The sequence below is a fragment of the Motilimonas sp. 1_MG-2023 genome (genome assembly GCF_030547455.1).
In the GTDB taxonomy this organism is placed as follows: domain Bacteria; phylum Pseudomonadota; class Gammaproteobacteria; order Enterobacterales; family CBDFNC01; genus Motilimonas.
This window is the reverse complement of the sequence record NZ_JAUOPX010000021.1, coordinates 1-57,671: the sequence shown is the minus strand read 5'-3', so window position 1 is coordinate 57,671 and position 57,671 is coordinate 1. Positions and strand designations below refer to the sequence as shown.

General features: G+C 43.5%; 50 protein-coding genes (1 of these 50 running past the window's edge). 17 read left to right on the top strand and 33 right to left on the bottom strand.

Going from position 1 to position 57,671, the window contains the following annotated elements:
• Positions 1 to 881 carry the 3' portion of a lipoyl synthase gene (gene lipA / locus Q4519_RS12390; protein ID WP_232800175.1) on the top strand. Its footprint begins 85 nt before the window's first position, so the window shows 881 of its 966 coding nt (coding positions 86–966); the start codon falls outside the window, past its left edge; it ends in the stop codon at positions 879 to 881.
• Between the two features lie 83 nt (positions 882 to 964).
• On the opposite strand, the gene proB is transcribed toward lipA, so the two are convergent.
• The 5 genes from proB to Q4519_RS12365 form a co-directional block, all read right to left on the bottom strand.
• Positions 965 to 2,068 carry a glutamate 5-kinase gene (gene proB, locus Q4519_RS12385; protein ID WP_303512621.1) on the bottom strand — a complete coding sequence of 368 codons (1,104 nt, stop codon included), beginning with the start codon at positions 2,066 to 2,068 and terminating at the stop codon, positions 965 to 967.
• Between the two features lie 166 nt (positions 2,069 to 2,234).
• Positions 2,235 to 2,636: a sigma factor-binding protein Crl gene (gene crl, locus Q4519_RS12380; protein WP_232800173.1), complete on the bottom strand. Its 402-nt coding sequence runs from the start codon at positions 2,634 to 2,636 to the stop codon at positions 2,235 to 2,237.
• 366 nt (positions 2,637 to 3,002) lie between these two features.
• On the bottom strand, positions 3,003 to 4,265 hold the full coding sequence (gene frsA, locus Q4519_RS12375) for an esterase FrsA (RefSeq protein WP_232800172.1): 1,263 nt from the start codon (positions 4,263 to 4,265) through the stop codon (positions 3,003 to 3,005).
• Between the two features lie 166 nt (positions 4,266 to 4,431).
• Positions 4,432 to 4,905 (bottom strand): xanthine phosphoribosyltransferase, encoded by a 474-nt coding sequence (gene gpt, locus Q4519_RS12370; RefSeq protein WP_348983259.1) that lies wholly within the window; start codon positions 4,903 to 4,905, stop codon positions 4,432 to 4,434.
• Between the two features lie 33 nt (positions 4,906 to 4,938).
• Positions 4,939 to 6,231: an NCS2 family permease gene (locus Q4519_RS12365; RefSeq protein ID WP_232800170.1), complete on the bottom strand. Its 1,293-nt coding sequence runs from the start codon at positions 6,229 to 6,231 to the stop codon at positions 4,939 to 4,941.
• Positions 6,232 to 6,587: 356 nt separating this feature from the next.
• Between Q4519_RS12365 and Q4519_RS12360 the strand changes: the two genes are divergently transcribed.
• A complete protein-coding gene (locus Q4519_RS12360; RefSeq protein WP_303512617.1) occupies positions 6,588 to 8,225 on the top strand; it encodes a methyl-accepting chemotaxis protein in 1,638 nt (545 codons plus the stop codon).
• 41 nt (positions 8,226 to 8,266) lie between these two features.
• Here Q4519_RS12360 and Q4519_RS12355 read toward each other — a convergent pair whose 3' ends face one another.
• Entirely contained in the window at positions 8,267 to 8,776 is a 510-nt protein-coding gene (locus Q4519_RS12355; protein WP_303512615.1) for a hypothetical protein, read from the bottom strand.
• A gap of 191 nt (positions 8,777 to 8,967) precedes the next feature.
• Here Q4519_RS12355 and Q4519_RS12350 point away from each other — a divergent pair, with 191 nt between their 5' ends.
• Entirely contained in the window at positions 8,968 to 10,428 is a 1,461-nt protein-coding gene (locus Q4519_RS12350; protein WP_303512612.1) for an aminoacyl-histidine dipeptidase, read from the top strand.
• A gap of 191 nt (positions 10,429 to 10,619) precedes the next feature.
• Entirely contained in the window at positions 10,620 to 11,111 is a 492-nt protein-coding gene (locus tag Q4519_RS12345; RefSeq protein ID WP_232800166.1) for a hypothetical protein, read from the top strand.
• Between the two features lie 4 nt (positions 11,112 to 11,115).
• Here Q4519_RS12345 and dinB read toward each other — a convergent pair whose 3' ends face one another.
• The 13 genes from dinB to Q4519_RS12280 all read right to left on the bottom strand — a co-directional run bounded on the left by dinB (position 11,116) and on the right by Q4519_RS12280 (position 23,603).
• Positions 11,116 to 12,180, bottom strand: coding sequence for a DNA polymerase IV (dinB, locus tag Q4519_RS12340; protein WP_303512610.1), 1,065 nt, complete (start codon positions 12,178 to 12,180; stop codon positions 11,116 to 11,118).
• A 114-nt stretch (positions 12,181 to 12,294) separates the two neighbouring features.
• Entirely contained in the window at positions 12,295 to 12,519 is a 225-nt protein-coding gene (gene nqrM, locus Q4519_RS12335) for a (Na+)-NQR maturation NqrM (RefSeq protein WP_232800164.1), read from the bottom strand.
• Positions 12,516 to 13,544: an FAD:protein FMN transferase gene (locus tag Q4519_RS12330; protein WP_232800163.1), complete on the bottom strand. Its 1,029-nt coding sequence runs from the start codon at positions 13,542 to 13,544 to the stop codon at positions 12,516 to 12,518. Before Q4519_RS12330 ends, nqrM begins: the two co-directional genes overlap by 4 nt.
• Before the next feature lie 6 nt (positions 13,545 to 13,550).
• Positions 13,551 to 14,774, bottom strand: coding sequence for an NADH:ubiquinone reductase (Na(+)-transporting) subunit F (nqrF, locus tag Q4519_RS12325; protein WP_303512606.1), 1,224 nt, complete (start codon positions 14,772 to 14,774; stop codon positions 13,551 to 13,553).
• Positions 14,775 to 14,816: 42 nt separating this feature from the next.
• On the bottom strand, positions 14,817 to 15,425 hold the full coding sequence (gene nqrE / locus Q4519_RS12320) for an NADH:ubiquinone reductase (Na(+)-transporting) subunit E (protein WP_232800161.1): 609 nt from the start codon (positions 15,423 to 15,425) through the stop codon (positions 14,817 to 14,819).
• Complete coding sequence (locus Q4519_RS12315; protein ID WP_232800160.1) at positions 15,425 to 16,051, bottom strand: NADH:ubiquinone reductase (Na(+)-transporting) subunit D; 627 nt, start codon at positions 16,049 to 16,051, stop codon at positions 15,425 to 15,427. The genes nqrE and Q4519_RS12315 overlap by 1 nt, the downstream gene beginning before the upstream one ends.
• Complete coding sequence (locus Q4519_RS12310) at positions 16,044 to 16,841, bottom strand: Na(+)-translocating NADH-quinone reductase subunit C (RefSeq protein WP_232800159.1); 798 nt, start codon at positions 16,839 to 16,841, stop codon at positions 16,044 to 16,046. The genes Q4519_RS12315 and Q4519_RS12310 overlap by 8 nt, the downstream gene beginning before the upstream one ends.
• Positions 16,834 to 18,039, bottom strand: a complete 1,206-nt coding sequence (locus Q4519_RS12305) for an NADH:ubiquinone reductase (Na(+)-transporting) subunit B (protein WP_303512602.1) — start codon at positions 18,037 to 18,039, stop codon at positions 16,834 to 16,836. The genes Q4519_RS12310 and Q4519_RS12305 overlap by 8 nt, the downstream gene beginning before the upstream one ends.
• A 3-nt stretch (positions 18,040 to 18,042) precedes the next feature.
• Complete coding sequence (locus tag Q4519_RS12300; RefSeq protein ID WP_303512599.1) at positions 18,043 to 19,380, bottom strand: Na(+)-translocating NADH-quinone reductase subunit A; 1,338 nt, start codon at positions 19,378 to 19,380, stop codon at positions 18,043 to 18,045.
• 365 nt (positions 19,381 to 19,745) lie between these two features.
• Complete coding sequence (locus Q4519_RS12295) at positions 19,746 to 20,846, bottom strand: TRAP transporter substrate-binding protein (protein ID WP_303512597.1); 1,101 nt, start codon at positions 20,844 to 20,846, stop codon at positions 19,746 to 19,748.
• A 45-nt stretch (positions 20,847 to 20,891) separates the two neighbouring features.
• Complete coding sequence (locus Q4519_RS12290) at positions 20,892 to 22,274, bottom strand: TRAP transporter large permease subunit (protein ID WP_303512595.1); 1,383 nt, start codon at positions 22,272 to 22,274, stop codon at positions 20,892 to 20,894.
• Positions 22,274 to 22,816 (bottom strand): TRAP transporter small permease subunit, encoded by a 543-nt coding sequence (locus Q4519_RS12285; protein WP_303512593.1) that lies wholly within the window; start codon positions 22,814 to 22,816, stop codon positions 22,274 to 22,276. Before Q4519_RS12285 ends, Q4519_RS12290 begins: the two co-directional genes overlap by 1 nt.
• A gap of 187 nt (positions 22,817 to 23,003) precedes the next feature.
• Positions 23,004 to 23,603, bottom strand: coding sequence for an alpha-ketoglutarate-dependent dioxygenase AlkB (locus Q4519_RS12280; protein ID WP_303512591.1), 600 nt, complete (start codon positions 23,601 to 23,603; stop codon positions 23,004 to 23,006).
• A 112-nt stretch (positions 23,604 to 23,715) separates the two neighbouring features.
• Here Q4519_RS12280 and Q4519_RS12275 point away from each other — a divergent pair, with 112 nt between their 5' ends.
• The 5 genes from Q4519_RS12275 to pntB all read left to right on the top strand — a co-directional run bounded on the left by Q4519_RS12275 (position 23,716) and on the right by pntB (position 29,771).
• Complete coding sequence (locus Q4519_RS12275) at positions 23,716 to 24,288, top strand: YajG family lipoprotein (protein WP_303512588.1); 573 nt, start codon at positions 23,716 to 23,718, stop codon at positions 24,286 to 24,288.
• 3 nt (positions 24,289 to 24,291) lie between these two features.
• Entirely contained in the window at positions 24,292 to 24,873 is a 582-nt protein-coding gene (locus Q4519_RS12270) for a peptidylprolyl isomerase (RefSeq protein ID WP_303512585.1), read from the top strand.
• Between the two features lie 130 nt (positions 24,874 to 25,003).
• Complete coding sequence (locus Q4519_RS12265) at positions 25,004 to 26,527, top strand: MFS transporter (protein ID WP_303512582.1); 1,524 nt, start codon at positions 25,004 to 25,006, stop codon at positions 26,525 to 26,527.
• A 309-nt stretch (positions 26,528 to 26,836) separates the two neighbouring features.
• Positions 26,837 to 28,369, top strand: a complete 1,533-nt coding sequence (locus Q4519_RS12260) for a Re/Si-specific NAD(P)(+) transhydrogenase subunit alpha (RefSeq protein ID WP_232800149.1) — start codon at positions 26,837 to 26,839, stop codon at positions 28,367 to 28,369.
• A gap of 10 nt (positions 28,370 to 28,379) precedes the next feature.
• The gene (gene pntB, locus Q4519_RS12255; RefSeq protein WP_232800148.1) at positions 28,380 to 29,771 is read left to right on the top strand and encodes a Re/Si-specific NAD(P)(+) transhydrogenase subunit beta; all 1,392 of its coding nucleotides are present in this window, start codon (positions 28,380 to 28,382) and stop codon (positions 29,769 to 29,771) included.
• A 213-nt stretch (positions 29,772 to 29,984) separates the two neighbouring features.
• On the opposite strand, the gene Q4519_RS12250 is transcribed toward pntB, so the two are convergent.
• A complete protein-coding gene (locus Q4519_RS12250) occupies positions 29,985 to 30,821 on the bottom strand; it encodes an AraC family transcriptional regulator (protein ID WP_303512578.1) in 837 nt (278 codons plus the stop codon).
• Positions 30,822 to 30,966: 145 nt separating this feature from the next.
• Here Q4519_RS12250 and Q4519_RS12245 point away from each other — a divergent pair, with 145 nt between their 5' ends.
• Both Q4519_RS12245 and Q4519_RS12240 read left to right on the top strand, forming a co-directional pair.
• Positions 30,967 to 32,340, top strand: a complete 1,374-nt coding sequence (locus tag Q4519_RS12245; protein ID WP_232800146.1) for an MATE family efflux transporter — start codon at positions 30,967 to 30,969, stop codon at positions 32,338 to 32,340.
• Entirely contained in the window at positions 32,340 to 32,678 is a 339-nt protein-coding gene (locus Q4519_RS12240; RefSeq protein WP_303512575.1) for an MGMT family protein, read from the top strand. The genes Q4519_RS12245 and Q4519_RS12240 overlap by 1 nt, the downstream gene beginning before the upstream one ends.
• A gap of 3 nt (positions 32,679 to 32,681) precedes the next feature.
• On the opposite strand, the gene ltaE is transcribed toward Q4519_RS12240, so the two are convergent.
• The 5 genes from ltaE to Q4519_RS12215 all read right to left on the bottom strand — a co-directional run bounded on the left by ltaE (position 32,682) and on the right by Q4519_RS12215 (position 36,950).
• Positions 32,682 to 33,695 carry a low-specificity L-threonine aldolase gene (gene ltaE, locus Q4519_RS12235; RefSeq protein WP_303512573.1) on the bottom strand — a complete coding sequence of 338 codons (1,014 nt, stop codon included), beginning with the start codon at positions 33,693 to 33,695 and terminating at the stop codon, positions 32,682 to 32,684.
• 72 nt (positions 33,696 to 33,767) lie between these two features.
• Positions 33,768 to 34,208, bottom strand: a complete 441-nt coding sequence (locus tag Q4519_RS12230; protein WP_232800143.1) for a prepilin-type N-terminal cleavage/methylation domain-containing protein — start codon at positions 34,206 to 34,208, stop codon at positions 33,768 to 33,770.
• A 20-nt stretch (positions 34,209 to 34,228) separates the two neighbouring features.
• A complete protein-coding gene (locus Q4519_RS12225) occupies positions 34,229 to 35,614 on the bottom strand; it encodes a hypothetical protein (RefSeq protein ID WP_303512570.1) in 1,386 nt (461 codons plus the stop codon).
• Positions 35,615 to 35,700: 86 nt separating this feature from the next.
• Positions 35,701 to 36,369 (bottom strand): prepilin-type N-terminal cleavage/methylation domain-containing protein, encoded by a 669-nt coding sequence (locus Q4519_RS12220; protein WP_303512567.1) that lies wholly within the window; start codon positions 36,367 to 36,369, stop codon positions 35,701 to 35,703.
• A gap of 14 nt (positions 36,370 to 36,383) precedes the next feature.
• Complete coding sequence (locus tag Q4519_RS12215; RefSeq protein WP_303512565.1) at positions 36,384 to 36,950, bottom strand: GspH/FimT family pseudopilin; 567 nt, start codon at positions 36,948 to 36,950, stop codon at positions 36,384 to 36,386.
• Positions 36,951 to 37,173: 223 nt separating this feature from the next.
• Here Q4519_RS12215 and Q4519_RS12210 point away from each other — a divergent pair, with 223 nt between their 5' ends.
• Positions 37,174 to 37,587: a type IV pilin protein gene (locus tag Q4519_RS12210; protein WP_303512562.1), complete on the top strand. Its 414-nt coding sequence runs from the start codon at positions 37,174 to 37,176 to the stop codon at positions 37,585 to 37,587.
• An 87-nt stretch (positions 37,588 to 37,674) separates the two neighbouring features.
• On the opposite strand, the gene Q4519_RS12205 is transcribed toward Q4519_RS12210, so the two are convergent.
• The 6 genes from Q4519_RS12205 to Q4519_RS12180 all read right to left on the bottom strand — a co-directional run bounded on the left by Q4519_RS12205 (position 37,675) and on the right by Q4519_RS12180 (position 48,539).
• Positions 37,675 to 39,579, bottom strand: a complete 1,905-nt coding sequence (locus Q4519_RS12205) for a transglycosylase SLT domain-containing protein (RefSeq protein ID WP_303512559.1) — start codon at positions 39,577 to 39,579, stop codon at positions 37,675 to 37,677.
• Between the two features lie 26 nt (positions 39,580 to 39,605).
• A complete protein-coding gene (locus Q4519_RS12200; protein ID WP_303512556.1) occupies positions 39,606 to 41,222 on the bottom strand; it encodes an ABC transporter ATP-binding protein in 1,617 nt (538 codons plus the stop codon).
• Positions 41,219 to 42,259 carry an ABC transporter permease gene (locus Q4519_RS12195; protein ID WP_303512646.1) on the bottom strand — a complete coding sequence of 347 codons (1,041 nt, stop codon included), beginning with the start codon at positions 42,257 to 42,259 and terminating at the stop codon, positions 41,219 to 41,221. The genes Q4519_RS12200 and Q4519_RS12195 overlap by 4 nt, the downstream gene beginning before the upstream one ends.
• 2 nt (positions 42,260 to 42,261) lie before the next feature.
• A complete protein-coding gene (locus Q4519_RS12190) occupies positions 42,262 to 43,350 on the bottom strand; it encodes a microcin C ABC transporter permease YejB (RefSeq protein WP_232800137.1) in 1,089 nt (362 codons plus the stop codon).
• Positions 43,343 to 45,196, bottom strand: coding sequence for an extracellular solute-binding protein (locus Q4519_RS12185; RefSeq protein WP_303512644.1), 1,854 nt, complete (start codon positions 45,194 to 45,196; stop codon positions 43,343 to 43,345). Before Q4519_RS12185 ends, Q4519_RS12190 begins: the two co-directional genes overlap by 8 nt.
• A gap of 205 nt (positions 45,197 to 45,401) precedes the next feature.
• Complete coding sequence (locus tag Q4519_RS12180; RefSeq protein ID WP_303512554.1) at positions 45,402 to 48,539, bottom strand: EAL domain-containing protein; 3,138 nt, start codon at positions 48,537 to 48,539, stop codon at positions 45,402 to 45,404.
• Positions 48,540 to 48,956: 417 nt separating this feature from the next.
• Here Q4519_RS12180 and raiA point away from each other — a divergent pair, with 417 nt between their 5' ends.
• The 3 genes from raiA to Q4519_RS12165 all read left to right on the top strand — a co-directional run bounded on the left by raiA (position 48,957) and on the right by Q4519_RS12165 (position 52,144).
• A complete protein-coding gene (gene raiA, locus Q4519_RS12175; RefSeq protein WP_232800136.1) occupies positions 48,957 to 49,295 on the top strand; it encodes a ribosome-associated translation inhibitor RaiA in 339 nt (112 codons plus the stop codon).
• A gap of 78 nt (positions 49,296 to 49,373) precedes the next feature.
• Positions 49,374 to 51,284, top strand: a complete 1,911-nt coding sequence (locus tag Q4519_RS12170) for a chorismate mutase (RefSeq protein WP_303512550.1) — start codon at positions 49,374 to 49,376, stop codon at positions 51,282 to 51,284.
• A gap of 17 nt (positions 51,285 to 51,301) precedes the next feature.
• The gene (locus Q4519_RS12165) at positions 51,302 to 52,144 is read left to right on the top strand and encodes a DUF3108 domain-containing protein (protein WP_303512548.1); all 843 of its coding nucleotides are present in this window, start codon (positions 51,302 to 51,304) and stop codon (positions 52,142 to 52,144) included.
• A gap of 133 nt (positions 52,145 to 52,277) precedes the next feature.
• Here Q4519_RS12165 and tyrA read toward each other — a convergent pair whose 3' ends face one another.
• Together tyrA and Q4519_RS12155 are read right to left on the bottom strand one after the other, a co-directional pair.
• Positions 52,278 to 53,411: a bifunctional chorismate mutase/prephenate dehydrogenase gene (gene tyrA, locus Q4519_RS12160; RefSeq protein ID WP_232800133.1), complete on the bottom strand. Its 1,134-nt coding sequence runs from the start codon at positions 53,409 to 53,411 to the stop codon at positions 52,278 to 52,280.
• A gap of 11 nt (positions 53,412 to 53,422) precedes the next feature.
• On the bottom strand, positions 53,423 to 54,496 hold the full coding sequence (locus Q4519_RS12155) for a 3-deoxy-7-phosphoheptulonate synthase (RefSeq protein ID WP_232800132.1): 1,074 nt from the start codon (positions 54,494 to 54,496) through the stop codon (positions 53,423 to 53,425).
• 371 nt (positions 54,497 to 54,867) lie between these two features.
• Between Q4519_RS12155 and Q4519_RS12150 the strand changes: the two genes are divergently transcribed.
• Both Q4519_RS12150 and btsR read left to right on the top strand, forming a co-directional pair.
• Positions 54,868 to 56,562, top strand: coding sequence for a sensor histidine kinase (locus tag Q4519_RS12150; protein WP_303512540.1), 1,695 nt, complete (start codon positions 54,868 to 54,870; stop codon positions 56,560 to 56,562).
• Positions 56,559 to 57,278, top strand: a complete 720-nt coding sequence (gene btsR, locus Q4519_RS12145) for a two-component system response regulator BtsR (RefSeq protein WP_303512538.1) — start codon at positions 56,559 to 56,561, stop codon at positions 57,276 to 57,278. Before Q4519_RS12150 ends, btsR begins: the two co-directional genes overlap by 4 nt.
• The last annotated feature ends 393 nt before the right edge of the window (positions 57,279 to 57,671 follow it).

Genomic DNA, 57,671 nt, shown 5'->3' with positions numbered 1-57,671 from the left:
GTGAAAAAGCCACCATGCTGAAAAAGCCTGATTGGATGAAGATAAAACTTCCAAGTTCAAGCGCGCGCATTCAAGAAATTAAAGATGCAATGCGAAAAAACAACTTACACTCTGTTTGTGAAGAAGCTTCTTGTCCCAACCTTTCCGAATGTTTCAATCACGGCACCGCAACCTTTATGATCTTGGGTGCCATTTGTACTCGCCGTTGTCCATTTTGTGATGTTGCCCATGGCCGCCCATTGCCACCCGCAGCAGAAGAGCCGACAAAATTGGCACAAACCATCAAAGACATGAAGCTTAAATACGTAGTGATCACTTCGGTAGACAGAGATGACTTACGTGATGGCGGCGCACAGCACTTTGCTGACTGTATCAGAGAGATCCGCGCACTTAACCCTGAGATTAAAATTGAAATTTTAGTCCCGGACTTTAAAGGCAGAATGGATCGCGCCTTAGAAATACTGAAAGATACACCACCCGATGTATTTAATCATAACTTGGAAACGGCGCCGCGCTTGTACAAAAAAGTACGTCCTGGTGCCGATTACCAATGGTCACTCACTTTGCTGCAACGCTTTAAACAGCTTCACCCAAATATACCGACCAAGTCAGGCGTAATGATGGGCCTAGGTGAAACGAATGAAGAAATCGAGCAAGTTATTAAAGACTTAAGTGCACACGGCGTGACGATGCTGACACTGGGTCAATACCTACAGCCAAGTCGTAACCATCTTGCTGTAGAGCGTTATGTGCCCCCTGCCGAGTTTGATGAGCTGGGTGAAATCGCAAAACAAAATGGTTTTACTCATGCTGCATGTGGTCCTTTTGTTCGCTCCTCTTACCACGCCGACTTACAAGCAGCCGGTAAAGCCGTTAGCTAACGTTAGCCGCAGTAGGTAAGATCAAAAAAGCCAGTGCTGTTTAACACTGGCTTTTTTATTAGCATTCAAGCCCTACCCTATAGCTAGAGCACCACTAAATCATCGCGATGGATAGCTACCGAACCATAAACATAGCCTAAGGTTTTTTCGATATCTTCAGAATGTATGCCTTTAATCGCTTCTAGCTCGATACTAGAATAACGTGCAATACCACGAGCAATGACCTTACCCGTTTGACTCATCACTAAAATAACATCACCGCGGCCATAAGCACCCGCGACATGGGTGATTCCTTTAGGTAGTAAACTACTTCCCTTCGCAACGACAGCCGTCTCAGCCCCCGTGTCGATGGTAATTTGTCCAGCAGGTGGCGGCCCTGCTAAAATCCATTGTTTACGGTGCTCTAGAGGCGACTTCTTCGAAAGAAATAAGGTGCCCAAAGATTCGCCTTCAGCCACACGTTTTATTACTTGCTCTTCATTGCCAGCTGCAATGACCACATCAATACCTGCGCGCATTGCAACATCAGCCGCTTGCAATTTAGTCGCCATACCACCTGTGCCTAGCCCCGACACACTACCACCGGCAAGCTGGCGAATTTCGTCCGTGATCTCAGTTATTTGTGATATTAACTTGGCATCTTTATTGGTGCGCGGATCGGCGGTAAATAAACCCGATTGATCGGTTAACAAAACAAGTAAATCGGCATCCGCCAAAATGGCCGCGAGCGCTGATAAATTATCGTTATCACCCACTTTAATTTCAGACGTCGCAACGGCATCGTTTTCATTAACGATCGGAATAATACGATGTTTAAGTAAAGTGCGCATGGTATCGCGCGCATTTAAGAAACGCTCACGATCATCTAAATCGGCGCGAGTTAATAACATTTGCCCAACGTGCAAGCCATAGATATTAAATAGGTTTTCCCAAGTTAAGATCAATTGGCTTTGGCCTACTGCGGCTAACATTTGCTTGTTAGCCACAGTGGTGGGTAATTCATGCATGCCTAAATGCTCACGACCGGCGGCAACCGCACCTGAAGTCACGACAATCACCTGATGACCAGCATTGTGTAACTTAGCACATTGACGAACAAGCTCGACCATGTGGGCGCGATCTAATTTGGCACTACCACCAGTTAATACACTGGTGCCTAATTTGACTACTATGGTTTTTTTAAACATGAGGCTAGCTAATAATTATGTAAATAAAACGAATAAAATCGTACCGTTGTTCAATAATACCAAGTTTATTGGATGCTCACACCTGCTAAAAGACGACGAGATTAAATTCGGGTAGATAGGACTAAAAAAGAGCCAGCACAACCACTTAATGTGCTGGAAACCAAGGTTATGCCGCAGTTAATACGAGGTGGCTATCTAACGCTGAAGAGGGTTCTAAATCTAATTCAAACGTGTTTTCAACTAAATCCATCATTTTTTCATAGAACACTTGCAAAGAGCGGGTTACCTCAGCTTGATGCTTCTTTGGTATCGCTTTTTCTTGCCATTCACCAGTGACATCAAAAAAGCCATACTGGTAGTGATAGCTAAAACCCGTGTCGGTTTTTTTCAGCTCAAGCCACCAGCCATAAAACTCACGCTTATCTGGCTCAGCGTTGATTCCCACACACACAGCTAAGCAATCAAAAAAGAAATTTTCGTCATCACTTTTACCCACTCGGAAATATGGACCGATATCGGTAAATTTTTTCGTTATACGTCCCCGAGGCGGGAATTGCGTTTCAGACATACTTATTTGTCCCCATCACAGTAAGAGACTATACAAATATCGCATTATCTTGGTTGGTGCAACTTTAACCAGTCAGGAGCTAGATCTACCCCGCGTAAATTTATTAATAACTCAATAAGTCTGCTATTTAAACTAAAAATAGTAACCTAATAACCCCCAAGGCAAACACATAAATACTATTAAGCAATCAGTGATGTTTTCTGAGATGAAATCTGCCGCGAAGAAGCGGCAGTTAGGCCATCAACAGCTTCATAGGATGGTTTGACGGAGTTTGGTATGAGAGTATGTCACGCTATTCGCGATATATTCTTACACTCATGGGCGAGCACTGAATAAACACCGTTTCAGAAACATTTGGCTTAATACTTATCTGTCTAATAGGTATTGTTTAAGCCACTCTGCAGCTTGATCGAGTGCACGATAATAAGATTTAAAAATTGGCGGCTGATTAATAATAATAGACTCGCCAGCTAAGCTGCCACGAGCAATCATTTTTATGTCGACTTCAGGGCAAATAAGATCTTCGGCATGACCAATGCTCAACAGCGGTACTTTAGTGCGACTGCGGCCAAGTAAACCTTGCCGAGAAAGAGAGAACACCTTGCAACGCTGAAATAATAACTCATGGTCTTCACTGGTTAATCCCATACGGTTGGCAATGGTGTCTAACATCATTTGCGGCAATAACTTAAACCGTTCAGGTTCAATAAATAATTTATCCACCGCGCCACCGACACTCACTGCGGCTTTGATACTAAATGGCTCAATATACGCTAAGCGAGTGACCAGGTTGGCGCCCAAGCGTCCGCCTAATAAAGCAATATTGTCATAATCAACCCAAGGGACCTTTTTCAGGTGAGCGATAACCGCTTGTAAAACTTGAGTACTATCTTGCTCAAGTTTAGCGCTACTGGCAAAGCCTAACCCGGGCATATCAACGGTCAACATCGCTAAACCCGCGGGGGCTAAATTGCGCTCAAACAGCTTGTAATATTCAATTTGCATGGTGTCTATTGCACCACACACTATCACCACAGGCGAAATTTGATCTTCTTGAGCTAAGTGCAAATAACAGTGAATCGTTTTACCTTTATAAGGCACATCAATGATGCGTAATGGGTTAGGGAGTAACTTCCCCATTTCTCGATAACATAAATTAGCTAATGTATGTGCTTGTAACGCCAGCTCATCACCTTTTAGATGCGGATAACCAGATACCGCATAATATTGAGACGCCATATAAAAAGCATGCCGAGCCAGTTCAAATTGCTCATTAGCAAGTGCGTCTTTGGCTTTATGCTGCCAAACCGCTCCTGGCTGACTCCACTCATATGTCCAGTTACCTTTACGATAATCGGTTACCGTATCCAATAGATCATCTCGAGTACGTGTTTGCTTAGACATGGCAATTTTTGCCAAAATCGCTTCAACCTCTATTGGATCAATCCCCTGCCACGCCCATTGCGCACGTCTTAATAGTCGATACCAACCAGGGGTATTGTCGTTGTCCATCATTGCACCAACAGGGCTATTTGATGGCTGCTTCGCCTTTGGGTTACTGATGGTAGAAGTTTCAGGGTAATTAAACTTAATTTTAAATAGTTTTTCTGAGAGATTTTGGCTCGACATATAACACACTAATGTAGTGAAGTTGGTGATTAAATTATACGTGTTTTATAAGAATAATGTGTCTGAAATTGGATTTTATTCATTAGCTTAGATCAAAGACAGATAAAAAATGAGCAAAAAAAAGCGGCTCAATGCCGCTTTATTTATTCATGACTGAGTCACTACCTTACTCTTCATCAACCAAAGGCTTGGTATAACTAAGGGTCATATCCCATGGCTGCTCAATCCAAGTATCTTGGGGAATTTCCATGATAAAGTCATCGACTAAATGCTTACCTGCAGGTTTTGCAAACACAGTCACAAAGCGCGCTTTTGGTAACATTTCGCGAATAACTTTAGCCGTGCCACCGGTATCAACTAAATCGTCAACCACAATGAAACCGTCACCATCATGATCAACACCTTTAATTACTTTCAGCTCTTTTTGCTGATCGTGGGTGTAGCTGGCGATACAAATAGTATCAACATGACGAATACCCAGTTCACGGGCTAAAATTGCCGCCGGCACTAGGCCACCGCGACTCACAGCGATAATACCTTTCCATTGATCAGCAGGCAGTAATTTACGCGCCAAACGGCGAGATTCTCTTTGCTCTAGTTCCCAAGAGACGTAGAATTTTTTGCTCATATTTACCTCAATATGATTCGAGTTGACGTTGGCGCAAAGCGATCACTAAAAATGCAATGCAAACTTAACAGCAAATAGTATTGCCAGTACCCAAACGCTACTGCTCACAGTCATGGCTTTACCTGTAATAAGTTTAATTACAGCATAAGCAATAAAGCCAATGGCAATACCATGGGCAATCGAGAATGTGAGTGGCATAAGCAGTGTTACCACAACTACAGGTGCCGCCTCAGTAATGTCATGCCAATCAATGCGGGTTAAACCCGACATCATTAGAATGGCAACATAAAACAACGCACCCGCCGTCGCATAAGCAGGCACCATGCCAGCAAGGGGCGCAAAGAATAAACATAAAAGGAATAAAATGCCAACAATAACGGCAGTTAATCCCGTTCTACCACCTTCAGCCACACCACTTACACTTTCAATGTAGCTGGTTGTAGTTGAAGTACCTAATAATGAGCCTGAAATAGATGCGCCGCTGTCCGCCAGTAAAGCACGATTCAAGCGAGGTAAGTTACCCTTTTCATCCAATAACTTAGCTTTATCCGCAACCGCAATCAGGGTGCCAGACGTATCAAATAAATCGACAAATAAGAAAGCAAAGACCACACTGATCATCGCAACATTAAATGCACCAGCAATATCTAAAGCAAGAAAGGTCGGTGCAACTGATGGCGGCATAGAAACAATGCCACCATAAGCGACATCACCCAATGCCCAGCCGAGAAAAGTGACACCCAACACGGCATACATGATGCCGCCTTTCACGCGAAAGTGCACTAAAGCGATAATGGCAAAAAAGCCAACACTCGCCAGTAATGCATGTAATGATGTTAAATCACCAAGGCTTACTAATGTATTTGGATTACCTACCACAATTCCGGCATTTTTCAGCGCAATCAGGGCTAAAAACAAACCGATACCCGCTGCAATACCAGTGCGTAGTGCTTGCGGTATGCTATTAATAATCCACTCTCGGATGCGAAACAAGCTAAGAAAAACAAAGCAACAACCCGATAAGAAGACAGCGCCTAAAGCCACTTCCCAGCTATAGCCCATATCACCAACCACAACATAAGCAAAAAACGCATTTAGCCCCATCCCTGGCGCCAAAGCCACTGGGTAGTTAGCGTAAAAGCCCATGATAAAACAACCAATTGCGGCAGCTAAGCAAGTGGCAACAAATACCGCTCCTCGGTCCATCCCTGTATCCGATAACATAGCTGGATTAACAAAAATAATGTAAGCCATGGTTAAGAAGGTAGTGATACCTGCAATAATTTCCGTTCGAGCACTAGTGTTGTGCTCTTTAAGTTTAAATAATTTTTCTAACATCTTGAGCGTCCATTTAAATTAACCGAGTTATCAACTGATAACCACCTTCAGCTACACTCCTTAACATAATGCTAGGAATGCCATTTTTATGACTACTTTATAAACTGAAAGTGCAGGTCCGTGGTGAAATTAGCCGCGGATTATAAAAGCCTGCTCATCAATTAACCATGACTTTAATCAGAAATACGCGGTAAGGGCTATAAAATTAATCAATCAAAACCATGAACTATCAAATGTAAATCACAACTTAATCAGCAATATTCAATCATCATACTAAAGTGTGAAGCACTACCCGTTTATGACATTTAATTATTGATACAAATCAATTTCTTAACCTTGTAGAAGGAATGCCTATCATGTTGACAACTCTACGACACTTATCTATTGGGCAGCGCTTATACAGTAACTTAGCACTCGCTTTAATGGGCATGTTTGCCTTAGTGGTGTTAGTACTATATCAATATCAGAATGCACTACTTAACGACAAGCGAGCGCAAGTACAATTTGAAGTCGATACCGTGTACTCCCTTATTGAGCACTTTCACCAGCAAGCAAAAACAGGTTTATACGACGAGGCAACGGCAAAGCGCAATGCCATATCAGCCATTAAGGCCATTCGCTATAATAAGACCGACTATTTTTGGATTAATGATATGGGTCCCAATATGGTGATGCATCCGATTAAACCCAAATTAGATGGCCAATCTCTTGCAAATGTAAAAGATCCCAACGGCAAAAGCTTATTTGTCGCGTTTACGGAAGTAGTAAGAAAACAAGGGGCAGGCTTTGTTGATTATCAATGGCCTAAACCTGGCTTTGAAGAGCCGGTTGATAAAATATCCTTTGTTAAAGGTTATCAACCATGGGGTTGGGTAATCGGTACCGGTATTTACTTAGACGATGTGCAGGGGCTTTTTCTTGAGATGGTATACAAAGTTAGCGCCGTTTTTATGGCAATTGCCGTCACTTTATTAGGACTTTCCACCCTTATTATTGCCAGTATTACTAAACCATTAAAGCAAAGTGCCGGTGCGATGTCTGATATTGCCCAAGGAGAAGGCAACCTAACCGTTACCCTTGAAAGTAAAGGGCAAGATGAAATAACCAAACTGGCTAATAATTTTAATCTATTCACTCAAAAAATAGCCTTATTAGTCAGACAAATGCAGCCTGTTAGCCACAACATTGGAGATACCGCTGCACAATTGAACCACGCAGTACAATCTAATCACCGTATTGCCGAACAGCAGCATCATGAAACCGATGGTGTTGCTACGGCCATGAATGAAATGCTCGCTACCACACAAGAAGTCGCTAATAGTGCTCAGCTCGCGGCAGACTCTGCCGCAGAGGCAAACCAACGAGCGCAACATGGCCAAGCCTCTGTCGACGAAACGATTAGCTCTATCGCGGCCTTAGGTGAAGAGTTAGAGCAAACCGTTAGCTTAGTTACACAATTAGAACAAGATAGCCAACAAATAGGCTCAATATTAGATGTTATCCGCAGCATTGCCGAGCAAACTAATTTACTGGCTTTAAATGCAGCAATAGAAGCGGCAAGAGCGGGTGAGCAGGGACGAGGCTTTGCAGTCGTGGCCGATGAAGTGCGCACTTTGGCAACACGAACACAAGACTCCACCGATGAAATTCAGCAAATGATAGCCAAATTACAAAAAGGTACCAATGACGTCGCAAATTCAGTAGAGCAGACCCTAAATCAATCTAGTAAAACAGCAGCACGAGCAGGCTCCGCTGGGACGGCATTGAGTGAAATTGTCGCGTCTATTGATATTATCACCGATATGAACCATCAAATTGCCAGCGCGGCTGAACAGCAATCAAAAGCCTTAGATGAGATTAATCGCAACGTAAACAATATCTCTGATTTGGCCAGTGAGTCCATGTCCCATAATCAAACCACTAGTGACGCCAGTGGCCAGCTGCAACTAGTGGGGCAAGAGTTGAATCAGTTAATGGGACAATTTAAAGTCTAGTCGCCCCCCGCAAACTCACACTCATCACAAGCGATACCAGCTTAACCTTTGTTAAGTTGGCGTTGCTTCATTTGCGCTATAGCTTGTGCCCCTGAGCTCACCACAACAATATCTTTATGAGGAAAGCAGGCTAATTGCTGATAGATCCTAGGTCGCATGTTAGTGGGGTAATGCCACAAGAACTTAATGAAAGTCCAGTCAAATCGCTCATGACAACCTTCAGCCATATCGGGACGATGTTTGGAAAATAAAGTGCGCTTCACTGCGCGATAAATGCAGCGATAGCGGTCGACATCAAGAAAAATTACGGTATCACAAGCGGCTAAACGAATATCTAGCGTGTTGAAATAATTACCGTCAATAATCCAGCTTTGTTGGCCGCATAACTGTTGTTGCAACTGGGCCCACGCTGGCCGCTCAGCGCGCTGCCAGTTAGGCCCCCAATAGAGACGGTCAAGATGATACAGAGGTAAATCCAGCTGCTTGGCTAATGCGACAGCTAGCGTCGACTTACCCGCCCCGCCAGAGCCAATAATGGCAATTTTGTTCATCTAAGTCCTTGTAATATAGTTCTCGGCAAATAGCGCCTCAATTGGCAAGAATAAATCAGCATATTCTGTTACCAGTGACAAAGTTGCTCATAATCACTGCTAAGTTCTAACTCTGAAGCAGGTGAACCTTTATTATTTGCTCTCTTCCGCCATATAATAGCCCTTCATTCTCGTAAACGGTGCCCCTACTTATGACTCAGCTAAACCAGCTTGCTCCCCAGCCCTTATGGCAATTTTTTAGCCAAATATGCAGCATTCCACACCCATCAAAACATGAACAAGCATTATCTGATTGGATCATGCAATGGGCCAAGTCAGAAGGGTTATCGGTGCAGCAAGATACCATAGGTAACTTAATCATCAAAAAACCAGCCAGCGCAGGTATGGAACATAAAAAAGGCGTTATCCTACAAGCCCACATTGATATGGTGCCACAAAAAAATAGCGATACAGAGCATGATTTTGCCAAAGATCCGATTCAAGCCTATGTTGATGGCGATTGGGTGACAGCAAAAGATACCACCCTTGGCTCAGATAATGGTATTGGTATGGCTTCATGTTTAGCAGTGCTCGCCAGTAAAGACATTGCGCACGGCCCAATTGAAGTATTATTAACCATTGATGAAGAGGCTGGCATGACGGGGGCATTTGGCTTAGAGCCAGGTTACTTTGATGGTGAAATACTGATCAATACCGACTCAGAGGAAGAAGGTGAAGTTTACATGGGCTGCGCCGGTGGCGTGAATGTAAACGTGCACTTCCCTATTCAAACCCAACCATTAGCAGTCGCACAATCTGGCTACCAAATTAGTGTATCGGGTCTAAAGGGAGGACATTCCGGGTGTGATATTCACCTTGGTCGGGGTAACGCCAATAAAATTATCGCCCGCTGTTTATATGAGCTGAGTCAGCAAGCTGAATTTGATTTAACACTCAGTCAGCTTCAAGGCGGTAGTTTACGTAACGCCATTCCTCGTGAAGCCAGTGCGCAATTCATTATCAGCGACACTAAGCAGCAAGCACTCCAGCAATTTTTTACTCAGCTCACCAACCAAATCAAAGCGACCCTAGCCCACACTGAACCAAACTTAACCCTTAGCTTAACGCCAGTGCAAGTCAGTCACTTCATCGCTAAAAAGGAACAACATCAGCTTATTGCCGCCCTACAGGGCTGTGTCAATGGCGTACTGAGAATGAGTGACGAGTTTGCGGGTGTAGTTGAAACATCTTCTAACTTAGGTGTGGTGAAAACCACAGCACTAGGCATCGATATTCAATGCCTAGTCAGGTCAATGGATGACAGTAGCCGACATGATGTGCAAAACATGCTGGCGTCTGTGTTTACACTAGCAGGAGCAGAAGTAGCGTTTGATGGCGCTTACCCTGGTTGGGCACCAAAGGTAGATTCAGACATGCGCGATTTGGTGCGAGAAGTTTACCAAACCGAGTTTGGCAGTACACCAAAAATAATGATGATCCATGCCGGATTAGAATGCGGCCTATTTAAGGCGGTTTATCCAGACTGGGACATGGTATCGATTGGGCCAACCATAAAATTCCCCCATTCACCCGACGAAAAAGTACATATTGGCAGTGTGGCAAAATACTGGCAGCTATTAGTCAAAGTGCTCGAAGCAATCCCTGCGAAGTAAGATAAAAGTAGTGATGCTCAGAGAGCATCACTACTTGCATCATCTCTGCTTTCCTTGAGTCACAATATGTAGAGATAACAAATACCGTATCAGCATTAACTAACACACGTATAAACAATAATTAATTGTTGATACCTTTGGTTAATAGTTTAAGTTGCGTAGAATGTGTACCTGCTATTAGGGAGGATACGATGAAATTAACTCGATTTGGCTTACCTTTACTTTATTCGCTATTGGCTTTACCAATGAGCGCTAGCGTTCAGTCAAACTCATGGAGTGAAGCATGGGAAAGTACTAAAAAAGCTGGCTCTGATGCTTGGCAAGCAACAAAAGAAACGAGTGGAGATGTTTGGGATGCTACAAAAGAAACATCAGCTGACGCTTGGGAAGTGACCAGTAAAGAAACCAGTGAAACATGGCAAGAGGTCAAAACTGACAGTAGCGAAGCTTGGTCAGAAACGACTGATACCAACAGTAGCTATTGGCAAAAACTAAAGTCCTCATCGGATAAAACGTGGCAAGAGACTAAAGCCGCAATCGCTGGTGAAAGCTCAAACAACAGCCCTGTAAAGCAAAAATCAACCTCTCAAACATCAGCCAAAACACCAAGCGAGCCATCGAAAAAAGCAAATTCAGCAGAGCAATATGATATTGAAGTGATAGAGATGGACTGGGATGAATAAATCACTAAATCAGTTTTAGCTGCTTAGCCGCGGCATCTATCATCTCATCTTGTTGCAACTGTGCTGATAACCCCAACAGCCTAATGCCACGACCCTGACTTTTTTCCAGCAGTTGATGCAACAAAGGCTGATAACAACTTGGGTGTAAATATTGCACTCGTTGCTCGGCAGAGCGTAATTGAAAATCGGCAAATTTCATTTTAACCGCAAGTGAACGAATTTTATCATGAGCTCCCACGCGTGCAACACGGCGTAGTAATTCTTTATATAAGTCACTTAACACGGCTTCGCACTCACCCAATTGCTTTATATTATGACTTAGCGTCCGCTCTACGCCGACAGATTTTCTCGCGCGATCAACCACAACTTCACGATTATCGATGCCATGACAGCGATCAAGTAATACACGGCCAAACTTTCCAAATTGGGTTAAAAGGGATTCTTTGGTATAGCCTTGCACATCTTTACAGGTATGAAGTCCAAGTTGGTGTAACTTTTCTAAAGTGACCTTACCTACACCAGGGATTTTTTCTAATGGCATACTGGCGACAAAGCTATCTACTTCGGCAGGTGTGATCACACATAAGCCATTAGGTTTATTTTCGTCGGATGCCACTTTGGCGATAAATTTACATGGCGCGACACCTGCCGATGCGGTGAGTCCCGTTTCTTCTGCAATGGCGCGGCGAATATCTTGAGCAATGTAAGTGGCAGAGCCTGAAAACAATAGCGATTCACTGACGTCTAAATAAGCCTCGTCGAGTGACAGCGGTTCAATGATGTCAGTATAACGATGAAAAATTTGCTGAATATGCATCGAGGCGGCTTTGTATGCATCCATTCGCCCAGGTAATAACACCAGCTCAGGACAGAGTTGCAGTGCCTTATGAGTTGGCATTGCACTGCGCACCCCGTATTTACGCGCAACATAATTACACGTAGACAGCACACCGCGTCGTGAAGCAGCACCACCAATAGCGATAGGGAGAGTTTTCAACGCTGGATTATCACGCATTTCTACTGCGGCATAAAAACAATCCATATCGACATGAATAATTTTTCTTTGCATCATACCAATCCAAAAAAACTGATTATTCATACAGTATATGTATAAATAATCAGTTCTCAAGTTTTGGCTAATAAAAAAGACCCTCTCAGGTCTTTTTTATCTATTAACTACGAGCTAAATAATACGGTTTTTTTCCAACATTTCACGTCTGGCTTTTTCTTTTGCCATCTTATTCTTGCGGTTATCACAAGGATCGGGACAGTCACATTCCTTGTCGATACCGATACTGCCTAAGCCACCGCAACTACCACTTACGGCTTTCTTTTGAAAAATGTAACCCACCGACATCGCGGCGATCACTAATACAAATACTACGAAAGTTGCAAGAAAGTACGTCATTTTGCCTCCTGCAGCAAATAAGGTGCAAATTGCTGCGTATATTGCTCACTAAACCCTGTTTCTGTTTTGGTGATCATAAAAACAGGTAACTTTTGTTGGACAGCAAAATCATAACCTAGTTTAGGCCCCATCACCATAATTGCCGTGGCCAAGCCATCGGAAACCATTGATGATTTATCAATCACAGTCACTGAAACCAGCTTATGTTTGATTGGCATGCCAGTGATAGGATTAATCATATGGGAAAAACGCTCGCCGTCTTCTTCGAAGTAATTTCGGTAATCACCGGAAGTCGCAACAGCGTTATCACCAGGCAATACAATCTCTTGGATCGCTCGCTCATTGGTAACAGGCTTTTCAACTGCGATCCGCCAAGGCAGATGTTTGTCATTACTGCCTTTCATGCGCAGCTCACCACCAATATCAACCAGGTAATGCTGCTCGCCAAGGCTCTCTATATATTCAGCAATTTGATCAACACCAAAGCCTTTAGCAATCGAGGATAAATCTACATATAGCTCTGGAATAGCCTTTTTTAAGGTTAAACCAGACACACTCAAGTGCTCAATACCTGTAATGGCTTTTCGCTCAGCAATTTGCTCCGCCGAAGGAGAGTGAGTTGGCCTCGCGTCTGGGCCAAAACCCCAAAGATTAACTAAAGGACCGACCGTAATATCTAACGCACCTTGAGTTAACTGAGCCAACTCAATTCCTTTTTGTACAACTGCAATTGTATCAGCAGAAACTTGATGAGATTGCTCAGCCTGGTTAAATAAAGACAGCTCTGAATTGGGGCGATAAGTCGACATTTGATCATTGACCAATTCTAAACGTTTATCGATTTCAGCCTGAAAGGCCGCTTGATCCGTTATCTTATCCGTCACTACCTTTACACGGTAATACGTGCCCATGGTCGCACCCTCAATCACCACCATAGGTGCTGACTGAACCTGATCTTTACTGCAAGCAGTAATAAAAAAGGCTAGCCCGATCAAGGCTAGCCATTTAGTTATGGATAAAGGCATCAGTGATTAACCACCAAAGTCATCCAGTAAGATGTTCTCGTCTTCAACACCTAACTCTTTCAGCATGTTGATAACTGCAGCATTCATTACTGGTGGACCACACATGTAGTATTCACAATCTTCTGGCGCTTCATGATCGCGCAAGTAGTTTTCAAATAATACATTATGGATAAAGCCAGTGTAGCCATCCCAATTATCTTCAGGCTGTGGATCACTTAACGCCACATGCCATTCAAAGTTGTCGTTTTCAGCCGCAATCGAGTCGAAATCTTCTACGTAGAACATTTCACGCTTCGAGCGCGCACCGTACCAGAAGCTAACTTTACGGTCAGTATGCAAGCGACGGAACTGGTCAAAGATATGAGAGCGCATTGGTGCCATACCAGCACCACCACCAACAAATACCATTTCAGCTTTGGTGTCTTTAGCAAAGAACTCACCAAATGGACCAGAAATAGTTACCTTGTCACCCGCTTTCAAACTGAAGATGTACGAAGACATCTTACCGCATGGCAAGCTCATATTATTAGGCGGCGGCGTAGCAATACGCACGTTTAGCATAATAATACCGTATTCTTCTGGGTAGTTAGCCATTGAATAAGCACGAATCGTTTCTTCATCTACCTTAGATTCAAGGTTGAAGAAACCAAAGTGTTCCCAGTCACCACGATACTGCTCTTCGATATCGAAGTCAGCGTATTTAACATTGTGAGCAGGTGCTTCAATTTGGATATAACCACCCGCACGGAACGGAACTGATTCGCCATCAGGAATTTGTAGTTTAAGCTCTTTAATAAAGGTTGCTTTGTTATCATTAGAGATAACTTCACATTCCCAACGCTTAACACCAAAAATTTCTTCTGGTAATTCAATATCCATATCTTGCTTAACGTTTACCTGACAAGCTAAACGTTCACCTTCGCGGGCTTCACCCTTAGAGATATGGTCTAGTTCAGTCGGCAGAATGTCACCGCCACCTGATTTGATTTTTACACGACACTGGCCACATGAACCACCGCCACCACAGGCTGATGATACAAAAATACCAGAGTTCGCGAGGGCGCCAAGTAGCTTACCGCCAGCGCCACAAGTGATCGCCTTTTCAGGATCACCGTTTACTGAGATTTTAATGTCGCCAGAGGCCACTAGCTTTGATTTAGCAGACAAGATAATAAATACCAAGGCTAAAACAATCACTGTGAACATGACAACGCCGAGAATGATTTCCATCGACAATTTCCTTGCTTCAGGGACCGAAAAACGGCCCCAAGATTACAACTGAATACCAGAGAAAGACATAAAGCCTAGTGCCATCAGACCTGAAGTAATAAAGGTAATACCTAAACCACGTAGACCATCTGGAACATCTGCATATTTCATTTTTTCACGGATACCCGCAAGCGCAACAATGGCTAACATCCAGCCCACACCACTACCGACACCATAAACAAACGACTCAGCAATGTTGTATTCACGTTGAACCATGAATGACACACCACCGAAAATGGCACAGTTAACCGTGATAAGTGGCAAGAAAATACCCAAGGCTTGGTAAAGCGCAGGGAAGTATTTGTCTAACACCATCTCTAATATTTGCACTAAGGCTGCAATAACACCGATGAAAGTGATGTAGCCTAAGAAGCTTAAATCAGCTTCACCAAGACCAGCCCACTCTAATGCACCTGGTGCTAGCAAGTTAAAGTAAATAACTTGGTTAACCGGTACTGAGATAGCTAATACCACAATTACAGCGACGCCTAGGCCAAATGCTGTTTTTACTTTCTTCGATACCGCAAGGAAGGTACACATACCAAGGAAGAAAGCTAATGCCATATTTTCGATGAAAATAGAGCGTACGAATAAACTCAAGTAATGTTCCATTAGTCCTTCGCCTCAACCTGTTCAGGTTTAAATGTTCTGATTGCCCAGATCAATAACCCGATGATAAAGAAAGCACTTGGCGGTAACAGTAATAAACCGTTACTTTGGTACCAACCACCTGCAGAAATTAATGGCATGATTTCGATGCCAAATAACGCACCAGAACCAAAGAATTCACGAATGCCACCAACTGCAACAAGAATGAAGCCGTAACCTAAACCATTACCGATTCCGTCCATAAAGCTTGCGCCAGGTGGACTCTTCATCGCATAAGCTTCCGCTCGACCCATTACAATACAGTTAGTAATAATCAAGCCTACGTAAACCGACAGTTGCTTAGATAGCTCAAATGCCACCGCTTTAAGTACTTGGTCAACCACGATTACCAAAGAAGCAATAATTGCCATTTGTACAATAATTCGCACACTACCTGGTATGTGATTACGAATAATTGAAATAAATAAGTTAGAAAAAGCAGTTACAAACGTTACCGCTAAGGTCATTACAACCGCCGTCTCTAGCTTACTGGTCACCGCTAATGCAGAACAAACACCTAAGATTTGTAGTGCAATGGGGTTATTAGAGATGATAGGTCCAACGAGAACCTTCTTTGCATCACTAGCCATTATTAAGCTCTCCTTTACCTAACTTTTTCAGGTAAGAACCGTAACCGTCAGTACTTAACCAAAAATCGAATGTATGTTGGATACCCGTACCTGTTAGTGTTGCGCCAGATAGGCCGTCGACACCGTGTACATCACCTTCAGCAGCGCCACCTTTAACGATTTTAATCGCTGGGTTGCCTTGCTCATCATACAATTTCTTACCTGGCCACAGTGCTTTCCACATTGGGTTTTCTACTTCACCACCTAGGCCCGGTGTTTCACCTTGCTGGTAGTAAGTAATACCGTCAACGGTATTGCCATCCGGTTGAATCGCCACAAACGCATACATCATGTTCCAAAGGCCTGCGCCTCGAACCGGTACAATTACGCGCTCAAGCTCACCGGCATCACTGTTCACTAAGTAAACAAGACCAATATTTTCACGAGTAGAAAAGCCAGCAATGGCTTGTTCTGGTGAAAGCTTAGTGCTCTTTTCTGGCTCTTTAGCTGCTTTTAGCGGGTCATACTCATTGATATCTGAAACGCCTTCAACGTCTTTAACATCAACATATTCACCTGTTTTTAAGTCAACTAATCTAGGTTCAATGTTCTTAGCGAACACATCCGCCATTTTTTGCGAGCCAATTTCAAGTCCTGAAACAGCTAAAATGTTTTTTTGCTTGTCTAACAATGCGTTCGCTTGTTGAGTGGGACGAAGACCCACAGCAGCAACCGATACCACAATAGAACAAACCAGACAAACGCCGACCACAACGCCGAGGGTTTTGCCTAATGATTCTTTACTAGCCATTGCGTGCAAGTCTCCGTTTAACGTTCGCCTGAACCACAAAGTAGTCAAATAACGGGGCAAATAAGTTAGCAAATAAAATTGCTAGCATCATGCCTTCTGGGAATGCAGGGTTGACTACACGAATTAACACCACCATGACACCGATTAACGCACCGTACATCCACTTACCACGATTGGTAAATGAAGCCGATACTGGATCAGTTGCCATAAAGATCATGCCGAAGGCAAAACCACCCATCACTAAATGCCAGTGCCATGGCACAGCAAACATTTGGTTGGTATCTGATCCGATAGCATTAAATAAGAATGCTGTTACCGCCATCCCTATCATGACACCAGAAACAATACGCCAAGATGCAATTTTAGTGATCATCAAGAAAGCACCACCAATTAGGATAGCGATAGTTGACACTTCACCAATTGAACCTTGCATGTTACCAATAAAGGCATCCATCCAGCTAAGCTGAGCGGTTACGGCATCCATACCACCGTTAGCGGCTAGACTAAGTGAGGTTGCACCCGAGAAGCCATCAACTGCCGTCCACACAGAATCACCAGAAATATCTGATGGGTATGCGAAGAATAGGAAAGCGCGACCCGCTAATGCTGGGTTTAAGAAGTTACGACCTGTACCACCGAATATTTCCTTGGCGATAACCACACCAAAAGTGATACCGATAGCCACCTGCCACAAGGGAATTGAAGCGGGTACGATCAATGCAAACAGTACCGAAGTAACAAAGAAACCTTCGTTCACTTCATGACGTCGTACGGTTGCAAACAGCACTTCCCAGAAACCACCAACGATGAATGTCACCGCATAGATAGGTAAGAAGTACATAGCGCCAAATAGCATGTTGGCAAACACACCCGCGTCGGCACCCATGGTGACACCGAACATTTGCAGTAGCGCAACACGCCAGTCATCAAATGCGACCCCCGTCCCCATTGCAATGGCTTCGTTGGCTTGAAAACCAACATTGTACATACCAAAAAACATGGCTGGGAATGTGGCTAACCAAACAAAAATCATGATGCGTTTTAAGTCGATGCTATCACGAACGTGAGAGCGACCTTTATTCACAAAACCTGGCGTATAAGCAAAAGTAGCAACCGCTTCATATAGCGCATACCATCTTTCGTGCTTGCCACCAGGTTCAAAATGAGGTTCGATATCCTCAATCAATTTTTTTAACATTTTTTAGCCTTCCTTCTCAATCGTGGTCAAACAGTCACGAAGAATAGGACCAAAGTCATACTTACCTGGACATACAAAAGTACATAGAGCCAAATCTTCTTCATCTAGCTCAAGACAGCCAAGGGCTACAGCACTATCAAGATCACGAGCAATCAAATCGCGTAGTAGCATGGTTGGCAAGATATCAAGGGGCATAACACGCTCATACTGGCCAATTGGCACCATCGCACGATCACTACCACCTGTAGTAGTAGTAAAGTTAAATAACTTTTTACTCAATGCAGACGCAAACACGTTAGCTACCGAGAATCTGTTGACGCCAGGGTAACCCCAGCCAAGAAATTCTTTTTCTCTGCCTTCAGTTAGTACAGATACTTGGTTAGCGTAACGACCTAAGTAATTAACTGGACCTAATGCTGTTGTACCGTATAAAACAGAACCCGAAATAATACGGTTTTCACCAGCTTTTAGCTCACCTTGAGTTAACTCAGATAAACAAGCACCGAGACGTGTACGTAATAAGCGCGGTTTGTTTACTGATGGACCAGCTAATGACACGACGCGGTCGGTATATAACTCACCAGTCAAGAATAAATGGCCATAAGCGATCACATCTTGGTAGTTAATGTACCAAACTTGTTTCGTCGCACTAGCAGGCTCTAAAAAGTGAATATGAGTTCCTGCTAAGCCAGCAGGATGAGGACCGCTAAAAACGTGCTCTTCAACATTTGACAGAGATGCTTTTGGCAAACCAGCTTCGCCTCGACATACATACACTTTACCGTCAGTTAACTGAGATAATACAGCTAAACCATTCAGGTATGCTTGCTCTTGCTCTTTGATAATCACTTCTGCAGATGCCGCTAATGGATTAGTGTCCATCGCGGTAACAAAAACGGCCACAGGAGCGGCATCAATTGCCGGAACCTTACTAAAAGGTCGCGTACGTAACGCAGTCCAAGCGCCAGATTCAACCAAATTTTGCTTGATTTTTTCTCGGCCTAGAGACGTTAATTCAGCTGTGCTGTATTTCTCAAAAGAAACACTGTCGTTGCCATTTATGGCAATAACAACAGACTGAAGCACACGTTTTGCTCCACGGTTAATTTCTTCAACTACTCCGGATGCTGGCGCTGTGTATTGCACACCTTCGTTCTTTTTATCGACAAAAAGAACTTGGCCTTTTTTTACACTATCTCCTACCTTGATTTTCATGGTAGGGCGCATGCCAACATAGTCTTCGCCCAGGGTAGCTACCTTAGTGATGGCGTTGCCATCATGGATTACTTGCTCTGGAGCACCTTGAATCGGGAGATCCAGTCCTCTTTTTATTGTAATCATACTCACTTGCACTACTTTAACGGGAAGAAAGGGTTTGTGCCTAAAGACACTCTATTTATTCGCTAGACACCTGATCTGACGCCAGTGCTACGTTCCTTTGTAACACCCCTGCGACATGAAGATAACATCCAGCTAAATTTTCAGGCGCTGTATTCTAGCATTAAAGATGGCAGAATCGCCAAAAAAAATAGCGATTTGACACCATCATCCTTTAAATTTCGCGGGTGAATTAACAAATAAAACCTTAGTGCTGAATCAAGCTTGTTACAAATTTTCTTACAGCTTGTTACAAAAATACGACTAAAGTCGAATACAAAAACGGCCCTCTCGGGCCGCCTTACAAACTTGATTTAAATCAATTTTTCTTAATTATCACGTAGTTCCATATAAGCTTTAGATGAAACCTTACTGTACTCTTTCGCATCATTGAGAAATGCCATGTACGCATCGTACACTTTTTTCATTTGTGGATCGGTCGCCACCTGTTCTTGCAATACCTCTTCGGTTAGCGCTTTCAATTTAACCATTACTTCGGGTGGAAATTGACGAAGTTCAACCCCGTGTTCATTAACCAATATTTTTAGTGCTTTGGCATTTTGCACCATGTATTCATCCAGCATTTCTTCGTTAGTCGCTTTCGCTGCCACTTCTACAATCATCCGTAAATCTTCAGGTAATGCTGCTAAAGCCGCTTTGTTAGCCATAAATTCAATGGTCGTACCAGGCTCATGCCAGCCTGGGTAATAGTAGTATTTAGCCGCTTTATGAAGACCAAATGCTAAATCATTATATGGTCCCACCCATTCGGTCGCATCAATCGCGCCAGTCTGTAGTGAAGTGAATATTTCACCACCTGGCATATTAACTGGTACACCGCCTGCTCGCTTCAAGACCTCGCCACCTAAACCAGGCAAGCGCATTTTAAGGCCTTCCAAATCCGACACTGAATTGATTTCTTTATTAAACCAACCACCCATTTGAATATCTGTGTTGCCTCCCGCTAATGGAACCAAACCAAATGGCGCATAAACTTCTTGCCAAAGCTCTAAGCCACCGCCGTTGTGAAGCCAAGCATTCATCTCTTGCGCGGTCATACCAAATGGCATAGTAGAGAAAAACTGCGCCGCGGGGGATTTACCTTTCCAATAATAAGCCCCTGAGTGCCCCATTTGTGCGGTGCCTGCTGATACGGCATCAAACACTTGCAATGCGGGCACTAATTCACCGGCACCATAAACTTTAATGGTTAAGCGGCCACCGCTCATTTTTCCCACTTTTTCAGCAAAACGTTCTGGCGCGACACCTAAGCCTGGGAAATTTTTAGGCCAAGAAGTGACCAATTTCCACTTAATGGCTTCTTGTTTTACTTGCTCCTTAACAGCCGCTTTTTCAGCTCCGCACCCCACTAGTGACAAACTTGCCGCCGTAAGGAAAATAGCCGAAGCCCATCTGGTGATTCTTCTCATTTAGCTCTCCTGTAGTCACTATCGTTAATTATCAATTACGAACTTCTATTTATAAATTTGATCGGGTAACCAAGTGACTAAACTTGGCCAGATTGCCAGCGTCATTAACACCACTAACTGGATCGCGATATACGGCGCAACACCGCGATAAATATCCTTTGTCGCCACACTTTCTGGCGCTACGCCACGTAAATAAAATAAAGCGAAGCCAAAAGGTGGAGTTAAAAATGACGTTTGTAAGTTCACTGCAAACATAATCCCCAGCCACACAGGATCAAATCCCATGGCGAGCAATACCGGCCCAACGATAGGCACCACCACAAAGGTAATTTCAATAAAGTCGAGAATAAAACCCAGTAAAAACACCACTAGCATCACCACCAGCATGGCACCAAAGGCGCCGCCCGGCATATTGTTAAATAATTCATGAATAAGATCTTCGCCGCCAAAGCCACGAAATACCAAGGAGAAAACGGATGCACCGATCAAAATCATAAAAACCATGCAAGTGATCTTAAGAGTGGTTTGAACCACATCAGCCATCACTTGCTTGCTCATCTTACCTTGGATAAAAGCCAATAAGGTGGCGCCAAATGCCCCAACCCCCGCCGCTTCAGTGGGCGTAGCTAAGCCCAAAAGAATAGAGCCAAGCACGGCAAAAATTAGCATCAAAGGGGGAATTAAAGCTTGTAACAGCGCCACTTTCGCAAGTGGACTGGCCTCATCAGCCGCTTCATTTGCCGCGGCTTGATTAATTGTATTTGGGTTTAACCAACTCATTAAAAAAACATAGAGTAAGTAACAGGACACCAGAATTAAACCGGGAACAATCGCACCAGCAAAAAGATCGCCAACTGAAACCGTATCGGGCGAAAAGATACCCATTTTAACTTGCGCTTGCTGATAAGCACTTGATAGCACATCACCGAGCAAAACGAGGGCGATAGAAGGAGGAATAATTTGCCCTAATGTGCCTGTCGCGCAAATGGTGCCGGTGGCAAAACTTGCACTGTAACCGCGTTTTAGCATGGTCGGCAATGATAATAACCCCATGGTCACCACCGTTGCTCCGACAATACCGGTACTAGCAGCCAACAACATTCCCACCATGACCACAGCAATAGCAAGGCCGCCCTTCACTTGCCCCATCACTTGCCCCATGGAAGTAAGCAGTTTTTCGGCAACTTGCGATTTTTCTAACATCACTCCCATTAAGACAAATAATGGCACAGCAAGTAAGGTTTGGTTAATCATGATGCCGTAAATACGATTGGGCAAAGCGCCTAGATAAGCTCCGTCAAAGTGGCCTGTTACAATACCGATAGATGCAAAAACCAAAGACGTGCCCGCAAGAGAGTAAGCAACAGGGTAGCCAGCCATTAACACCAGACAAACGGCGACGAACATAACTATCGATAAATATTCCATTAGATCATCACCTCATCTTTTTCTTGCGCTAGCGGCTGGTCTAATAAGGTGAGAACATTAATGAGCGTTTGGCTGATGCCTTGTAATAGCAACAGTAAAGGCATTAACAGTAAATTTGTTTTTAAAATAAAAACTAAAGGTAAGCCGCCAGGCTCAGGACTCCCCTCTAATAAGCGCCATGAGCCCATCACGTAATCCCAACTACTAAAAAAAAGGAACAGACACACAGGTAATAACAAAAAGGTAAAACCTATAATATCGACCCAAGCTTTGGTCTTAGGAGAGAAATTACGATAGAACACGTCAACGCGCACATGGTCATCATATTTCAGGGTATAGCCTGCCCCTAACATAAAAGTCATGGCATGGAGATATAAGGTAGACTCCTGCAAACCAATCGAGCCATATGCAAAACCGTAGCGCAGTAATACAACGACTAAAACCAGTAACACCATCACTAGCAACAGCCAAGCCAATGCACGCCCTAACCAATCAGAGCTCTGATTAATAATTTGTACACACCATCTCATCCCTGCGGACATGACTTCATCCTTGCATATTAAAGCTGCGCAATGGGCTGGTCTCTGCCAAACCCAAACAATTGTTATCAATTTGAAAACAAAATTAACAATTGTTTGATGTTAATATAAAATCATTATGAAGCAAGGAGCGGTAGGTAAATACATGAAGCAAATCAATTTACGGCCTGATATTGCCAGTTACAGACACTCAAACCATACAAACATCACGAAAAGTAAGGTTGATGCGTAAGCGACAAGGCTTTTGCGTTTTTGCTACTTGGTGCTGCCAATTGTGCTGAGTTGAACCGCCCATGATCAACAGTGCGCCATGAGGCAAAGCGAGTTCAAGTTTTTCTCCCGTTGTTTTATGCCTTAATAAAAACCGTCTGGTTTCGCCAAAGCTTAAGGATGCGATAACAGGATTGGGGCCCAGCTCAGTTTCATCATCACTATGCCAGCCCATATAATCACTGCCATTTCGATATAAATTACCCAAAACCGTATTAAAAGAATGGCCGCTGGCCAATTCAACATCCCCCTTAAGCTGGCTCAGTAATGTGGTCCAGGGCTCAGGGGTTAATGTTAAGCCCGAGTAAGTATAAGGTTTGTCGCCAAACCATACTTGCTGGCGAGGTTGCAGCGCTTCCTTGCCGTATAAGCGGATATTTAACTGTTGCCACGCTAACTGCTGCAAGGCTAATAGGTGATTATCGGCCTGACTTCGCGAATAAAAGTCAGGTTGATACCAAAGGTCAGCGCCAGACAACTGAATATGCTCCAACCCCTGATGCCCACTAAATAACATCATAACTTACTCTGTAATATAAAAAATCAGCCTAGACATAATAATCAAATGATAGATTTTCAAAACAAATACGCTATCATCACGAATTCTATTTCTTTACCAGTTAAAGGCAATTATGAAATCACTTCTCGTCCCATTATTGGGCCTTGCTTTACTAAGCGGTTGCTCATCATCTTTACCCCTTAACCTGCATTTATCACCTAAAGTGGCAGAGCAAACAGTAAAGTACCCCGCCAACACCACTACAGCCTTAGTTTCTAGCGATTTACGTACACAACCACATATTGTTAGTATTCAAGAGGATGACAAGCCCACTACCTTAGTCAATAACGATGTTCCAGTTCGCATCTTACTCGCAGACAAGCTAGGCCAAGGATTAACCGAGCAAGGGGTCACCATTACCGGTAGTTCAAGTACCAAACTGCACCTTGATGTTGTGGCAATGGAAACCAAAATAATCAAAAACGGTACCAGCTTTGACGCACAAAGCACAACTCAGTTAACATTGGTTATAGAAAAACCAACGCGTAAAGTAACCAAGCAATACAAAACCGTTTCAACGAAAACAGGCCCGTTTAGCCCGACAGCAGCAGAGCTGGAAGAAGGCTTAAACAAGCAACTGACTACATTGCTTGCAGATATTTTGAACGACAAACAACTCTTTGAAGAACTAAATAAAAAGGACTAATTGATGAACTTTCGCCATCTTCTCTCCGCTTTCTTGTTGATGTTATTAACTGGCTTCAGCTTCACAGCCCATGCTGCAAACCCAGAAATAAAAATCAAAACCAGCAAAGGTGATATTGTCCTAGAGCTTTATCAAGATAAAGCACCAATCACCGTCGATAATTTTTTGGCTTATATCAAACAAGATGAGTTCAAAAATAGCTTGTTTCATCGCGTGATCCCAGGCTTTATGATCCAAGGGGGCGGCTTCAATCAAGATTACCAACGCCTAGCAACCAATGCGCCAATTAAAAACGAAGCCAGCAATGGCCTATCAAACAGCCGTGGCACAATCGCGATGGCGCGCACTAATGCTCCCGATTCCGCTACGCGCCAATTTTTTATTAACCACGCCAACAACACTAACTTAGATCAAGGAGCCTATGGCGCCGGTTATGCCGTGTTTGGTAAAGTCACTTCTGGCATTGAAGTAGTTGATGCCATTGCTAATGTCGCAACAGGCACCACTGCAGCCATGCCGGGCGCGCGTGACGTACCGACCAACCCAGTCGTGATTAAAAGTATTCAAGTTATTGAAGCTAAATAATTAACGATATTTCAGTTTAATTAGCCAGTCCTGATTTGGACTGGCACATTACCACTAAGCCATACCATCACCGTTTCTACTTCGTTTTATCTCGTGTTATTCCTTGATTTTGTTGCCTTAGACTCGCAGAATGCCTAAGCATTCTTGTTTCGAGGCCAAGACAATTTCAGCCATAACTAAATCAAGCTGGTGGCAAGCCATTAGCGTCTACTTTGAAAAACGTGTCGCCGTTTTATTTTTACTGGGTTTTTCTGCAGGCCTGCCTATTTTACTGGTGTTTGGCACCTTGTCGTTTTGGTTACGAGAGGCTGGCGTGGATCGCGCCTTAATTGGCTTTGCCAGCTGGGCTGGCCTTGCTTATGGTTTTAAATGGGTTTGGGCGCCCATGGTCGACCGCTTTTCTCTGCCTGTATTATCAAACTTACTCGGCCGTCGTCGCAGTTGGCTGTTATTATCACAATTGTTGATCATGGCCGCTATCGCGGGTATCGCCTTTACCGATCCTCTTGAACACTTAGGCCTGTTTGTCGCTTTTGCCGTGATGGTGGCCTTTGCCTCGGCCACCCAAGATATTGTGATTGATGCCTATCGCATTGAGTCCGCACCGGAAAAATATCAAGCGGCGATGTCGGCGTCCTATCTAACTGGTTATCGTTTAGCCATGATTGCCGCTGGGGCTGGCGCATTAACCTTAGCAGCCTTGTTTGCCGATGGCGCGCAAGGCTACCATCGCAGCGCTTGGACACTATCCTATTTAGTCATGATGTGTTTAATGCTGATTGGCGTCATCACTTGCTTATTTTGTCATGAGCCAGATGTGGACTTAAGAAAGTCAAACGCTGAACAACTTGAAATACAAAGCAACCTTATCGCTAACGGCATGTTCCCAGTGTTTGCTCGAGTAATCGCTTGGGCACAAATATCCATCTTTATGCCGTTTGCGGATTTCTTCTTGCGCTATCGTTGGCAAGCGTTACTGATCTTAGCCCTTGTTGCCACCTACCGTATTTCAGATATTGTGATGGGGATCATGGCCAACCCTTTTTATGTTGATATGCAGTTCACTAAAGAGCAAATTGCCGCCGTCACTAAAGTGTTTGGCGTGATCATGACATTAGTGGGGGCGGGATTCGGCGGTATTTTGATCCATAAATTTGGCACCATGAAAATTTTGTTTCTCGGCGCCCTGCTCTCAGCTGCCACCAACTTAACCTTTGCTTTATTAGCGATGACCAAAGTTGATGAAGTGCTTTATCAAGGGCAATTAACCCTTTTTAGCGCCGAGCCGTGGGAGTTTATTATTACTAACTTTCATTTATTAATTGCGGTTATTTCACTGGATAACTTGAGTGGGGGGATCGCAATCTCCGCGTTTATCACTTATCTATCTAGCTTAACCAATCGAACTTTTTCAGCGACCCAATATGCCCTGTTTAGCTCGGTGATGACCTTACTACCAAAATTTATTGCAGGATTTTCAGGTCAGTTCGTTAATAAATTCGGCTATGTGCATTTTTTTATTGCTACGGCGGCCATCGGTATCCCAGTATTGATCCTGATCTTACTCATCAATCGTTACGTAACATTACAACAAGCGACGACCACTCCAAATCAGGAAACGTCCGGCTCAGAAGTAACATCTGAGCTAAAATAGCCAACATTTCAGCAAGAAGGTAACCGATAGAGGCCGAATCGCCTCTATTTTTTATACCTAAAAAATAAATTTGGCAAACCTTCTTATACCGTTAAGTTATAAAAATGACGTAATTATCCTAAAAAGATAAGCCTTTTTTAGCTTAAATAGTGGATTGAAGCGGTCATTTTCTCTAGGATGACTAAGAAATGTTGTAAAATAACACCTTTATTGAAAATAACGATAAGCCACTGAATCATGATCCAGATCCAGCCTTCTTAGATTGTTATCAGTAAAATATGCAAAAACTTAATAACTCAGGGAATAACTATGCAGATAGGTGTACCAAAAGAGCTGTTAGAAAATGAAACCCGTGTGGCTGCAACACCAAAAACGGTTGAGCAACTACTAAAACTCGGTTTTTCAGTTTCTATTGAAGCCAGTGCTGGCCAAAAAGCCAGCTTTAATGATCAAGATTATGTTGATGCAGGCGCGACACTGGCGACCGATGCCAATGCAATCTGGCAATCAGACGTTATTTTTAAGGTAAACGCGCCAACTTTTGATGAAATTGATCTCATCAAAGACGGAGCCACCTTGATCAGCTTTATTTGGCCGGCACAGAACGAAGACTTGATGAAGAAGCTAAGCAGCAAAAACATCAACGTGCTCGCCATGGATGCCGTACCTCGTATTTCTCGCGCACAAGCGTTAGACGCATTAAGTTCGATGGCAAACATTGCTGGTTACCGCGCTGTAATTGAAGCCGCTAACCAGTTTGGTCGTTTCTTTACCGGTCAGATAACGGCTGCAGGTAAAGTGCCACCAGCGAAAGTATTAGTGGTTGGCGCAGGCGTTGCTGGTCTTGCGGCCATTGGCGCAGCAGGTAGCTTAGGTGCAATCGTGCGCGCAACGGATACGCGTCCTGAGGTAGCTGAGCAAATTGAATCAATGGGTGCTGAGTTCCTAAAGCCTGATTATCAAGAAGACGGCTCAAGCACTGATGGTTATGCAAAAGTGATGAGTGAAGGCTACTTGAAAGCCCAAGCGGAGATGATTGCTGAGCAAGCCAAAGACGTTGACATCATTATTACAACCGCACTTATCCCTGGTCGCCCTGCACCATTGATCATTACCGAAGAAATGGTAATGTCGATGAAAACTGGCAGCGTAATCGTCGATTTAGCTGCGCAAACGGGCGGTAACTGTGCCTTTACTGAAAACGGTAAAGTGGTTGAAGTTAACGGCGTTAAAATCGTTGGTTACAGCGATCTACCTGGCCGCTTACCGACACAATCAAGTCAACTATACGGGACTAACCTAGTTAACTTGATGAAGCTGCTATGTAAAGAAAAAGACGGCAACATCGATATCGACTTTGAAGACGAAGTGCTACGTGGCACCACAGTCGTTAAAGAAGGCGAAATTAGCTGGCCACCACCAGCAATCAAAGTAAGCGCAGCACCTGCGCAACCTGCCGCCGCTGAGCCTGCCGCCGTAGTAGAAGAAAAGCCGGCGAATCCTTGGATCAAACCTATTGTTGCTGGTTTAGGCGCATTAGCGTTTTTCTGGATCGCCGACAGTGTACCAAGTAGCTTCTTATCTCACTTTACTGTGTTTGTCCTTGCCTGTGTGGTCGGTTATGGCGTGGTGTGGAATGTAAGCCACTCGCTGCATACCCCACTGATGAGTGTAACCAACGCAATTTCAGGCATCATCGTAATCGGTGCATTACTGCAAGTAGGCAGTGAAAATGGCTTTGCCAGTTTCTTAGCCTTTATTGGGGTACTGATTGCAACTATCAACATAGTCGGTGGTTTCACCGTAACTCAGCGCATGCTGAAAATGTTTACTAAAGACTAGGGGATAATCAATGTCAGCAGGAATTATGACAGCCGCTTATATCATAGCCGCTATTTTATTTATCCTCAGCCTGAATGGCTTGAGTAAACAAGAAACCGCTAAGCGCGGTAACTTGTACGGTATCGTGGGTATGGCTATCGCCATCTTCGCCACCGTATTCAGTGACGGCGTATCCGGCCTAGCTTGGATCATCCTCGCGATGGTGATTGGTGGCGCGATAGGGGTACATAAAGCGAAAAAAGTTGAAATGACAGAAATGCCTGAACTGATTGCAATATTGCACTCATTCGTCGGTATGGCTGCGGTATTAATCGGCTTTAACTCGTTTATCGTACCACCAGAAGTGATCCCAGGACCAGATGCCCACGCCGAGCACATGATCCACTTAGTAGAAGTGTTCCTAGGTATTTTCATTGGTGCTGTGACGTTCACAGGCTCTATCGTGGCTTACGGTAAGCTAAGTGGTAAGTTCAGCAGCGCACCGTTAAACCTACCAGCGAAAAACTGGTTAAACATTGCAGCTCTGGGCAGCAGTGCACTATTGCTAATGATGTTCGTTAACGCTGAAAACGGCAGCATGTTTGCCCTACTGCTAATGACGCTAATTGCTTTTGCTTTTGGTGTGCATTTAGTGGCTTCTATCGGCGGTGCCGATATGCCAGTAGTGGTTTCGATGCTTAACTCATACTCAGGATGGGCAGCTGCGGCCACAGGCTTTATGCTTTCAAACGACTTACTGATCATCACCGGTGCATTAGTCGGCTCAAGTGGTGCAATTCTGTCTTACATCATGTGTAAGGCAATGAACCGCTCATTCATTAGCGTTATTTTAGGCGGTTTTGGCGCTGAAGGCGGCGCCGTTGCATCAGATGCAGAGCACGGTGAGCATACGGAAGCAAGCGCTGACGAAGTAGCAGAAATGCTACGTAACAGCCGCAGCGTGGTGATTGTACCAGGTTATGGTATGGCGGTAGCACAAGCACAATATCCTGTCGCTGACCTAACACGTAAGCTGCGTGATAAAGGCGTTAATGTACGTTTTGGTATTCACCCAGTTGCGGGCCGTTTACCAGGCCACATGAACGTACTACTCGCCGAAGCGAAAGTGCCTTATGACATTGTATTAGAAATGGACGAAATCAATGATGACTTCACAGACACTGATACTGTGCTTGTTATTGGTGCTAACGATACGGTAAACCCTGCAGCAAAAGAGCCTGGCTCACCGATTGCAGGTATGCCTGTGCTAGAAGTATGGAATGCTACGAACGTGGTTATTTTCAAACGTTCAATGGCTTCTGGTTATGCCGGCGTACAAAACCCACTGTTCTTTAAAGAGAACTCTTCAATGCTATTTGGTGACGCTAAAGCGTCGGTAGACAATATTCTACACGCGCTTTAATCGCCCACTATAACATTGGTAGCAAAAGCCAGCTCATTGAGCTGGCTTTTTTGATCGGGTTGTTCCGTTGTTCATTGTAAAGCTAATAGTCTGATACAGAAAAAGAATCAATAAATCAACTGGCGAAATGAGTGCATAATAAGTGCTTATATGAAGTACAATAAAATCACTCTTGGAAAATCCTGTAACGGTGAGTTTTACCAGCTTAGCGTGCTACCTTTGTCTCATTGCACTGGGCGACATGCCAAAGTGTTTTTTAAAGCGATTAGAAAAGTTTGCCACATCGGAGTATCCCAGCGCTAATGCCACTTGACCAACGCCCCAACGCTGGGTAACTAACAAATGCTTAGCGCGCGCCATTTTGAGCTGTAATAAATACTGTTTCGGACTCATGCCTAAATGCTGTAAACAGAGCCTGAAAAAATGTGGCTCTGAATAATGGAGCTTTTCCGCCAGCTCAGTAACAGACCATGGGTGATGTAATTGCTGTTCAACTTGGTTAAATAAGTGACGTAATTTTATCTCTAAGCCACTTTGCTGCCCTTGTTTAAATAAAGACTTATGGGTTAGCTGTAACAACATATCTAAGCAAGTGACCGCTAGCCCGGATTGGTTGCCACTTAATTTAGCCTCTGAAAAAAACATGTTCATGGCGTGAAAAATCGCTTGGGCATGCTCGCAATAGCTTACCTCGGGCTCGCCATTGGCCAAACCTTGCCATTGTTCATTGTTTTCTAAAATCAGCCAAGCGACTTGCCACTCATTTGAATCCAATTGAAACCCATTAATCGTACCGGCTGGCAATAAGGTTAAGGTATCCGCTTCAATCACCTTTTCAGCATTCGGGGTGAGCATCCTTCCTTGACCTTTGATGCTATATAACAACACATGAAAATTAGGTCGAGTTCGACGAACTAGGAAATGCTCTCGCGCTAAGCTGGTACCACACAATATAATCCCCTGATCTTGTAGGTATATAGCTTCTTCAGGGCCAAAAAACACTTCTTGGCAGGCATCTGCCGCTTCACAACAGTCTTGCCATAAATCCATAAAATTCACAAATGATAGCTTAGAACAACATGTTGCGAGTTTACACTATGCTAACAATTGGCAAAAGCGGATATAGTTAACTGGTCTTATAAATCAACACCTGATCGAATCTTTTCGGTTTCCCGTTGAACCTTGAGGAAAGTCGATGAAAGCAAAAATAGCCACCGCAACTAATCAAGATTTTTTGCGCAAGCTATGGCAACTGGCACTGCCTGTTTCTTTGCAATCATTACTTTTTTCTCTGCTGGGTCTGGTCGACATTTTAATGGTCGGCCAGCTTGGCGAAGCCGAAGTGGCTGCGGTTGGATTGGGAAACCGAGTCTTTTTTTTCAACCTATTGATCATTTTTGGTTTATCTGGCGGAGTGAGTGTATTAGCCGCGCAATACTTCGGTAAAGGTGAAGTAGCTGGGGTCCGGCGCTGTTTAGTATTAGCGGTGATCTGTGCAGTTGCCATTTCCTTGCCGTTTGCACTTATTTATACCTTTGCTCCCACATCCGTTATCACATTAGCCAGCGATGCAACGAACCTAGTCCAGCTTGGCTCTACTTATTTACAAATTACCGGAGCAACGATTTTACTGACCGCGATGGTGGTGCCGATTGAGGCTTCATTGCGGGCTATAGGTGATGCTAAAACCCCGACTAATATTGGTATTTTAGCCATCATGCTTAACGTTTTTTTAAACTGGGTACTGATTTTTGGTCATTTAGGTTTCCCTGAATTAGGTGTAGAAGGCAGTGCATGGGGCACCACTATTTCTCGCTTATTCCAAACGCTTATTTTGATCTTGTATGTGCTAAAAAAACGCCGAATGGTCGTGTTTGGCTGGCTGGATGTTCAACAGGCGTTAACAATAAAAGAGGTTAAGCGCTTTTCGTTGATCGCTGTTCCGCTGTTAATTCATGATGGTTTTTGGGCTTTTGGGGTCTTAATTTATAGCTTTATTTTTGCTCGCATCGGCGTTGATGAGCTTGCCGTAATGAGCATGCTCGCCTCTGTCGAAGGCAGTATTTTTGCTCTATTTATCGGTTTTGCTGTGGCCTGTTCGACCATGCTTGGCCATGAACTTGGCGCCAACAAATATGAAGATGCATGGCAGCAGTCTTGGGTTTTTATTATTTTCAGTCCTGTGCTCGCCTTGTTTATGACATTGGTTATTTTGCTGTTTAAAGATCAAATTGCCAGCATATTTAGTGGCTTTGAAGGAGATACACTGGACAGCGCGATCCGAGTATTAATCATCATGGCACTGGCTTTAAGCCTAAAAGTTCTCAACATGGTGGGGATCATGGGCGTACTGCGCAGTGGTGGTGATGTAAATTACAGTATTTTTATCGACTTATTTTGCATGTGGTGCATTGGTATTCCTCTCACATTTGTCGCAGCTACTGTATGGGGTTGGCCACTTTATTTAGTCTATTTATGTTCACTGTCGGAAGAGTTAGTTAAGGCCGTGTTGATGATTTTTCGTGTTCACCGGAAAAAATGGTTAAAAAATTTAGTGGCCGATAGTTAATGTCAGAACAAAAATATCAACAAATTTATCAAGTTATCCAACTTATCCCTGAAGGATCTGTTGCGTTTTATGGGCAAGTGGCAGATTTGGCAGGGCTACCAAAACATGCTCGCTTGGTCAGTAAAGCGCTAAAAGTTGCCCCCAGTGAGTTGAATTTACCATGGCATCGTGTGGTTTCGAGCCAAGGCAAAATTGCCATCGCAAAAAATACCCCCTTGTACCATGAACAAAAACAACGCTTATTGGTTGAAGGCGTCGCATTTAAAGGAGAGCGCATTTTGCCAGCTCATTACTGGCAACCCGATTTATTCACCTTACTGACACAGCTGGCGCATTAAAACTTACTTTTCCTTAATAAAATCCTTTATGCCAGCTACTAAAGTGTCAATGCTGGTTTTGTCGACATTAAGATGGGTTACTAAACGCAACACTTTTCCCGGTGAAATTAGAATGCCCTGTGACTTTAAATATTCCGCCAAGGCAAGAAAGTCGACTTGTTTCGACTTAACAAATACCATATTCGTTTGTACTAAAGCAGGATTAACATCTAGTTCACTGATATTTTCAAGAGCATCAGCCAGATAGCGTGCATTAAGATGATCGTCAGCTAAGCGCTCCACATTATGCTCTAAAGCAAAGATTCCCGCTGCGGCCAGCATGCCAGCTTGACGCATGCCACCACCGCAGGTTTTACGCCAACGTTTCGCTTTGTTAATAAACTTCGTATCACCTAACAGTAATGAACCAACCGGTGCGCCTAAACCTTTAGATAAACAAATAGACGTAGAATCAAAGTATTGGGTAATACTGCTGATAGGCTCGCCTAACTTCACCGCAGCATTAAATGCACGAGCGCCGTCTAAATGCATACGCAGATTATATTCAAATGCGAGGGCTTGAGCTTGCGCCATAAAATCATGGCTCAGCACTTTGCCATTAATGGTATTTTCTAACGAAATCAGTTTAGTTTTTACAAAATGAATATCATCACTTTTTATAGCAGCTCTCATTTTAACTAAATCTAAGCTGCCATCGGCTAAGTTTTCGATTGGTTGAGCTTGCACCGACCCTAGCACAGCTGCGCCACCGCCCTCATAGATATAGTTATGGGCCTGTTGACCACAAATATACTCATCGCCTCTTTCGCAATGAGACATTAATGCAATTAAGTTAGCTTGAGTGCCTGATGGCGTAAACAAAGCGGCATCAAACCCTGACATTTCCGCCGCCATTTCTTGTAACTTATTAACACTGGGATCATCTTCATAAACATCATCACCAACAGGTGCACTGAGCATAGCCTGACGCATAGCATTACTAGGCTGGGTAACCGTATCACTGCGAAAATCTAACATTAAGAGCCTATAAATAACGGAGAGAAAAAACTATTAAGCAGAAAAATCAGAGGAAATGCAACAAACGGGGAGCTAGTTGCCAGTTAAATCCTTAAAAATATTATCGGATGAGAAGTGGCTCAATGGACTTAAAAAGCCACTTAATTGCACTTCATGAGAGGTTTGGTTTATTCCCTGCCAAGCAACTGAAATATCGATTTTTTTCGGGTTAGTTACGCCGTCCAAGAGCTTTAACTCTTCAACTTGCCATTTCACTTCATAAGTAAAAATACCATAGTGTTGCGGCACTTCATTACCTGTTGCAATCGCATTAAAGTCATCAACGGTCAAAAAGTCTTTAAAGTCTTCCATCTTTGCTTGAGCGAGCTCAAGCGCAACCAAGCGCGCTTCCGCTTGGCTGCTTTTAAGAAAAAGATGCTTTTGCAATTTAACCGTCGCCACCACCGCCACGCTGATTATCAGCACGGAGATTAATATTTCGACTAAGCTAAACCCTTGCTCTTTGCGTTTCATGAAATAACGATTACGTCCGTTTACCCGTTAAAGTCTCGCCAGGTACCTGGCACCCAGCCAAATCGACTCCCCCCCATTGCAGAGGCATTCACACCTGATAGGGTCCGTAATACATCAGCGCTGTAATCCACCACGATCGAGCCAGAGGTCAATACCACTCCATGGTAAATTCCATCGACGATCATGGCGCCTTTTACGCTAATTGAACCGCCAAACTTGGCGTTAACAGCCGCACTGTTTTGGGTTTCCATATTACTATTAACGACATAAACAAGGCCGTTTATAGAAGCTCCGCCACGAAAGTCTGCATTACCATCAATAATGACAGTCACACCTTCAGTCAGTGTACCTGCGCTATAACCTGCCCCAGCGATACCATTAACATGAATAGGGCAATCACCGTAAATCCAAACGACTTTTTCACCTTGCCCACCGGCAGGAATATCACAAATACCAAGATCATTGGGCTCAACAAAAATAATCCCTTCTTCACCCTCGGCAGCTTGCTTCGCAACTTCATTTCTCAGTTTGGCAAAGTCAGCTTCATCTACCCCTAAATATTCTTCTTTTAGGCTATCTGGAAAGCGAGGGTCTGATAATGAAATGTCATCACTGGCGAACGATTCTTGCTCCGAATTGAGCTCAGAAAAACTTTCCAAAGTATCTTCACTATACCAACCTAATTCGTTTTCTAGCGTGGCATCGCCGGCTTCTAAGGTATTATTAAACTTTGAAAGATCAGCAAAGCCATCATTACTGTAGCTAAACCAGTTGCCAGCTAACTGCAACGCACTGTAACTACTCCAATAAGACAGCTCTTGATCATCAAATGCAGTCGGGTTACTGGCCAGCTGCACCGCGCCTTCTATAAGTGTTTGTGTATTGGTGGTAATCGGCGCAATTGGTATATTGTTGCCGCCGTTATTGGCGTTTCCTGAAAAGTAGAATTCACGACTGACAACTGCTTTTGCCTGACCATCTCGGGAGCGACCGGTACTCACGACTTGCAGTAATTTAGGATTAGTTGGGCTCTGCTTAACGACCACTTCAACTTGATTAGAAGCAAAAAACTCAATGAATTTTTGCGTCCCTTTATCCGTGCTCGAGCCAATATTAAGTTTTAGTGGTTCATCACTGGTTTTGTTTATAAATGACATAGCCGCAGGCTGCTCTTTGCTGCCAACCTTGACCTTACCAAATGCTAACCAAGTGCCAGCATAATCTAGCCCTAGTTCAGCATTAGCGTAGGCTTCTTTATATCGATAATCATTACCCGAGGCACGGATCTCGAACAGCTTATTCTTAGCCGTGTAAAAGGTAAATGCGGTAGCACTTAACATGAGTAGGATGGTGACAAGCAAGGTCGCCATCCCCTCCTGTTTACCAGAGGGTGATAGTTTGATCATACAGCTCCCGTTGTACTTCTCAATGAGCTTATATTTATGGGTTTACTCTGAGTCTCTCTTTGAAAACTCTTAATTTGAGTAAACCTTCAGTAACCTTGATTGCGCACCAACACTGTTTTATCCAGCGTTATCGATTTTTGTCGATCACTTTTCAGCGACGCTTTCAGGTTTATCGTCACTGTACTCATCAGTGTATTTAGGCCCTCTGATGGTACGGTGCCAATTTCGCCTTTAGCATTAACTTTGGTTAAGTTAAAGGCAAGATTATCAATATATATGGCATCGTTTGTTAATTGCGTCCAATGACTCTCGGCACCACAAGGGGATAAGCCGGAACGAATATAAACACTGCCTTGTTGTAATTTATAACCTATATATTCTTGAGCGGTTACCTCTGGGTTAGCACTGTCCATATCATACGCAAAAGTAATACAAGATTTGTCGGGTGACACAGCTAACGCGGCTGACGCACTATTGTATAAGTTGCTGCTAAAATCACTGCTCAAGGCACTGGATGTCGCCCCGCCCCAATAGCCAGCCCGGCGGATATCACGCGACATTAGCTCAATTAAGTTTTTCATTTCCAAGTTGAGCTTGCCTTGGTTAATGATTTTATTATTGTTAACAATACTGCTGGTATAAAGGGAGATCATCATGCCAACCACCGCCAACCCTAATACCATAGAGATCATCAATTCAACGAGGGAAAAACCATGTTGTTTCGATTTGGTGGTTAACAAAGCTGACAAATTCAAGCTGCGATACTCTCTTAACTGCAAGCGCTATAATCAGATGAACCTGCCAAGGTGCAAGTGGAGACATTGCCCATGACATTTACCTTCACCTGAACTTTATCGTTGGTATCAGTACGTAGAGCCATGCTACTCGTGCTATCAGGAAAACCTCGAACATTATCAAATATGATAGTACTGCCACCGGAAAGGGATATTTTTTTGAATTCATCCCCATCAATTACCACTAGGCGGTTATTCGCTGGAACACCTGAAGTGATAGCACAAGCTGTTCCTAAACTTGAATCGGTTAGGCTACAGTCACACGAAGTTTTTGTTGCTGTCACACTCGTCATGCCTGCACACCATTCGCCATTGTCGCCATCAGTAAAACTTACCGCGATTTTGCTATTTGACTTAATCGATTCACTTTTGGCATAGGTAAGTAAAGAATACAACGACTCACTGGCTCCCCGTAATTCGTTACGCTTAAACAGGCTGCTATAAGAGCCAACCCCAATGCTTAACAAAATAGAGAGCACCGCAATCGCGATCAATAGTTCCATTAAAGTAAAGCCCTGAAACTTAACTGGCTTTGATATCATCCATGACCTCATAAATTGTGATGTAGCACACTTCGAAATTTTATCCAGTGAATTTTATCACGGACAAAAATTGACCACAATCAGTGGCCCCTTTGAGAGTCGTAATAGGTGATGCAGATACCAAATTGGCATATACTGATGCCCTTATCTATGCATTTGACTTTATTAACAATAAAAACGGCATATCATGTAAAGCAGTGGCAAAACACAAGGATTAAAATAAATGACAAAAATACATAAACATTCAGGCTTTACTTTGATGGAGGTAATGATAGTCGTCGCTATTATTGGTATTCTAGCTTCGATTGCCTATCCCTCGTACCAAAGCCATATACAGAAAACGCGCCGTGCGGATGCACAAGCATTCCTAATGAAAGCCTCCCTTGAGCAGGAATCGTGGCGCATTACTAATGCAACCTATAATAGCTCGATTACTTCATTAATGGGTGCAAGTAGTGCCACAGGCACCTACTATACTTTTAGTATAGTGCCGTCATCAGCTACTGCCCACGCATACACTTTAAAAGCAGTAGCAGTTCCTGGCTCCACTCAGGCAAGCGACAAAGAAGGATCGACCACTTGTAGTCCTTTAGAGCTCAACCAGTCAGACACGAAAACCCCGGCGGATTGTTGGTAATAAGCTTCTTTTACTTATCATCACTTTGCAAAAAAGGCGCTAAATAAGCGCCTTTTTGTTTTTCAAGGGTATTCATTATAACTGTGTTTACAACTGCGTTTGCCACTCTTGCTTAGTCAGCATCGACATCGGCTTATTTTGTTGATGTTGGTAAACCACGTTATAAGCGAGCACACTTTGCACATAACCGCGGGTTTCCCTAAACGGAATGATTTCAACCCATACATCCGCGGCTAAACCTGGGCTATTGGCGCGCCATCTTTTTACCCGATTCGGGCCCGCATTATAGGCCGCACTGGCTAAAATACGGTTACCATTGTAATCATCCAGTAACCCTTTGATATAAGCACTGCCTAAGCGTACATTCACTTCGGGATCGTAAAGACTTGCCACTCCTTCGTATTTAACGCCAATTTTCTTCGCGGTATATTTCGCCGTTGCAGGCATTAACTGCATTAAACCACGCGCGCCAACGGGTGACCTTGCTTGAGCGTAAAAAGCACTTTCCTGACGCGCCAAGGCAAACAAGAAGCTACTGTCTACTTGGCGCTCTTTAGCAAACTTATTAAAAGTTGGCGCTTCCACTTGTGGGAAACGTTGCTCTACTAAATCCCAACTTTTTGTTTCAATGCTGGCTAACACAGCAAAATGCAACCAACCTTTTTCAAGGGCATATTGCCCTAAGTGATCAACAATGGGCTTAGGTTGACGACTAATTAGGTGACCCCATTCGGTGCGAGCGATGTTATCGGCGCCATGATAAAGTAACTCATTAATGCGTGCTAATACTGGCATTTTATCCGTTAACATCGCCTTGTTTAACGTCACCTTTTCAATATTTAAGCTATACGGCACCCCGAGCTGCTGAGCCGACATAAAACCATAATAACTGCGCTCTTTAGCGACTTCGGCAAAAAATACATTGGCAGCTTTATCACGACCTGCTTTTTTATTTAAGCGTGCTTGCCAATATTTCCAGCGTTCATGGTTTTTATCTGCTGGCGGTAGCAACTCAATCCACTTTAACGCGGTTGACCATTGTTGCTGCGCAAGGGCATAACGAATGCGCTGCTCAATCACAGTTGCATCTTGCCATTCCGCCAGTTGTTTATCAGCCCATTTAAAGGCTTTAGTCAAATCACGGTACATCACATACTGAATGATCTTTAACTCGAGTGACTTACGCTGCTCTTGGCTGAAGTTAAATTGCTTGTCATAATGGCGGTACGCTTTTAAAGCCCCCGCTGTAGATTTCGCAACTAAGCGATCTAAGCCTACTGCCACTATTTTGTCATTTGGCGACGTCTTTTGCTGATAATCATTAACGTTTAATAACAGCTTAGGGTTTGCATAAATACTGCTTAATTGCTCACCATAGGCTTGATGCTTACCGGTTAAACTTTTTTGCAAATAAGCCATTAACTTGGGCTTATTTGCCTTAAAAGCTAATAACATACGCTCAAAAATCAAATCCTGGCTTAGCTTTCCGGCTTGCTTCCAACTGGCAAACAATGGGTCACAAGCATCAGGACGTGATTGGCCAGACAGCCATAGCTTCTCGGCCCCCTCCCAAGCAATAGATTTATCACCTACTTGCAATTGGGCATTATAATAATGACACTGTAAGGCTATGTTGTTTGGCTGTTGTGGCTGTAATTTAAGAAAGCTGTGCCACTTCTCGTGAGCAGCAAGGCGAAACAAATATTGCCGCTCTAAGGTGTTAGCCAAGTAAGAATCTTGATTTTCTTGGCTGAAACGTTGCACCTTTTCTATCGGCAGAAAGCTAAGCTGACTTTTTAATGCGTTATATTCCAAAAAAAGTGCCAGTGGGTAATCATCACCAAGTTGTTTTCTCAGTTGCTCGGCATTGCCCCAATCTTTTTGTTTTTGAGCTTCCAACGCTTTGCTATATAAACTACGTTGCTCAGACAAGGAGCTAGCTTGGCTGAAACTCGTAAATAGCAATAAAATACTGACCAATGTAATACGCAAACGTCTCTCCTAAATGTCCTGAAAAATTAAATTAATGCTGCTGATAACAAGTTGCGAGTATAGTCAGATTTTGGCTGACTAAATAATGAATTTACATCTGACTCTTCTATTAGTTTGCCTCCTTGCATCACCATGACACGATGACATAGGGCGCGGATTACAGCAAGATCATGACTAATAAATAAATAACTTAACTGATACTTTTGCTGTAGTTTTTTTAACAATTCAATAATCTGTTTTTGCACCGTACGATCTAACGCTGAAGTAGGCTCATCTAGCACAATTAATTTGGGTTTTAAAATGATGGCTCGTGCAATCGCGATACGTTGGCGTTGGCCACCAGAAAATTCATGAGGATAACGCTGCGCCGCCTTTCCATCCAACCCCACTTCCAACAGCACATCACGCACCCGCGCCGCCACTTCATTGTTACTCAGCTGCTCATGTACCAGTAAACCTTCACTGACAATTTGTTGTACCGACATTCGCGGACTTAAACTGCCAAATGGATCTTGAAACACGATTTGTATTTCTTTACGTAAAGGAGCAAGTTGTGCAGAGTTTTTACCATCAAGCCTCTGGCCTAGGTAAGTCACTCGACCTTGACTGCTATTTAATCCAAGAATGGCCTGTGCCAAAGTGCTCTTACCTGAGCCACTTTCACCGACAATGCCTAAGGTTTCCCCTTTGTTTAAAGTTAAATTGATACCATCAACGGCCTTAAAGTAGTCATGAACGCGGCCAAACCAACCACTTTTAATAGGAAACCAAACCTTAATATCATCTGCTGATAAAATCGGCTCAGGTGCCACTAGAGCATCCATTTTTCCTATCGGCACTGCAGACAATAAGCATTGGGTGTATTCATGTTGCGGTGACTTAAACACATCCTGTGCGGCGCCCTGCTCTACCACCTTACCTTGACACATCACCACCACCTGCTCGGCGTAATGGCGCACAATATTGAGATCATGGGTAATCAATAAAATGGCCATGCCAAGCTTGGCTTGCAAGTCTTTTAGTAACTCTAATATCTGCTTTTGTATCGTCACATCAAGCGCGGTAGTAGGCTCATCTGCAATCAATAAATCGGGCTCATTGGCTAACGCCATCGCAATCATCACGCGCTGGCGCTGACCACCAGATAGCTCGTGGGGATAATGACCTAAACGGCGCTGCGCATCTTGAATACCAACCAACTCAAGTAATTCCAGCATTCGTGGCATGGCTTGCTGATACGTTAAGCCTTGATGTAACCAAAGTACCTCGGCTAACTGCTTGCCTAAAGTATGCAGTGGATTAAGGGACGTCATTGGCTCTTGAAAAATCATACTGATGCGCGATCCGCGTAGCTGTTGCATGTCCACGTCAGATTGCTCTAAGACATCAATATCGGCAAACTGAATTCGCCCTTGCGGGTGATAAGCACCATTTGGCAGTAATTGTAAAATAGACAATGCTGTTAACGATTTTCCACTACCACTCTCGCCCACTATCGCTAGGGTTTCGCCACGAGCTAGCTTAAAACTCACTTCTTGCACCACGGCTTTATCAGCAAAATTGACGCAAAGCTTATCTAAAATTAATAGCGGCTGATCTGTCATCACTGGCTTTGTCATCTTTGTCACTGGGGTCTCATTCATAATGCTTTCCTCGGATCAAAGGCATCGCGAGCCGCTTCACCAATAAAAACCAGCAGCACTAAAATAGTCGATAAAGAAACAAACGCCGTTATACCTAACCAAGGCGCTTGCAGATTAGCTTTCCCCTGAGCCACCATTTCTCCTAGTGAGGCAGAGCCCGGCGGCAAGCCAAAGCCAAGAAAGTCCAATGCGGTTAAGGTGGTTAACGCACCGGTAAATACATAAGGCATAAAGGTCATGGTCGCGATCATCGCATTGGGTAAAATATGCTTACTCATGATCACCCGATCTTTCACTCCTAACGCTTTTGCTGCCTTGATGTATTCCAAATTTCGGCCGCGCAAAAATTCCGCTCGTACCACACTGACTAAACTAGACCAACTAAATAGCAGCATTAACCCTAATAACCACCAAAAGTTAGGCTGCACCACACTGGCTAAAATAATCAGCATAAACAGCATGGGTAAGCCTTCCCAAATCTCAATAAATCGCTGACCTAGCAAATCAACCCAACCACCGTAATAGCCCTGAATCGCCCCCGCCGTAATGCCAATAACCGAACTGGAAAGGGTTAAAACAAGCGCAAATAACACCGAAATACGAAAACCATAAATCAGGCGCGCCACCACATCACGACCTTGATCATCGGTGCCCAGCCAATTAACATTATCGGGTTGCGATGGGGCTGGCTCAGTTAACGCGTAATTAATAGAATCATATGAAAATGGGATTAACGGCCACACCATCCATCCATCTTGATTAATCTGCTGTTGAATATAAGGGTCACTAAAATCGGTCCAAGTATCAAAATCACCACCATAAGTCGTCTCAGGATGATCACTTATAATCGGCATAAACAGCTGCTGTTGGTAATACACTAACACCGGCTTATCGTTCGCGATGACTTCAGCAAATAAACTCAGACCAAATAAAAACACGAAAATCCATAACGAATAGTAACCGCGTTTATTGGCGCGAAACTGCTGCCAACGACGCTGATTAATAGGGTTACTTTTAACTTCACTCCACCACTTCATCATTAGCTGCGCTCCGCAAAGTTAATTCGAGGGTCAATGATGGTATAGGCTATATCCGTGACCAATTTCAGCAAGAGTCCCACTAAGGTAAAAATATAGAGCGAACCAAAAATCACTGGATAATCCCGGTTCACCACCGACTCAAACCCTAATAAACCTAATCCATCAAGAGAGAAAATCACTTCTATCAACATCGAGCCGGTGAGAAAAATACCAATCAGCGCGGCTGGCATACCCGCTATCACCAGCAACATGGCATTACGAAAAATGTGCCCATACAACACGCGTTTCTCAGTGCAACCTTTGGCCTTAGCCGTCACCACATATTGCTTACCAATTTCATCTAAAAAGGCATTTTTTGTCAGCATAGTTAACGCGGCAAAACTGCCGATAACGGAGGCAGTAACCGGCAAGGCAAGGTGCCAAAAATAGTCAGTTATTTTGCCAACTAAACTAAGCTGGTCAAAGTTGTCAGAAGTTAAACCACGCAAGGGAAACCAGCTAAAGTAGGTCCCCCCCGCAAAGACCACAATCAACATGATAGCGAACAAAAAAGCGGGAATCGCATAACCCGTAATCACTAGCGTACTGGTCCATATATCAAACTGGGAGTTGTGCCGAGAAGCTTTTTTGATACCAAGAGGAATAGAAATTAAGTAAACCAACAAAGTAGTCCATAACCCCAACGAAATCGACACCGGCATTTTCTCAAGTAATAAATCAGTGACCTTAATATCGCGATAAAAACTATCACCAAAATCAAAGCGGGCATAATTCCATAACATCATAAAATAACGCTCAAGCAACGGTTTATCAAAACCATACTGGCGCTCAAGTTGAGCTATAAATTCAGGGTCGATGCCTTGGGCGCCGCGATAACTTGCATTAGCTTGGGTATTTCGGGTCATCAACTCACTGCTATTACCCGTTCCCATGCGATTAGTGGCATCGCCGCCAATTCCCTGAACTTTCGCAATGGCTTGCTCAACCGGTCCACCAGGCGCGACTTGAACAAGAAAAAAGTTAATGGTCATGATACCAATGAGGGTTGGGATCATCAGTAATAAACGGCGAAAAATATAACTACTCATGGGCATCCTCCTTGGAATGGCTTAATAGCGCACCCTGCTCTTTTGCCCACCAAGTATCTAAACCAATAGCGTAAGCAGGCTTTATCTTTGGCTGGCTAAACTTATCCCAATACGCAATTCGATCCGAGGGACTGTAGAATTGCGGCACCACAAAATGCAGATGCTGCAACACCCGATCTAACACCCGAGTACGCAGCACAAGTTCTTCACGAGTATTAGAACGAATCAGCTGTTGCACTAATTCATCAACAACAGGATTACATAAGCCGGCATAGTTGCGAGAGCCCGGCGTACTGGCCGCGTCACAGCTCCAATAGATTGGTTGCTCGTTTCCCGGTGAAATGGACTGCCCCTGACGTATAGTAGTGATATCAAAATCAAAGCTATTTAGCCTATTAATATATTGGGATACATCAACTAAACGAATTTCGCTAGCAATGCCAATGCGACTTAAGTTACGGCGATAAGGCTGGATAACTCGCTCGAAACTTTTGTCATAAACCAAAAATTCAAAGAACAGCTGATTACCCTGCTTATCCAGCATCTTTCCGTTTTTAAGTTGGTAACCCGCTTGCTCCATCAAAGCCACTGCTTGGCGCATTTGTGGCCGAATGTTACCGTCACCTTGAGTCGCGGGTGGTTGGTAAACTTGAGTAAACACATCTTCAGGTAAATGCTTTCGATATGGCTCAAGAATAGCAAGCTCAGCAGGGCTGGGTAAGCCCGTTGCTGCTAGTTCTGAATGGGCAAAAAAACTGTCACTGCGGGTATAAGCGCCATAGAAAAATTGCCGATTTAACCATTCAAAATCAAACATTAAACCTATGGCTTGACGCACTTCCCGCGATTTAAACTTGTCACGACGTAAATTAAAAAAGAAGCCTTGCATACCTTGCGGGTTGGCATCATCTACTAAACGACGAATAATTTTTTTATTATCAAACACTTCGCCGGTATAAGCCGTGGCCCAGTTTTTGGCTGAATACTCTTGATGATAATCAAATACCCCAGCCTTAAAGGCCTGGAAAGCTATCGTGGTATCACGAAAATAATCAAACACTAAGCGATCAAAATTATGCCGTCCTTTGTTAACGTTTAAATCAGCGGCCCAGTAATTTTTAACACGCTGGTAAACCACCTTACGCCCGGCATCAAACGAGGCTATTTTATAAGGCCCCGAGCCAAGGGGCACCTCTAGGCTTGAGCGAGAAAAATCACGTTGCTGCCAGTAGTGTTTAGGTAAAATTGGCAGCTCACCTAAGATAAGTGGCAACTCGCGATTATCGCCAGGTTTAAAGTCAAACCTGACCGTAAGGGGATCTATCGCAGTCACTTGATCAACCCCAGCGTAATAGGATTTATATTGCGGGTTGCCTTGCTCAATTAAGGTATTAAAACTGAAAATCACATCTTCACTGGTAATCGGGTGACCATCATGGAAGGTCGCTTTTGGATTTAAATAAAATGTCGTTGAACTAAAATCCTCGGCAACGTTAATCCCTTCAGCAATCAAGCCATATTTAGAAAATGGCTCATCATCAGATCGAACCATTAAGGTGTCATAAATCAAAAAATTACCATAAGCCGTGAGCAGCCCACTCTCATAGGTTCCTTTGACAATAAATGGATTAAATGAATCAAAGGTTCCTCGCGCAGCTTGGCGCATCGTCCCCCCTTTAGGAGCCTCGGGATTAACATAATCAAAATGACTAAAACCAGCTGGATACTTTAAGTCACCATGCATGGCAATGCCGTGTTGGGGAGGAAGATCAGAAGTGGTTGCAAAAGAAAAAAATGGGGCGGCTAAGCCCAACCACAGGCAACACCAAGTCAGTCGAATTTGCATCACAAGTAATACACCTTAAGGTATTGAAACGATATAAAAACAGTTAATTAAATCAACTGTAAATGTTTCATTCAACCATAGCTAATCAAAGGTGAAATGCAATCATCTTTACGCTAAGTTGAAACCAGATCGGCATTCTTGTAACAGATTGCTGGGATCTTAACCGTAAAAGCTAAAATCCCCTATATATGACGAGAGAAAGAGGTTAGATGGTTTTTAGCCGTTTCACATAACGGACAATGGCATCGCCCGTGATTGGCTTACTGGCAAGATACCCTTGGTAGAAGTTACATTCCTGCTTTTGTAAAAACTCTAACTGTTGACGAGTTTCTACACCTTCAGCTGTCACACTAAACCCCATATGCTTGGCAAGGGCCAAAACCGCCTCAACAATGGCCATATCACTGGCATCGCGTGGAATATCACGAATAAAGGAACGATCAATTTTAAGCTCATCAGCCGGTAAGCGCTTCAAATAAGACAAAGAAGAGTAACCTGCACCAAAATCATCCACTGAAAAGCTAATACCTTTTTCTTTTAACAGCGTCATTTTACGGATAGTTTCTTCGGCATGACCAAGCACCACAGATTCAGTAATTTCAAGGTTAAGATAGCTTGGCTCCATCCCAGATAAGTGCAACGCTTCTTCTACTTGCTCAACAAAATCAACATGGTGAAACTGCTTTGCACTAACATTCACTGCGATTTGCGGCAACTGAATATCCTGCTCGACCCACTTCATATACTGTTTACATGCTTCTAGTAACACCCAATAGCCAATTTCAATGATCAAGTCGCTTTCTTCCGCAATTGGAATAAATTCAACCGGACTGATCAGCATCTTACCTTCCGGCTGCCAGCGTACTAAGGCTTCAACACCAACTATTTCGCCCGTTTTAACCATATGCTGAGGCTGGAAATGCAGCAGTAATTCATTTTTCTCAATCGCTGAGCGCAGCGCATTATGGATAGTTAAGCGTTTATCCGCCTGCTTTTGCATGTCCATATCAAAGAACATTAAGGTTTTGCGCCCTGCTGATTTGGCTTGATACATGGCAGTATCAGCTTGCTTTAACAAGTCACTGGCATTTTGTTTTTTACCTGGAAATAGCGTGATGCCCACACTCGCACCAATATGAAGTATCTGCTCACCAAAATGATACGGCGCAGAAACGATCTGGATGAGGCGCTCACCCACAATATTAGCTTGCTGCTCAGCATGAGGTGGGTTTTCAGACAAATCCGGTAGCAGCAGCACAAATTCATCACCACCTAAACGGGCCAAAATGTCGCCATCGCGGATCATGTTACGTAATCGACTTGCCACTTGCTCTAAAATCCAATCGCCAGCGGCATGACCTAAAGAATCATTAATGGTTTTAAAATGATCTAAGTCGATAAACAGTAAAGCACCTATCATGTTGTGCGCCTGAGCATGTTCAAATGCATCAGACAAACTTTCAAGTAACATGCGTCGATTAGGTAGGCCAGTTAATTCATCATAATAAGCAAGATTTTCAATACGCTTTTCAGCAGCTTTACGCTCTGACATATCTTCAAAACAAATAACATAATGAGTGACGTTACCGTCATCATCACGCACTGAGGTAATGGTTTCCCACTGTGGGTACAGCTCGCCATTTTTGCGTAACCGCCAACACTCACCACTCCATTTTCCTTCTTCATCTAACTTCTGTGACAAAGAAATATCTTGGTCGCTACGACGCTCACCATTTAGGATGCTAATGTCTTGCCCTGCTACCTCATCAGCAGCATAGCCTGTTATTTCCGTAAAAGCATAGTTAACTCTTAAAATCAAAGCATTAGGGTCAGCGATAATGATACCTTCGTTGGTTTCAAACGCCACTGCAGAAAGCTTTAATTGTGCTTCGTCTTGTTTACGTACCAGCTCTGCCGACGCCCGTAAGGAAAATGTTTGCAGCAACACTTTTACATTGGCTTCATCCACAACCACATCGTCACTCATTAATACCAAGTAACCAATAATATGCTCGCGACCATTAATCAATGGCCAAGCAACATATCCTTCTACTGGCCAATCAACAAATTCACCACAATCGGGATAGTATTTTCCCACCTCTCTTTTAAAAATCTGCGGTCCCGCACTGGCCACTCTCTCGCAAGGGGTGCCTGCGGTATAAAAAATCATACTCTGCTGCAGTTCACCATCTTCCACCATCGCTAACGTACGCGCGGTATATTCCGATTCAATCTCGCACAACATCACGCTGCGCATTTTTAATGCTTTCGCTAATTCACTAACCAATGCATTAAAAAAGCCCTGTCCCGTTTCAGCCGAAATGGCACTGGCAATAATATCAATCAATCCTTCACGCTGTAGCCGCGCTTTTTCCTGCAGCCCACGTTGCGCCATTTCCATCACTCGCGCCGCCAACGCCGCCACAGATTTTAAAAATGCTTGCTCATCAATACTCCATTGACGCATTTTTCCAGCGGACTGACATAAAATAACCCCCTTAACCACACCTTCAGAAACAATACTGGTTTGGATACTAGAACTAATATGTTGGGGGACATCTAAGCTTTGGGTATGGGGAGCAAAAGCCATATCGCTGGCCACTATGGTTTTGTTTTCAGCAACGGACTTAAAAAAACTGGGATGATCTTGACGTAGTAATACCTCGCCGAGTTTGCCAAAGCCATCACCAGAATACTCAACGCAAGTAAGCGAAGACAAAGTCTCGTTAGCAATCCAAATGCTAATGTGTTGCAGCTGAAAAACAGGCTCTAAATGCTCCGCCAAGTGGGCAAAAAAATTAGCACTGTCACCTTGATGTAAAGCCGGATCGGTCGCTAAATGTAATAATAAGTTATTTTGCTGTTGACGGTATTCATTGGCACTGCGATATAAAGTTTGCTCGGTTGTTGTCGCCAAGATTTTCGGCTTGTTTAAACCATCAAATATGGGCTGACTGAGCATAGTCACCACCCAAAATTCCTCTCCTTCCGGGCTGAGCATTCGATATTCAAGTGGCGCAGGCGCTTCACCACGCCAAGCTTCGTCTAAAAAAACGCGAAATGTGGCTCTATCTTCTGGACAAACAAACGCAATAAGTTCACTGCTCTTTAGGGATGATTGTGCGGTAATTTTGGCCAGTTTAGTGGAATTGCAACCTTGAAAATAAATCTTGTCATCTGCAAAATCCCAATACCAAAAAACGCATTGCCCTTCGTACGGGTTAGCATCTGAGCGAGAGTCGACTAACTTGCTACTAGTGGTTTGCTCGGGAGAAGAGTCTAAATGATGGCTTTCTTCACTAGTAATATGGCCAGCCTTCTTGTTAAATAATCCTTTGAACATATACCAATAGCTTTTAGAACTTTAATACTATTATATTAACTTAGCCACACATCAATTAGGTGAGAAAATGTAGTTAATATGATTAATACAGCAAGAAAGAGAAAGAACTGACTAAACAATCGCCACTTCACCTACTTTGAGGAGCTATATCTCAAAACGATCTTAATCAGAAGAGTGATTTATTGCACAGGCACGCCTTGCTGAAGCACCACCTTATCCTTATTGATACTGCTACACCCCTTAACTTAAAACAAGGACAAAAAAGATATTCTGCAGCAGAAACAAGACCAGATCATAAAATAATTTCTTTATTCTCTTTGTAATGACAAAGAGTGATCAAGATCACTTTTTTATTTCTATAAAGTCGTAATCTGAAATGGAGCAACAGAAAATAGTTATCAAAAAGGGGCATTATTTATGACTATAGAAATTACTAGTAAACATATGGCTATCACTACCCCAATGCGTGAAAAAATAAGCGCTCGTTATGACCGATTAGAAAAAATGCAGCTACCGTTAATCAAACCACATTTCATCATTACTCAAGAGCCAAAAGGCTTTAAAATTGAAGCATCTATCGGCATTCCCAACGGAGATTTATTTGCCACTGCTACCCATGATGATTTGTACTGTGCCATTAATAAGCTGGGGCAAAAACTAGAAAAACAGCTGCATAAACACGTTGATAAACCGAATGCCCAACGCACTGCTATACATAAGCGCGTCGTAGAAGAAGAGACAGAAGCCGCCGCATAAAAACCAATTTGGTAAATATTAATAAAAACGACATAATAAACCTCCCTCTGGGAGGTTTTTTTATATTCAGGAAACAGTATGGCTAGCTTAGACTTAGAAGAAATTAGACGCACCATCACAGAACTCGATAGTGATTTATTAACCTTATTAGCGAAACGAAAAGCCATTGCCCTTGATGTGGCTCGCAGCAAACAAGCTAATCCAAGGCCAGTACGCGACCAAGAGCGTGAGCAAGCATTACTTGAGCGGCTAATTATTCAAGGTAAAGATCTTGGCTTAGACGCACACTATATCACTGAAATATATCACACAATTTTAGAAGACTCGGTTCGCTCTCAACAAGTTTACCTGCAGCAATTAGTTAACCCTGAGCATAGCCTGCCACAAATCAAGCTGGCCTTTGTCGCTGAAACTGAAAGTTTATTCGCTGGCATCAAGTACATCAATCGCCAAGGTAAAACCCTAGTGCAATGGCCATGTAAACATTTTCAACAAGCCATACAAGAAGTAGAACAAGGTTGCGCTGACTGTGCCATTTTACCGATCGAAAATACCAGTGCAGGCAGCATTAATGAAGTTTACGATCTGTTGCAACACACTCGCTTATCTATCGTCGGTGAAATTGTCGTTAATACCGAATATGCCTTGTACGCCAACCGTGAATTGCCAATAACGCAAATTGATACCTTGTACTGCACGCCACAAGTAGCACAGCAATCTAGCCACTTCATCCAACAGCTAGACAACATAAATATTGTTTATACCCTAACCAGTGCCCAAGCCGCCGAGCAAGTAAAAAACAACGCTCACGCCGCGGTTATTTGCAATATTGAAGAAGAGTTTTGCACTGAATTGGTTAACATAAAAAATCATATCACTAACCAACAAGAAAACCTTAGTCGCTTTATTTTGGTGGCGCGCAAAGCCATTAACGTGACCAGTCAAATTCCTGCTAAAACCACTTTAGTACTGGCAACGGGGCAAACAGCTGGCGCATTACTCAACGTTTTAAGTGTGTTTAAAAAATATAACCTGATCATGACTAAGCTAGAATCACGCCCAATCCAAGGCAATCCTTGGGAGGAAATGTTTTATATTGATCTAGCGGCTAATTTAGACAGCCCAGCCATGTCACAAGCATTAGCCGAGATAACCCCACAAACTCAATATCTCAAAGTGCTTGGCTGCTACCCAAGTAATGAAGTAAAAGCGACTCAGGTGCCCGGTGCCCAACTGGCTGAAATTCATCACAGTGCCGAATTGGTAACACCTGTGCCAGATAACGAATCGCACTCGGCGGCACTCAGTCTACTCAATCAAAAATTTAACCTAATTGCATGTGCCACAGTAATTAATGAAGATGATTTTGCCAACCAAGCACAGCAGCTGAAAAATGCCGGTGCACAGGCCATTTTAATTAACCAAGATACAACCCATTCAAACCAAAACCAGCAAGGACTATGGCAGGCATGCCAGCAACGGGCAAAGGCTCTTAACATATTACTCATTTTACCGGTGCACCAATTACATGAGCTTAATAACGCCGCCAAATATGCCGACTTACTTTATGTTGCGGGTGACCAAATGCATAACAGCGAGCTGTTAGAACAACTGGGCCGTCAGCACCGGCCTGTTATTTTAGTGCGAGGAAAAACAGCCAATAACGATAATTGGCTTAGCTGTGCAACCACCATTATGGAGCAAGGAAACCAACAAGTATTACTATGTGAACAAGGCCAATACCAAGGAGAGCACACCCAACTAAATTTAATGCAAACTTGCCGCTTAAAAGCGCATACATCATTGCCCATTTTAGTGCATGCCTTTGGCGACATAACCGACAATGAGTTTCTTTTATTTAATAAAGACTTATATGCATTAGGTTTAAATGGCTCTATTATTGATACTAAGCCCAATGAGTCAACGCAATTACAACGGTTAGGCGCATTGAGTAAGAAAGTGAACAACCTAAAAAAGCATAACGAATAGGCAGGAGCCAAAAATTTATGTGGTTACTTAACACCTCAAAAGGCGCATTCGTTCCATTATTGAGTTACAGCAAAGCAAGCCTGTTAGCCTGCTGCATGACATTGACCATGCAAGCCAACGCAGCATTAGCAGACAACGAAACAATCACAACAAGCCAAACTCAACAACAGAGTCCCGGTGCCACAACCGAGGTGTCAAGTACCACCAGCACAGGTTGTACTAACTCATTCAGCTATCAATTTTTTTACAAAAACAGTCATGTCGGAAATATTCATCGTCAACAAAAATGGCAGCGGCAACAAGCTGACATGACAACCTCAGGTAAAGTGTCATTTTTAATGTTCAACTTCACCGGTAAACATCAATCTAAGGTGTACTGGAGCAATACGCAACAGCAATACCTAACCCGAGAATTTAAACAAGAAGTAAAGGGCTTAACAGATACAAAAGTCAGTGCGTGGTTTAGTGATAATGGCTTAGTCAGTAAAGTCACCGCGAATGATGAAAAAACTGAGTACTCTGATTTCAATCAACCCATTTTAGACTTTGAGGCTATTTCTGCACAAATGCGTCAAAACCTGATAAACAACACGAAAGAATTCGACTTTCTGATGCAAAAGAGTGATGAATTAGGCCATTACTACTTCAGTGTTGTCGGTGAAGAAGAGCTTAATATACTAGGTAAAAACTATCGCACCATCAAAGTTCAACAAGTCAAAAAGAAAGACCGCAAGCTGTATTTATGGTTTGCACCAGAGCTGGACTACCAATTCGTGAAAGGCACTTACAAACGTAAGATTATTGATATCGAAGCCAAGCTAAGCAAGTTTGATTTAGGCTGTACAAAAACCAACAACTAGCTTTAATAAGACACTCTTTCAAAAGATAAAAATGAAAAAAGGAGCAAAAGGCTCCTTTTTCGTTTTCAGAGATGAAAGCGCAAAACGTATAGGGAAATATATTCTTATGCTTATCCAGAGTACAGGTTACTGACTAATCCTCTTGATAGTGACGACTATCATGAGCCTGCTGGAGTAGCGCCTTACTTTCTTTCATAAACATTTGCGCATAATCACCAAACCAATCACTTACCCGGTTAAACGATGCGACAAAAGCTTCTTTGTCTCCCGCTTCAAGTAACTTCACGCCCTCTCCTAGGGAATGATGATAAGCTTGGATCATCTTCAGGTTGTCTGGATTCGACATAATAATATCAGCATAGAGCTCAGGATCTTGCGCGAACAAACGCCCAACCATCGCTAACTCTAAGCGATAAATTGGCGATGATAACTCAAGTAATTGCTTCACATCAGCATTGACCGATTCCAAGTGCACGCCGTAAGCGAAACTAGTGAAATGGCGTAATGCTTGAATCAAAGTCATCGCTTCATCATGTGCCTGAGCACTGGTGCGATACAAGCGTGCCCCCCAAATTTGCATTTGGGTAATCAACCACTGGTATTGCTGCGCATCTCGACCATCACAGTAAGCAATCACTTGCTTAGCAAAACTTGAAATATCTGGGCCAAACATAGGGTGCAAGCCAACCACTGGACCAGAGTGTACATCCAGCATCGCCTGTAAAGGGCCTGATTTCGTACTAGTAATATCCGCTAGAATACAATCTTTGGGTAAATTACCTAACCGCGCAATGGTCTCTTGGGTAATTTCAATTGGCACCGCCACTAAGACCAAACCGGCATTGCCGAGTAAGTCGTCAGCGCGCTGCCAATCGTCTTTTTCTAGCACATCCACTTGATAACCAGACAAGCGCAACATGTTAACAAACAACTTACCAAGCTGGCCGCCACCACCGATGACAACAATATTACGCAACTGCGGATTCACTATCTTAAAGCCGTGATCATTTTCACTGGCATAAGATTCACGCATGGTGCGGCGTAGAATATCTTCAATCAGATCAGGTGGTACCCCTTTTTTATCTGCCTCTTCACGCCTTTTCGCTAACATAGCCGCTTCGCGATCGGGTGCATAAATTGGCAAGCCGTGTTCGGTTTTCACCTCACCGACTTGCGCAACCAAAGCGAGCCGTTGCGCCAATAAATCAACCAACTGCTGATCGACAGAATCTATTTGGTTGCGTAAATTATCTAGTGGATGCGCCATAAGCTTACCTATTATTGACCTAATCGCGCTTTTAGCGGAGCAACCAAATTGTCATTGGTTTTCTTTAACAACTCAGCCGTGGTATCCCAATCGATACAGGCATCTGTCACTGATACACCATACTTCATTTCTTCACGTGGTAAATCAGCGCTTTGATTGCCTGCATTAATATGGCTTTCAATCATCACACCAATAATCGAGCGATTACCCGCTTGAATTTGACTGATCACATTGTCACAAACCTTAGGCTGTAACTCATGATTTTTACTTGAGTTAGCATGGCTACAATCGACCATAATGGCAGGACGTAAGCCCGCTTTTTCCATTTCTTGCTCAGCTAACGCAACATTTACCGAATCGTAGTTAGGCTGCTTACCGCCACGTAAAATAACGTGACCATCAGGATTACCTTGAGTTTGTAGCAGTGCTACTTGACCTTCTTGGTTGATCCCCATAAAGCGGTGTGACGCCGCCGCCGATTGCGCCGCATTAATGGCTGTCGCTAAGCTGCCATCGGTACCATTTTTAAAGCCGACAGGCATTGATAGACCGCTGGCCATTTCACGATGGGTTTGTGATTCAGTCGTACGCGCGCCAATGGCTGACCAGCTGAATAGTTCAGCTAAATATTGTGGGCTAATCGGGTCTAACGCTTCTGTCGCTACAGGTAATTCTAATTCAGCGATCCAAGCCAGTAATTCACGACCTAGGTGCAAACCTGTTTCAACATCAAATGAATTATCCATATGTGGGTCATTGATAAAGCCTTTCCAACCAACGGTGGTTCTTGGCTTCTCAAAATACACTCTCATTACGATATACAGAGTGTCTTTATATTCATCATGCAATTTCTTTAAACGATAGGCATATTCTTTAGCAGCGTCTAGGTCATGGACGGAACAAGGACCACAGACGATCAATAAGCGATGATCTTTACCATGAATAATATCAGAAATGGTGTTACGTGCATCTTGCACAAATTGTAACGCTTTGTCTGATACAGGTAGTTTCGCTTTTAACTCTGCTGGCGTGATCAGAACTTGTTCTGAACTTATGTGAACGTTATTAATACTGTCTTTTTGCATGATAAACCCAACTTAAAATTTGTTTAGGATTGAAAAATGAGGCCTTAAAGAAACACATATTCCTTTGCCTCGCCTATCGTTTAACCAATCCGACATTGGTTATTTGTAGATAATTCAGCGCAAGCCGAGATGACAAAATACCAATCAGCGCCTGATTTGCAAGCCAGTTTTAGTTTTTATTAATTTTATGAACAAATTTCGAACTAACAAGGCACAGTAAAACTCAGTATCGATAGGGTTTTATGCGGGCTATTTAACAAAGTGATAAACAAAGCTGTTGTAAGATTAAGTAATCCTAGATGACTTCCCTTTTCCTATTTATTTCTTGGCGTTGACAACGCATTAAGCTCAAACGGGGTAAAAATCGCACTATGGCGCTTATTATTTCATTGATTCAACAACTCAGCGTATTTTTGGTGATCGCGTACCTTTTTAGTAAAACGCCAATATTTAAGCCATTGGTTTCGATCTCCGTGTCTTTGCCTCACAAAGTGGTTATTTACTTGGTGTTCAGTAGCTTTTGTATCATGGGAACCTATTTTGGTTTAGCAGTACAAGATGCCATTGCTAATACCCGTGCCGTCGGCGCGGTATTGGGCGGATTATTAGGCGGCCCCGTGGTGGGATTTTTTGTCGGCTTAACAGGCGGCTTACATCGTTATTCCATGGGGGGCTTTACCGATGTAGCATGCGCGATATCCACAACTTTAGAAGGATTAATGGGGGGGTTACTGCACCTGTACTTAGTGCGAAAACGTAACATAGAAGCCCTATTTAGCCCTTTGATTGCTTTTTTCATCACCTTAGCCGCCGAAGCAGTGCAAATGGCGGTCATCCTTATTGTGGCGAAGCCTTTTGCCCAAGCTTGGCAACTGGTCACCCTTATCGCCCCGCCGATGCTGATAGCCAACGCCCTTGGCGCCGCTTTGTTTATGCATATGATCCGCGATCAAAAGGCCATGTTTGATAAATTTTCCAGTGCATTTTCAGCCAAAGCCATGTTGATTGCCGAGCGTACAGTAGGAATAATGGCCAAGGGATTAACCCAGCAAAGCGCCGAGCAAATCGCCAATATTATCTTAGAGGAAACCAAGGTCGGTGCCGTTGCGATCACCGATAAAAAGCACATTTTAGCCTTCACTGGTATTGGCCATCAGCACCATAAACCCGGTCGAGCTATCAGCTCACCATTGACATTAGGCGCTATCAAAGACAACAAAATTGTGTTTGCCGATGGCGTGAATTTACCTTATCAGTGTAGTGTCGACAAACATTGCCGATTGGGCTCAGCAATTATTATTCCGCTACGCATTGGCGATGGTGAAGTCGTCGGCACCATTAAACTCTATGAGCCAAAACATAAATTGTTTCTTAACATCAATCGCACCTTAGGTGAAGGGATTGCAAAATTGCTCTCCAATCAAATCCTATTTGGCCAGTTTTTAGAACAAAAGCGTTTACTTACTGAATCAGAACTCAAGCTGATTCATGCCCAAGTAAATCCGCATTTTTTGTTTAATGCCCTCAACACCATCAGTGCAGTGACCCGAACCGATCCGGATAAAGCCCGCGAACTGCTGTTGTCTATGTCGCACTTTTTTCGCAAAAACTTAAAACGCAGCTGTGACATTACGCGACTAGAGGAAGAGCTTAAACATGTCGAAGCCTACCTCGCCATAGAGCGTGCTCGTTTTGGCGACAGGCTTGACGTTAAGATCAATATCAGCCCTGATGACTACTCTCTGAGCTTACCTTGCTTTACCTTACAACCTATTATTGAAAACGCCATCAAACACGGCACCTCTCACTTACTAGAGGGAGGTTGCATCACTATTGACTTAAACGAACACCCAAAGCAAGTATGCCTTTGTGTGCAGGATAACGCGGGCCTTTATCGCAGCAAAACCAGTGATGGTTTGGGCTTAGACATAGTCGATAAACGAATCAAAAATGCCTATGGTCAAGACTATGGTTTAAGCATTGAATGTGAGCCAAATGTTTACACTAAAGTGAATATTTACTTACCCAAAACCCTAACAAATACAAGCAAGGAGCCCCGCCCATGATCCGTTATTTAATCATTGATGATGAGCCCTTGGCCCGCGATGAACTCAAGCATTTACTTGAGCAAGAAAGCGAGTTTGAATTCGTCGGCGAAGCAGCCAATGCTATTGCCGGCTTGAGTTTAATTAATAAACTCAAGCCCGATTTGATTTTTTTGGATATTCAAATGCCAAAAATCACCGGCCTTGAACTCGCCAGCATGCTCGATGACAACCAACTACCACGCATAGTGTTCGTTACCGCCTATGATGAATACGCCATTAAAGCGTTTGAAAAAAAGGCCTTTGACTACATTTTAAAGCCTATTGAAGTATCGCGTTTACAGCAGACACTGACCCGCTTAAAACAAGATCACACACCTAAGCCGATGCTTTTTGATGACAAGCCTAACTTAACAGTCTTACCTTGCTACTATCACCACACCATTAAGCTGATCCAGCTGTCGGAAGTAGAATATGTGATGAGCGATCATAGCGGGATCCACGTCATTACCGCTACGGGACAAAGCCACACTCATCTCACTCTAAAAACCTTAGAAGAAAAAAGTGCGCTACTGCGCTGCCACAAGCAATACCTAATCGCCGAGCAAGCCATCAAAGAAATCCAACTACACGAGAATGCCAGCGCAGACATTATCACGCCGTCTGGTCATAAGGTGCCCGTTAGCCGACGCTATCTCAAAGCAATCAAACATCACTTTGGTATTCAAACAGGCTAACGCGTTATGAGATAACAATACCTGCATAAGTATCATCACTCACCAATCACAGGCCACAAGGTGCCCGTTAGCCGACGCTATCTCAAAGCAATCAAACATCACTTTGGTATTCAAACAGGCTAACTCGCTATGAGATAACAATACCAGCATAAGTATCATCACTCACCAATCACAGGCCACAAGGTCTGGTCATAAGGTGCCCGTTAGCCGACGCTACCTCAAAGCAATCAAACATCACTTTGGTATTCAAACAGGCTAACGCGCTATGAGATAGCAATACCTGCGTAAGTATCATCACTCACCAATCACAGGCCACAAGGTGCCCGTTAGCCGACGCTACCTCAAAGCAATCAAACATCACTTTGGTATTCAAACAGGCTAACGCGCTATGAG

Coding starts and splice junctions, on each gene's coding strand:
- proB (WP_303512621.1), bottom strand. CDS start 2,068: ATGTTTAAAAAAACCATAGTAGTCAAATTAGGCACCAGTGTATTAACT.
- crl (WP_232800173.1), bottom strand. CDS start 2,636: ATGTCTGAAACGCAATTCCCGCCTCGGGGACGTATAACGAAAAAATTT.
- frsA (WP_232800172.1), bottom strand. CDS start 4,265: ATGTCGAGCCAAAATCTCTCAGAAAAACTATTTAAAATTAAGTTTAAT.
- Q4519_RS12365 (WP_232800170.1), bottom strand. CDS start 6,231: ATGTTAGAAAAATTATTTAAACTTAAAGAGCACAACACTAGTGCTCGA.
- Q4519_RS12360 (WP_303512617.1), top strand. CDS start 6,588: ATGTTGACAACTCTACGACACTTATCTATTGGGCAGCGCTTATACAGT.
- Q4519_RS12355 (WP_303512615.1), bottom strand. CDS start 8,776: ATGAACAAAATTGCCATTATTGGCTCTGGCGGGGCGGGTAAGTCGACG.
- Q4519_RS12350 (WP_303512612.1), top strand. CDS start 8,968: ATGACTCAGCTAAACCAGCTTGCTCCCCAGCCCTTATGGCAATTTTTT.
- Q4519_RS12345 (WP_232800166.1), top strand. CDS start 10,620: ATGAAATTAACTCGATTTGGCTTACCTTTACTTTATTCGCTATTGGCT.
- dinB (WP_303512610.1), bottom strand. CDS start 12,180: ATGCAAAGAAAAATTATTCATGTCGATATGGATTGTTTTTATGCCGCA.
- nqrM (WP_232800164.1), bottom strand. CDS start 12,519: ATGACGTACTTTCTTGCAACTTTCGTAGTATTTGTATTAGTGATCGCC.
- Q4519_RS12330 (WP_232800163.1), bottom strand. CDS start 13,544: ATGCCTTTATCCATAACTAAATGGCTAGCCTTGATCGGGCTAGCCTTT.
- nqrF (WP_303512606.1), bottom strand. CDS start 14,774: ATGGAAATCATTCTCGGCGTTGTCATGTTCACAGTGATTGTTTTAGCC.
- nqrE (WP_232800161.1), bottom strand. CDS start 15,425: ATGGAACATTACTTGAGTTTATTCGTACGCTCTATTTTCATCGAAAAT.
- Q4519_RS12315 (WP_232800160.1), bottom strand. CDS start 16,051: ATGGCTAGTGATGCAAAGAAGGTTCTCGTTGGACCTATCATCTCTAAT.
- Q4519_RS12310 (WP_232800159.1), bottom strand. CDS start 16,841: ATGGCTAGTAAAGAATCATTAGGCAAAACCCTCGGCGTTGTGGTCGGC.
- Q4519_RS12305 (WP_303512602.1), bottom strand. CDS start 18,039: ATGTTAAAAAAATTGATTGAGGATATCGAACCTCATTTTGAACCTGGT.
- Q4519_RS12300 (WP_303512599.1), bottom strand. CDS start 19,380: ATGATTACAATAAAAAGAGGACTGGATCTCCCGATTCAAGGTGCTCCA.
- Q4519_RS12295 (WP_303512597.1), bottom strand. CDS start 20,846: ATGAGAAGAATCACCAGATGGGCTTCGGCTATTTTCCTTACGGCGGCA.
- Q4519_RS12290 (WP_303512595.1), bottom strand. CDS start 22,274: ATGGAATATTTATCGATAGTTATGTTCGTCGCCGTTTGTCTGGTGTTA.
- Q4519_RS12285 (WP_303512593.1), bottom strand. CDS start 22,816: ATGTCCGCAGGGATGAGATGGTGTGTACAAATTATTAATCAGAGCTCT.
- Q4519_RS12280 (WP_303512591.1), bottom strand. CDS start 23,603: ATGATGTTATTTAGTGGGCATCAGGGGTTGGAGCATATTCAGTTGTCT.
- Q4519_RS12275 (WP_303512588.1), top strand. CDS start 23,716: ATGAAATCACTTCTCGTCCCATTATTGGGCCTTGCTTTACTAAGCGGT.
- Q4519_RS12270 (WP_303512585.1), top strand. CDS start 24,292: ATGAACTTTCGCCATCTTCTCTCCGCTTTCTTGTTGATGTTATTAACT.
- Q4519_RS12265 (WP_303512582.1), top strand. CDS start 25,004: ATGCCTAAGCATTCTTGTTTCGAGGCCAAGACAATTTCAGCCATAACT.
- Q4519_RS12260 (WP_232800149.1), top strand. CDS start 26,837: ATGCAGATAGGTGTACCAAAAGAGCTGTTAGAAAATGAAACCCGTGTG.
- pntB (WP_232800148.1), top strand. CDS start 28,380: ATGTCAGCAGGAATTATGACAGCCGCTTATATCATAGCCGCTATTTTA.
- Q4519_RS12250 (WP_303512578.1), bottom strand. CDS start 30,821: ATGGATTTATGGCAAGACTGTTGTGAAGCGGCAGATGCCTGCCAAGAA.
- Q4519_RS12245 (WP_232800146.1), top strand. CDS start 30,967: ATGAAAGCAAAAATAGCCACCGCAACTAATCAAGATTTTTTGCGCAAG.
- Q4519_RS12240 (WP_303512575.1), top strand. CDS start 32,340: ATGTCAGAACAAAAATATCAACAAATTTATCAAGTTATCCAACTTATC.
- ltaE (WP_303512573.1), bottom strand. CDS start 33,695: ATGTTAGATTTTCGCAGTGATACGGTTACCCAGCCTAGTAATGCTATG.
- Q4519_RS12230 (WP_232800143.1), bottom strand. CDS start 34,208: ATGAAACGCAAAGAGCAAGGGTTTAGCTTAGTCGAAATATTAATCTCC.
- Q4519_RS12225 (WP_303512570.1), bottom strand. CDS start 35,614: ATGATCAAACTATCACCCTCTGGTAAACAGGAGGGGATGGCGACCTTG.
- Q4519_RS12215 (WP_303512565.1), bottom strand. CDS start 36,950: ATGATATCAAAGCCAGTTAAGTTTCAGGGCTTTACTTTAATGGAACTA.
- Q4519_RS12210 (WP_303512562.1), top strand. CDS start 37,174: ATGACAAAAATACATAAACATTCAGGCTTTACTTTGATGGAGGTAATG.
- Q4519_RS12200 (WP_303512556.1), bottom strand. CDS start 41,222: ATGAATGAGACCCCAGTGACAAAGATGACAAAGCCAGTGATGACAGAT.
- Q4519_RS12195 (WP_303512646.1), bottom strand. CDS start 42,259: ATGAAGTGGTGGAGTGAAGTTAAAAGTAACCCTATTAATCAGCGTCGT.
- Q4519_RS12190 (WP_232800137.1), bottom strand. CDS start 43,350: ATGAGTAGTTATATTTTTCGCCGTTTATTACTGATGATCCCAACCCTC.
- Q4519_RS12185 (WP_303512644.1), bottom strand. CDS start 45,196: ATGCAAATTCGACTGACTTGGTGTTGCCTGTGGTTGGGCTTAGCCGCC.
- Q4519_RS12180 (WP_303512554.1), bottom strand. CDS start 48,539: ATGTTCAAAGGATTATTTAACAAGAAGGCTGGCCATATTACTAGTGAA.
- raiA (WP_232800136.1), top strand. CDS start 48,957: ATGACTATAGAAATTACTAGTAAACATATGGCTATCACTACCCCAATG.
- Q4519_RS12170 (WP_303512550.1), top strand. CDS start 49,374: ATGGCTAGCTTAGACTTAGAAGAAATTAGACGCACCATCACAGAACTC.
- Q4519_RS12165 (WP_303512548.1), top strand. CDS start 51,302: ATGTGGTTACTTAACACCTCAAAAGGCGCATTCGTTCCATTATTGAGT.
- tyrA (WP_232800133.1), bottom strand. CDS start 53,411: ATGGCGCATCCACTAGATAATTTACGCAACCAAATAGATTCTGTCGAT.
- Q4519_RS12155 (WP_232800132.1), bottom strand. CDS start 54,496: ATGCAAAAAGACAGTATTAATAACGTTCACATAAGTTCAGAACAAGTT.
- Q4519_RS12150 (WP_303512540.1), top strand. CDS start 54,868: ATGGCGCTTATTATTTCATTGATTCAACAACTCAGCGTATTTTTGGTG.
- btsR (WP_303512538.1), top strand. CDS start 56,559: ATGATCCGTTATTTAATCATTGATGATGAGCCCTTGGCCCGCGATGAA.